We start from the raw sequence: 57,671 nt of genomic DNA on the forward strand, positions 1-57,671 counted from the left end.
CCCCCCCCCCCCCCCCGCCCCCCCCCCCCCCCCCCCCCCCCCCCCCCCCCCCCCCCCCCCCCCCCCCCCCCCCCCCCCCCCCCCCCCCCCCCAAAACTCCGTTCTGTGGGACGGGCGGTTTAGAGGCCGGCCTCCTTGGCCCGCTGGGCCACCCCTTCGGGGATGGGGGGCAGCACGTCGTCGGGGGCGGGGCAGTTGTAGACGCCGCCGGTCTCGGCCACCAGCTCTTCTCTGGCCTTGGCCGCCATCTCGGGGCAGTCGATGACCTTGGCCGCCGCCAGGGCCAGCACCTCGCCGGCCTTTAGGTACCCCTTCTCGCCGATGGAGGAATCGGTCTGCCCGGTGACCTGCCAGGTGTGGGGGGTGGTGCCGATGCAGAAGCCCGCGATCATGGCCTGGGCGGTGGGGGTCACGTAGCTCACGTCCCCCACGTCGGTGGAACCGGCGACAGGGACGATGTTAAAGTCCAAGGGGTCGATGGCTTTGTTGAGGGGGGCGGCCACGATCTCCTTGGCCCGCTCCTCGCCGTAGCGCTTGACCAGGCCGTTGACCACCTGCTGGCGAAGCTCGTCGTCAAGGGAATGGAAGAACTTGGCCGCCAGCTCCCCGTCCGCCTCGTCAAATTCAGGGGCGCCCATCTCCACCAGGGATTCGTAGAGGAGCTTGGTCATGGTGGGGTTGGGAATGTAGTCGCTCATCCCCGACTGGATCTCGCAGACGCACTCGGTGCCGCAGATGAGGGCGGCGCCCTTGGCGATATCCTTCACCCGCGCCAGGATCTCCTGGACCTGGGCGCTCTTGGGGGCGCGCAGGAAGTAGTGGACGCAGGCGTGGTCCTGCACCACGTTGGGGGAGGTGCCGCCCACGTCCAGGTAGGCGTAGTGCATCCGCGCCTCGGGGATGACGTGCTCGCGCAGGTAGTTGACCCCCACGTTCATGATCTCGCAGCTGTCCAGGGCGCTTCTCCCCGCCTGGGGGGCGGCCGCCGCGTGGGCGGTGCGACCGAAGAACTTGAACTTTACGCTGACGTTGGCCAGGGAGCTGAAGGTCCAGGCGGCGTTGTTGTCAAAGGGGTGCCAGGTAAAAGCGCAGTCCAGGTCATCGTACAGGCCGGCGCGGGCCATAAAGGTCTTGCCCCAGCCGTTCTCCTCGGCCGGGCAGCCGTAGAGGCGGACGGTGCCGCTCTTCCCGGTCGCGTCCAGGTAGTCCTTGATCGCCACGGCCGCCGCCGCGGAACCGGTGCCCAGGGCGCTGTGGCCGCAGCCGTGGCCGCCCTCCTGTCCGGGGATGGGGTCTTTGGTGGGGCAGGCGGGCTGCTGGCTGAGCTGGGAGAGGGCGTCGTACTCGGCCAGGATGCCGATGATCGGCTTCCCGCTGCCGTAGCTGGCCACAAAGGCGGTGGGGATGCCGGCGACCCCGGTCTCCACCGCAAAGCCCTCGGCCGCCATAAAGTCCCGCAGGGCCAGGGCGGACTGGACCTCTTCGTAGCCCAGCTCGGCGCTCTCCCAAATCTTGTGGTGCAGTTCCCGCAGGGCAGGCGCCCGCTTGGCCACTGCCTCTTTAACGATATTCTTCGCTTCCATCTTCGCAACCTCCTCACGCATTCGGCCCCGGTCGGCGGGACGGGTGGATCTCTTGCCTTCATTGTAGCACCCGTGGAGCGCGGGAAGAAGGGGCGGCGGCCCTTTCCCCCCAACTTTAGACGGATGACCAGGAACTGCGCCGTTTTTTAGCGCTTTTCACAAGGCCCTACGCCCCAAACGCACAGCGGGGCCGGCGCTCCCGCCCCGCTGGCGGGAAACGCCGGCCCCTTTGGAAGGTGTGCCTGGCTTTTCTAAAAACTAGCGGCGCTTTTTGCGCAGCAGGAAGGCGGTGAGGGCCGCCCCGGAGAGGGCGACAACCACAGCCGCCGGGCGGAAGGCGTCGCCGGTGTTGGCGCTGGACCCGTCGGCGGGCTCCTCTTCCTCGCCCTGGCTGTTCTGTTGGCCCTGATTGTTCTCTTCGCCCTGGTTGCCCTCCTCGCCGGAGGGTTCGCTCTTGTCGGCGGGGATGGCGCTCTCGCTCTCCACCACGGCCGAGAGGATGCCCGCGTAGTTGTTCAGGTAGAAGAGGGTCTCCTCCACCGCGCCTTCCTTAAAGACGGTCACCTCGTGGGGCCCGTTGGAGAGGGTGAGGGCGAACTGGCCCTTGTCGTCGGTCTTGTAGGCCTTGGCCTCGCCGCCGTCGACGCGCACCTGGAAGGTGGCGTCGGCCGCCCGTTCCCCCGCGCCGAGGGCGGTGATGGACGCCTGGTAGCTCTCGGCGGTGTAGCCGCCGCCGATGGCCCGGATCCGGCCGCCGTTGACCGGCACCCGGATGCCGTCCTTATTTTCCGGCTGGGCGCTCAGGTGCTCCAGGTAGCGCACGAAGATCCCCTTCTCCCCGTCGCCGCTGCCGATCTTGGTGTAGGCGTCGTCCTCGGTGAAGCCCCAGAAGCCGTCGCCGCCGCCCAGGTTGTAGGTGCCGCTGGTGACCACGATCGACTTCACGTCGTCGTTTCGGTCGAGGACGGTGCCGTCCTCCAACTTGATTTCGGTGACCCGCTGGCCCTCCTGGGTCTTGCGGCCGGCCTTGGTGCCGTCGGGCTTGGTGTACTCCTGGTAGGCGATGGCGGGCTTGGAGAGGTCATAGGTGTAGGTGAAGCCCGAGGGGATCAAAAAGTGGCCGTGGCCGCCGCTGATCTGCCCAGTGGCGGCGTCCTGCGAGGTGACGCTGCTGACCCCGACCTCCACCATGTCGTAGAGGGTCTTGGGGCTGATGGCCACATAGATGACCGGCGAGTCGCTCCAGGGGAGGATCTGGTAGACGTTCTCCATGGTGATCTCCCCGGCGGGGATGGTGGCCCGCACGTTGCCGCTGCAAATGTAGCCGATGTAGTCGTAGTTTTTGTAGGTGGCGTTGGCCGAAAGGGCCTCTTTCGCCTCCCACCGGCGGCTGTCGGCCACCAGGTCGTAGAGGTTTGCCTCGGTGGTGCCGGAGACGCTGTACTCGGTGTCCACCACATTGCCCTGCTCGTCCAGGGCGCGGGCCTGGATCTTGCTGGCGTAGAGGGTGGACTGGGTGTTGCCCACCTTCTGGGTCTTGCTGGCCTCCTGCATGGCCTTGACCTTGTCGATGGCCGCCTGGCAGGTGGGGTCGGGCTGAATGTTCTCGGCCTCGACGGTGGCCTTGTTGATCCGCCCGGTGCTCACGCCGGTGAGGTCGTGACCGCTAAAGGTCAGGGTCAGCTTGCCCAGGTTGGCCAGGGTGCTGCCGGAGGAGACGATGAGGGTGTCGCCGACCTTCTCCGATTTCCCCTCCAACATGTCCTGGTGGGTGTGGCCGTCGATGATGACGTCGATCTTGCCGGCCCCCGCCTCGGCGATGGCCTTGGAGGAGTACTTCTCCTCGGTGGACCAGCCGCAGTGGGCCAGGCAGACGATGGCGTCGATGTCCGTCTCATTTTGGTCGATGAGGTTTAGAATGCGGGTGGTCTCGGCCTTGACGTCCAGGAAGTCCAACCCCTTGAGCTTGTCGGGAGAGGCCAGGCTGGAGGTCTCGGGGGAGATCATCCCGAAGATGGCGATCTTGTGGCCCCCCACCGTCTCGACGATGTAGTCGCGCACCAGCTCATTTTTGAGCTCCTGGTTGGAGCCGTTGCCAAACTGCAGGTTGCCCGCCAGAACGGGGAAGTTGGCGGTCTTGACATTTTCCAACAGGGTCTCCTGGGGGTAGTCAAACTCGTGGTTGCCCAGCACCATGGCGTCGTACCCGGCGGCGTTCATCAGCTCAAAGACGCTCTTGCCCTTGGTGAGCATGGAGAAGGGCTGCCCCTGGGTGGCGTCGCCCGCGTCCAGCAGCAGGCTGTTGGGGGTGCTCTTTTTGATGGTCGTGACGTGGGCCAGGTTGAAGGCGTCGCTGATCATCGAGGCGTGCATGTCGTTGGTGTGGTAGATGGTGACGGTGTCCGGCTCCGCCGCGAGGGCAGGCGCCCCCACCGCCATGGTCAGCACCAGCGCCCCCGACAGGAGCGAGGCCAGTGCCCGTTTGAGCGTTCGGTTCATTTCTTCCTCCCCTTTTCGCTGCAAGCAGCGATGATAAATTATAATTTTTCTTTCAGCAACGAAATATCCTATTTTTTTGAAAAAACTGGGCTGGTTTGCCAATGGCAGACCAGCTTTTTTGTGCGCAAATTACAAAATCATCTGCCGAAAGAAAATCTATACGTATTTTATCACAAAAGGGATGGAAGAAGTGTTCTTTTGTTGCAGTCGAAATGACAATCTTTCCCTCGCAAAATTATTCACCCTGTATAATTTTCGCCTGTTTGTAGACGTATTTTCTCGCATATTTGGCAAAATGGACAGAACATTTCCCTTTTGATCATCCAAAACCATCTCCCTCTTCCGCCAAAAAGAGGCGGCCCCTCTCCCAAAAGGGAGGGGCCGCCTCTGTCCCTTCGCCCGGGGGGCGACGGCGATCTAGAATTGGATCTTTTCCTCGATGTAGCGCTCCAGCTGGTCGATGGCGATCCGCTCCTGGGCCATGGTGTCCCGGTCGCGGACGGTGACGCAGCCGTCCTGCTCGCTCTCAAAGTCGTAGGTGATGCAGAAGGGGGTGCCGATCTCGTCCTGGCGGCGGTAGCGCTTGCCGATGGAGCCGGCGTCGTCGTAGTCCACCATGAACTTTCCGGCCAACTGCTCGCGCACCTTGCCGGCCTGTTCGCCCAGCTTTTTGGACAGGGGCAGAACGGCCGCCTTGAAGGGGGCCAGGGCGGGGTGGAAGTGCATGACCACCCGGCTGTCCTTCTCCCCCACCTGCTCCTCGTCATAGGCCTCGCAGAGGAAGGCCAGGGCCACCCGGTCGGCACCGAGGGAGGGCTCCACCACGTAGGGGATGTAGCGCTCATTCGCCTCCTGGTCGAAGTAGCTCAGGTCTTTGCCGCTGTGGTTTTGGTGCTGGGTCAGGTCGTAGTCGGTGCGGTCGGCGATCCCCCACAGCTCGCCCCAGCCAAAGGGGAAGAGGTACTCGATGTCGGTGGTGGCCTTGGAGTAGAAGGACAGCTCCTCCTGCTCGTGGTCGCGCAGCCGCATGTTCTCCTCTTTCATCCCCAGGTTCAGCAGCCAGTTTTTGCAGTAGTCCTTCCAGTAGTAAAACCAGTCCAGATCGGTGCCGGGCTTGCAGAAGAACTCGCACTCCATCTGCTCGAATTCCCGGATGCGGAAGATGAAGTTGCCGGGGGTGATCTCGTTGCGGAAGCTCTTGCCCACCTGGCAGACCCCGAAGGGCAGCTTTTTGCGGGTGGTCCTGGCGATGTTGGCAAAGTTGACAAAGATGCCCTGGGCGGTCTCGGGGCGCAGGTAGATCTCGTTTTTCGAGTCCTCGGTGACCCCCTGGTAGGTCTTGTACATCAAGTTGAACTTGCGGATGTCGGTGAAGTTCTCCCCCCCGCAGTTGGGGCACTTGATGTGGTTGTCGGCGATGAACTGCAGCATCTTCTCCTCCGACCAGCCGTCGGCCGACTCGCCGGTGAAGTCCTCGATGAGCTTGTCCGCCCGGTGGCGGCTCTTGCAGTCCTTGCAGTCCATCAGGGGGTCAGAAAAGCCCCCCACATGGCCGGAGGCGACCCAGGTCTCGGGGTTCATGAGGATGGCCGAGTCCAGCCCCACGTTGTAGGGGCTCTCCTGCACGAACTTCTTCCACCAGGCCCGCTTCAGGTTGTTTTTGAACTCCACCCCCAGGGGGCCGTAGTCCCAGGCGTTGGCCAGGCCGCCGTAGATCTCCGACCCGGGGTAGACAAAGCCCCTGCTCTTGCAGAGAGAGACCACCTTGTCCATGCTCTTTTCACTGTTTTGCAGCATTGCAAATCCTCCCATTTTCCAGCCCCTGGGGCCAGACTTCTTGTTTCGCCGGCCCTGCGGCCGCGGTCGGTCTCGCAGGCGGCGGTGCGCCCATCCGACAAAGCCCCCGGCGAAGCGGGGGCAGTACGCTTCCTATTGTAAAGTCTGGCCGCGCAGAAGTCAAGGCGGAAAGCCCGCCGCCGAGGCCCTTTCCCCAAAGTTTGAAGGCCCCGATTGCGCCGCCGCCGTTTCCGTGGTAGAGTAGAGAAAAATCCCAGTGGAAAGGGCAGGCGATCCTCTTGAAAAACAGCGGCATTTACGGCGTTCGGCGGCGGGTGGGCGACCCCTCCCCCGCCCTGGAGCGCGTCTGCGACAGCGCCGGGCTCACAGCCCGGGTGGGCGTCGGCGGACAGCGGGTGCAAAACGACTTTGACCAGATCCTCCCCTGGGGCGGTTTTCGCCGCTGCAACCTGGGGCCCGACGGCCGGGTGCGCGCCTATTTCGGCGAGCCCGGCTACCGAAGCGACGGCGAGGGGGGCCAGGTGATGGTGGAGATCCCCCGCTTTTACCAGCTCCACCTGGAGCGGGAGAGCTGGGAGTACTGGCTGGTCAGCCCCTGCCGGCAGGAGGGGTTTCGCCTCTCGCCGGCCTTTCTCGACGCGCGGGGACAGCCGCTGGAGCACATCTACATCGGCGCCTATCTCTGCGCCCCCGACGGGCGGGGCGGGGTGGTCAGCGCCGCGGGCCGGTACGGCCGCATCCGCACCGACCGCCCCACCTGGCGGGGCCTCTGCCGCAACCTGGGCCCCCGCTGGGGGATGATGGACGCGGTCTTCCTCTGCGACGTGCTGCAACTGCTCTTCACCGTGGAGTTTGCCACCCTCAACTCCCAGTCGGTGATGACCGGGCTGACCGACCTGCCCTACAGCGCCGAATCCCCCCTGCTCCTGTCCGAGCAGGCGACCAACCGCGCTGTGGTGGCGGAGGAGTATGCCCGGCAGTTTCGCCCCGGCCAGGGGATCGCCCTGGGCTGGGAGCTGGGGGACAACCGGGTGGTCCCCCACGCCGCGGTCACCGGCGTCACCCCCCTGGGCGGGGGGCGGGCCGCCGTCTCCTTTGACGGCCCGCCCGCCGACTTGGAGGCGGGGATGCTCCTCTACTCCTCTCTCTGGGTAAATGGGGGCGCCGACGGGGTGGCCGCCTCCTCCGGTGCGGCCTTTGCCGACCCGCAGGGGCAAGCCCCCATCCTCTGGCGGGGGATCGAAAACCCCTACGGCAACACCTGGGAGTGGATCGACGGGATCAATATCCTCGACCTGCGCCCCTATGTCTGCACCGACCCGGGCGCCTACAGCGACTGCTCCATCACCAGCGCCTACCGGATGGTGAGCTACTGCAACAGCCCCACCGACGAGTCCCCCATCGTCGCCTGGGGGGAGGACCCCCGCCTCCCCTTTGCCCGCTTCCCCACCCGCTCGGGGGAAGACGGCGGCCCGGAGCGCTACTGCGGCGACTTCTACTGGCAGCGGCCGGGGCTGCGGGCGGTCATCTTCGGCGGCAGCTGGTACAACGGCCGCCGGGCGGGGATCTACTGCTTCAGCGGCTGGAGCGCGCCGGAGATGATCCACGTCAACACCGGCGCCCGCCTCCTCTACCGGTGAGGGGCGGCCCGCAAAGCCGGCGGGCAGAGAGCTGGTCTTCCCCGCCTCCCCCTTCGCCACCAAAAGGCAAAAAAGGCCCGCGGGCGCAGCTGCGCGCGCGGGCCTTTTCATCTCCTCACACCGTCCCGTCGCTGGGCGGCACTGCAAAGGGGCCCCGGCGGCGACCCCTCTGCGCGAGAAAGCGGATATAGCTGCTCTTGACCGCGCTGAAATTCTTTCTGGGGATGGGGATGAGCGAGCCGTCCCCCATCACAAAGGCGTTGGAGGTGAGCTGGCGCACCCAGCTCATATTCACCACATAGGACTTGTGGGGGTGGAGGAAGTCCTCGTTTTCCAAGAGGCCGGCCACCGCCTGCTCAAAGGGGACGCGGATGTGCAGAGAGGGCAGCGTCTCGCCGCTTTCCAGGTGAAAATAGAGGATGTGGTTGCGGTACTCCACATAGAGGATCTCGCTCTGGTAGACCACTGTGAGCCCCGCCTTGCTCTTAAAGGCAAACTGGGGGGCGCTGCCGGTCTGCCGCCAGGTGCGAAGGGCGTCCAGCAGGGCAAAGAGGGTCTGCCTCTCCACCGGCTTGAGCAGGTACTGAAAGGCGCTCACCCCGTAGGCCTCCAGCGCAAAGTCGCGGGAGGAGGTCAGGTAGACCAGCGCCGCCTCCCAGTCGGTCCGGCGGATCTCCTCCCCCAGGCGGATGCCGTTCACCTCCGGCATCAACACGTCCAGGAGGTAGAGGTCGTAGCGCGCACCGCCCTGAATTTCACCCAGCAGCTGGGCGGAGGAGCTGTACTGGCACAGCTTCATCTCGCAGCCGCGCTCCCATCGGTACTGGGAGAGGCTCTCTTCCAGCGCGCACAACTGCTCGTTATCGTCGTCGCAGATGGCGATCTTCACCCCGTCACCCCCCTCTTTTTCTCCCGCGCCAGCGCGCGGGTGGCTGCAGCCATTGTACCACAACCGGGGCACCGGCACAAATGTCCCCCTTTAGCGCCCCTCCATCTGAAAGAGCAGCCGCAGCACAAACCAGCCCCCCTCGGCGCTGCAGTCGAGCAGGACGCCGTACTTGTGGGCAAAGGCGATTATGCTCTTGGTGCCGACGCCGTGCTCCTCCCCCTCGGGGAGGGGGAGGTCCGTCTTGGGGTCGATGGCGATCTTTCCCCGGTAGGTGTTGGCGATCTCCAGCAAAAAGCTGGAGCCCACCACCTGGCCGCTGAGCACGATGCTGCGCGGGGCGCCCTCGGGCATCTTCTGGCAGGCGTGCAGGGCGTTTTCCGCCGCGTTGGCCAGCACCACCGCCAACTCCAACTCCTCCGCGGGCAGGGGGGCGGGGAATTCCAGCGCCGAGCGGACGGCGATCCCCTCCTCCTCGGCCCGCCGCAGGTACCCCGAGAGGGCGGCGTTGACGGTGAGGTTTTTGCAGTAGCAGCGCACGGCCGTGCTCTTTGACACCTGCTCGTCCAGGTCTTTTACAACCTTCTGCGCCTCCTGGTAGCGCCCGCCGCGCAGGTGCTCGTCGGCGATCTGCAGGTAGTGGCGCAGGTCGTGCCGGTAGATGCGGATGCGGTCTTCACTGCGCAAGATGGCCTGTTCCTGGGCCTTCATCATCTCGACTTGAGCCATCAAGATCTGGTTGGCCCGCTCCTGTTCCAGCTGCATTCGCAGCTGGCGGAAAAAGAGGAGCAGCAGCACATAGGTGGCCATCATGGCGCAGACCGCCATCAGCACGACGGCCGTGCCCTCTCCGCGGTAGGGGGAGAGGCGCGCCGACTCCGCCAACAGGTCAAAGATCTCGCAGTAGAGAAGGGGGATGGCGGTGAGGAGGAGCCAGAGGCGGCGAAACCGCTCCTGGATCAAGAAAAACTGCTCCTGAAACACCCGGGCGATGGCTGTCAGCAGCGCCAGGTGCAGGGCCATCTCCAGCGGGATCTCCGCCCAGGGACTCAAAAAGTGCTTCCATATCTCCCCGACGATGCCCACCCCCATCATGATCGAGCAGATGGTCACCACCGTAAAAATCGTTCGCGCGTCCCGGTACTTGGCGTAAAACAGGGACAGCAGAAGCACCGGCAACACGATGATCAGCGCGCTGAAAGTCATGACAAAGGCGCGCCCCTTGTAGAGAAACCAAAAGAGGCTGAACAAAAAGGTCGCCAAACTTCCCGCCGTCAGCACCGCCGCCGCCCGCTTTCCCGAAAAGCGGCTGGGCACGAGCAGATGGATGTAAAAGGCGATGATGAGGTAGTTCAGCCAGTTGGAGAGCTGTTCTGTCTGGTTCACAAAAGACCTCCTTTTCCCCCGCTCACGGCGCTGCGGGGCACTGATTCTTGGTCGAAGGAAGGGACTGCGCGTCCGTCCACCGCGGCCCTCCCCCGCCCGGCGAAAAAAACGACCTGCGCCGCGTGCAGGCCGTTTGTTCCGTTGTGCGCAGGGGCGTCACTTCCCGCCCCGGCGAAAGCAGACCTGGTCTCGGCCGCCTTTCTTGGCCGTGTAGAGGGCCTCGTCCGCCCGCTGCCAGAGGGTCTCGTAATCCGCGCCGTCCCGCGGGCACTGGGAGACGCCGATGCTGACGGTGATGGGGCGGCCCGCCCGCAGCGCCTGCTGGCCCTCTGCCCAATCCCCTTTGAAGCGGGCCAACAGCCGCTCGAGCGCCGCCTGCGACATCTCGCCCGGCAGGTAGACGACAAATTCATCTCCCCCCACCCGGCCCGCCACCGCCTGTGAAAAGGCGCTCTTGATGCTCTGCGCCAGCGAAACCAGCACCTTGTCCCCAAAGGGGTGACCAAAGTCGTCGTTGATGTCTTTGAAGCGGTCGATGTCCAGCACCAGCAGCCAGCCCTGGGGGCCGTTGCCGATCAGCCGGCTGGCCGTCTCGGTCAAATACAGGCGGTTGAGCAGCCCTGTCAGCGAGTCGTGGCGCAGGTTGTAGATGATCTGCTGGCCGGTCTGCTCCAACATCCGGTGGGGAAAAAATTCATCCTGGGTCTGATTGGGGTCGGGGACCGACTGGTGGACGTGGACGAGCTTCCAGCCCCCGTCCCCCTTGCGCAGCACCACGGTAAAGCGAAAGTGCAGGTCGTAGGGAAGGCCGTCGGCGGCGCTCTCCCGCACCACCAGTTCCCCCATCACCAGGCAGCACCCGTCCGAGAGGGCGGTCGTCTGATACCACTGGTCTTTGATGAGGAAGCTGCCGTTCCACTCCCCGCTCTCCCGCGCCATGGCCGCCTCAAATGCCTCGACATTGCGGCTGACCTCGTGCGCGCCGGTGCCGATGACGCTGAGCGCGGGGTCGACGACCTCCGCCAAGAAATCGTAGCGGCGCTCCACCAGGTACTGGTGCCAGAGGAACCGGCAAAACTCCTCCGGCGTTTGGGGACCGTTCATCTTCCGCCCTCCTTTCCACTGCCACTGCGGACGCATCCGCCATTTGCTCCATTTTATCAGGAAATCGCTCTGTTTAAAAGGGGGCGTGCAAATTTGCCGCCCGCTTTTCAGGGGAAAAACCACCCAGCTGCAGACCTTTTGGGCGGCCGCCACCCCCTCTTCCGCCCTCCCCTCTCTGCCGCCAAAGGGCGCCTGTCCAGACAAAAAGAGCGCCCCGCGGTCTGCCCGCAGGGCGCTCCTTTCAAAAGGCGCTATTTGTTGTACTTTCTCTTCTTGCTGCAAAGGGCAGCGCCGGTCAGCCCCGCGGTGGAAACCAGCAGAAGGGCGACCCACAGCCCCATGCCGCCGAAGTCGCCGGTCTGCGCCGTGTCGGACTTTTCGCCGTCGGCGTCCGCTTCGCCGGTGGCCGGGATCTCCACAGCCGCCTTCTTGAAGCTGCAGACGGCGCACGCCTCGTACTTGCTCCCCTTCTCGGTGGCGGTGGCCTCCTTTTCAATCACCCACTTGAAGGTGTGCTCGGCCGCCTCGACCTTTTCGCCGCAGACGGTGCACGCATGCCAGTGCTGGCTGCCGTCGGAGACCCACTCGGCGCCGGCGGAGTGGCCGGTGGCCTTCAGCACAGTGTCCGCCTGGGCGATCTCTTTGGTCAGCTCTTTGTCGCCAAAGTACTTCCCGCAGTCAGCGCAGTACCAATAGGCGATGTTGCCGTCCTCGGTGCAGGTGGGCGCTTTTTCCGCAACGGCGGTGACGGCCCCGTGGGTGGTGACAGGGGTGTCGGCGACCGGCACATCGTTGACGGTGACATTGCCGCTGCCGGTGTTGGTGACGGCGACCTGGTCCAGACCGGTCAGGTCCACATCGCCGCACAGGACGGTCACCTTGTCGCCCTTGGCGGCCTTTTCGTTGAGGGTCTCGTTGATTTCGGCGGCGGTGCCGATATAGGTCTTGCCGGTGGAGTTCAGAGAGGCGGCAACGGCGCTCTGCACGGCGTAGTCCGCCGCGTCGGGAGAGGTGAAGGTACCGGCGGAGATGCTGGTGTCGTAGTAGGCGTCCATGAGGGCGCTGTCAAACTCGCCGGTGTAGTCGCCGCCCTTGATGGCGACCGAGCCCCCCGTTCCAGAGCCCTGGCCGTTGGAGAACAGCTTGGCGTTGGCGGCCTGGTCGTCCACCACAAAGGTGCCGCCCTCAATGGCTAGCTGCCCTTTGGCGTGGTCGCCCCAGCTGCCGTTGGAGACGACGCAGGCCACGTCGCCGCTGGCGGTGAAGGTGCCGCCGTAGATGTTGGCGATGTTCCAGTTTTGCACCACAGCGCCCTCGTAGGTCGGGCAGCTGAAGGTGCCGTCGTAGATGTTCAGAACGCCGCCCTCGTCGTTTTTGACGGGGTTGTAGCCGGCGCTGGTGAAGGAGCCGCCGTTGATGGTCAGCGTCGGGCTGGCGCTGTTGGCGCCCTCCACGTAGTTGTTGCGCTCGTTGGGCCTGGCCGCAGCATAAGAGGAGTAGCCGTTCTCAATCAAGCTGGAGACGGTGTCGACGGTGGTCTTTACGGTGACGCCCTTGTTGATGGTCATCTCGCCGTGGTTGCAGATGGTGTACCACTGGTTGGCGCTGCGGGTGTAGTACCCGCCGGACAGGGTGGTCTTGCCGCTGTTGAACACCGCGGCATAGCCCTTCACCGCCGCCTGCACCTTGCCGCCGCCCACCGAGTCGATCACCTCGAGGGTGGCGCCGGCACTCACGCAGATGGCGTCCTTGTCCTTGGCGGTCAGGGTCTTGCCGTTGAGGTCCAGGGTGACGGCGACCCCCGCCGGAACGACGACGCTCTGCTCGATATCCGCCCCGAGTTTGACTGTGCCGCCGCTCTGGACAGCGCTGGTCAGCTCGTCCGCCGTGGAAACCGTCGCCTCTGCCGCAAAGGCGGTGACACTGCCCATGGATATGGCCATTGCCGCGCACAGCGCCAGGGACAAGAGTTTCTTCGACATCTTTACTTTGCCCATATGTATGCCTCCTTTTTATTCTTCAAGAGAACCCGTTGGCGGTTCCCCTTGAATTCCCCCAAATTGCCACATAATCTGCATTATGTAGCGGGTGTCAGCTGAAACAATCTTAACTTTTTATCTATATTACCATTCTCTTCCTGTAACCGTCAAGGGCCCCAATGGATGTTTTACAAATACAGGCACTAGAAAGAGACCTCCCGACTCTCTTTTTTCAGGAGGCCTGACTTGCTGTGCGCATTTGTCTGCCCGTCGGCTGCAAATGTCCATTTTGCGGGGCAGGGCGGCTGCTCCTTTTGCCCCTGTTTTGCCCAGGTGTGCACATAATGCAGATTATGTAGTTTTTTTATTTTTAGAGCACCAGTTTCAAGGCGTCCATCCGCTGGCGGTGTTCCCTGCCGGAAGAGACGATGTAGATGCGGGTGGTGTTGATGTTGGAGTGGCCCAAAATGTCGGCCAGCTTCGCCAGGTCCCGGTCGGCAGAGTAGAAGCAGCGCGCAAACAGGTGCCGCAGGTTGTGCGGAAAGACCTTGCTGCGCTCCACCCCGGCCTCTGTACAGAGCGACTTCATCATCCGCCAGATGCTCGAGCGGCCCAGCGGCCGCCCGGTGCGGGTGATGAACACCGGGCCGCTGCTGATCCCCTGCCGGCGCAGATAGCGCTGCAGCTTTTTCCGCAGCTTTCCCGTCAGCAAGATCACCCGGGTCTTCCCCTTGAGCTGGAGAACCGCCTCCCCCCTCTCCACCGCCTCGGCGGTGATGCTGTGCAGTTCCGACACGCGAATGCCCGTGGCGCAGATCGTCTGCATCAGCAGCGAGAGCCTGTCGCCGCGCCGGGTCTCTGCCGTGCGGACCAGGCGCAGGTATTCGGCTTTGGACAGCTCCCGCTCCCTGGGACAGAACGCCTGCCTCTGGATCTTCAACTGTTTCACCCGCAGGTCGTGCCGGCCCAAAAACGAAAAAAAGCCGTTGAGCGCCGCCAGCTTTGCGTTGACGCTGACCGGCCGATACACCTCCTGCAGGTGCCCCTTGTAGCCGATCACCCGCTCCTTGGTGAGCTCCCGCCCCGACATCCAGCGGAGAAACGCCTCGATGTCCCGGCGGTACTGACCGAGGGTGGCGGGACTTCTCTCCTCCCTCTCCAGATGCGCTATATACTCCTTGACCGTTCTTCCCATATCGACCTTCCCCTACCTCTCTGCAAATTCCTTCCCTCTCACTGTCTGTCCACCTGTTTGATTGTAGAGGATTTTGTCGAATTTTGCGCACAGGTAAATGATGGAAAGTTCTTTTGCTAGAAATCGCCTTTGCCCCGCCCTGAAAAAACGCGCTCGATCCGGCGGGTGAAAACCGGCTGTTTTCCCCGCCCGCACTGTCAGAGCCGTGGGGTGCGACGGGGAAGGGGAGAAGGGCCCCCTCTGCCATCGACAAAACGAGAGAAAGAGGCGGCCGACTCTTTGAAATTGGCCGCCTTTCCCCAAAAGGGAGCGCCGCCCCTTTTCGAGAAGCGCTCTCAAAGGGCCCCCTCTTCGCCGGCAAGTGCCGTTGAAAACCACTGCGCGCCATTCCGATGGCAGAAAGCCCACTGTCCCCCTGTGGCCGGCAGGTGCTTTTTCAAGGAAAACCGCACTTTTGCCTTGCGTGAAAAGCGGCTCTAAAACAGCGAGGCCGACTGCCCCGTCTCCGGGCGCGGCGCCGCAACAAAAAATGCAGAGCAAATTGCTCTGCATTTTTTAGATGGGGGAAGCGCTCTGCATGCCGCAAGGCGCGGGTCAACATTTCCCAATAAAAAGCCGGTGGAGGGCGAATGGCACCACAGGCGCGAAAGGGGTGGGCACTTGAGATGCCCTTGGAGGCGGGCGCCCCACTCTGACAAAAAAGAGCCTGGAGCGCAGATCGCGTCCAGACTCAATTTGGAAGAGGCGAACGGTTTAGATGCCTTTCCAGTTACTTAATCTGACATTTCCTCTGGCTCCACTTTTTCAAATCGTTTAAATGCTTTATCTGCAATCTCCAGTTTATGGTACATACCTGTATCCAACTCATCAATAATATGAATGAGTTCGTGACTATTAAGTGTGATGGCCATAATTATCTGGCTTTGGGGGCTAACTTCGGATACCGACTGAATAAAACTGTTCATATCTTCTGAAACTATACTTTGTTGAGCGGGCTCATCAAAAATAATAACTCCAGGATGATTCCCATCTTTTTCAATCGAAACTTGTAAAAGAGCCAGTGTAAAAGCCCAAATAGTTCTGATTCCGTCACTTGCTGATGAATCAAATTTCATATCAAATCCATCAATAGTTGGTAGTAAAGATTCTTCCGAAATTTCTATGCCATCAAAACTTGATAAGCTGCTATAGTGATACCTTCGCAGGTTATCGATAAAGTGAGATTTTAATAGAGCAATTTTGCTCATGTCTGTTTCAGAAATTCCTTTCTTCGGCAAATGACTTTTCTGCTCTAAATAATCATTCCACTTTTCTGATAAATCACTTAAATTATCAAGAAAAGAATGGAAAGTGTCTTGCAAATTAGATAGCTGCTCAATTTGTTTTGATATTTCTATCTTTTTTAAAATTATTGCTTCAGACGCTTCAGTATCTGTTGTTGTAAAAAGGTCTGAGCGGATTGTTTGAGCTAACCGGCGTAGAGTTAATAATCTGCTTTCATAATCCTCCCTTTCTTTTTGTAATGCATCACGAGTATTCTTACGGCTATTGAGAGAAAATTCCAACATACTTTTCTGTGCCTTAAGATGCCGTATATTTTCTTCAATACTCATAAAACCACTACAAGGATTGGCTTCTAAGAGGTTATCTTGAATCTGCTGTTTGCAAGTTGGACAAATATTTGCATTTATTTGCCCATTACTAACTTCCGAACCAAACTTTTGTAATCTAGCTGCATCCTCGTTATTTCTAATATCAGTACAAATGAGTTGAAGATCGGAAGTCAGCCGATGAATTGCTTCATTAATTCCAGATAATTTCTGCATTAGTTGACGTACAATCTCTTCAAATTTGAGAATGGTTGCTTCTGTTTCTGAAAGTTCTGTATTTAAAGCCTCAAAATTGTCAGTCACTCGTGGCTTTAATTGGCGTAATGAGTCATATTCCATTTTTAATTGATTGGTTTTTTCTTCTATAGTAGCTTTCTCAACTGTTAGAATAGCAATACGCGAAAAATCTTTGTTTGAAAGCACACGGGGATACACAGGGATATTAACGATGTCGCAAGATTCGGAATAAGCACATCGCTGTATTTCCTTTATAAGCTGTTCCCATTCATTTTCGAGTTCTGTTTTTATACCAGTTAAGCGATCTCGCTCTTTTTCATTTTTAAAAGTATCGAGTCCAAGTATATATTCAACCACTCGTTTTTTCGATTCTCGAATCCCAAATACAGGCATTCCCGACAGGATATCAGACCAGCCATGTTTTTGCTCAATAAACATGGCAGAAAATATGATTTGTAAATACAGTTTGCGTTCACTGCCATCGGATGTGCGAACTAAAGGAAGATTCAAATGTAAAAAATCTTCTAAAAATGCATGAAACCCCCTCTGACTCGTAGCAGCATGCTGAATATTTACATAAAAATCTTCCGACTGGATCTTTGGATTACTAATCAAATCATATTCACTAAAATATACAGTGATTAGTCTATTATCTTTATTTTCTGCTTTGATGTTTCTATAAATTGTTATTTCTTCGGAGCCGTTACTAATTTCAAGGTATGCTCCTGATTCCGTAACGTTCCAAGACTTTCCGTTGTCATCAATGGCGTTTTTAAAAGCAGATGTTAATACCTTACCACCAATGCCTGCGACACCACCCAGTATCTGCTCAAGGCCAAGACAGTAATATATAGCTGCGAGTATAGAGCTTTTTCCGCAAGTGTTTTCCTTACTGGCCACAAAATTAAGTCCATTTTTAAAAGACTCATCTATTCCATACATGCCGTTTGCAGTATTAATTTCAACACGTAATCTATTAATCCTCAGCATGTCTATCCCTCCAAATTTCAGTGAGTTCCTTAATCCTTGATTCAGTGAGTCTTTTTGATAAATCTGTAAGTTCACTAATTTCAGTAGCCATTAGATCTCCGGCTAATTTGATTCGTTCTGCAAAATTTTTCCCTTGGTCTGTTAATTTATAATTTCCATTTGGTTGTTGTAAGACAAATCCATAAGCGACTGCATATGTAAGTGCTCTATTTACTGCTGGATCAAACCTAACAACCACTGATTCATTTGTTTTATCAGAAAACTCTATTAGATTGTCCATATTCTTTCGTGACAACAACGCAAAGGATATCATATGGAGTTTAATGAGCGAGCAAGATGTTCCCCATCCACATATGTACATAATAAGACACAACTGAGAAACCTTATAACTTATCCGATAGTTATAAGGTACCGCATCTGGTTTTGCATCAAAAATTATATCACCTTGTAGAGGGAATTGATTTACCATTAGTTATACACTCCTGAATTCCATAGAGCAATCAGCCAACCAACTTGCGACTAAATCTTGTTTTAGTTCTACAATTGAAGCTTGTGTCAGTATTTTAGAAAAGTCCTTTTCGAGTTTTTCTTGAAACTCGTTGAGGATGTTATTAAATAGGCTTTGATTTAATTGTCGATCAGTATTCATCCGAGTTTTTAATGAAACTTCCCTTTTATAGCTCTGCTCTAATCTATAGAGATCTTCATAGATTTCCGGAAAATGAAGTTGTAAATTGTTCATGATTTCCAGTCCAGCTATATAGTAATCAATATAAATATTAATCACATAATTTAAATCAGGATCGTCTTCATCAACGTGCATCACTGCTCCCACTTTACGCCGTATATTAGCTACTTTTTGGGAATCACATTTAGACCAATCCGGCATCTCTTGATGTTGAACCGCTAAATTAAGCTTCATATCAGTGAGATTTGTGCGAATAATTCTGCTAATTTCCGGAGCGAAATCTTCTGCAACTTTAACAAGTATTTTAAAATCATCAGAAATGTAAGCAAACAAATCAGGATTTTTCTTTTTTGCAGTTGACACTTCCTGCTGCTTCGATTGCGCATGGCTAAGAATTCTTGGATCTTTATATTCAGGAATATTAAAATGCCATTCAGCAATTGGCGGAACTCCTAAGTCTTTTAAGCGTTCCCCATTATTCATTAATTTTTCAATATCCGCAGTTAGCTTGTTTCTTTGATGAGCATAAAGCTCATTATCTGAATATACACGTTCTGGACAATAGCACTGATGTACTATTCCGCTGTGAGTAAATCCCTCAATGCCAGCATCTCCGCCTTGCACAGCAGGGATAGCCGTGTAATGCTCTCTTTGATATCTTAGACGATAACATTTTACGCAGAGTTCTTCCCATGCATTTCCGGTCATATATCCCTCAATAAATGTCATAATGCTGCTCATTATAACCCACCCCTTAGCTTGTTTATTCCAATTGAATTTGTATAGTCAGGCCGGGAAGATAAGGCATGATAGTCTATACAAAATTCGGTAATTTCATTTATATATCGAATCTTGACAAGGTGAAAAGTTAAATAAGTCTTTGTAATGATTACTTCTCGATGGAATAAAAATAATTTATCTCCTATTTGTGGGGGATTCTGAACTTTCATGCTTAAATCCCCTTTCTGCACAAATCTTCTAATTCATCTCTATCTAAGAATCCTCTCTAACGTACACTTATTCATTTTTATTATAGCAGAAATCCTACGATTTTGAAAGTTGCTTTTTATATATATTTAAGGTATCCACAAAAAATAGCACCGTTGCCCTCGGCCTGAGGACATCGGCGCTATTTTTTGTGGGCACTCTATTTTTTCAGTGGTAGGTATGCATCCTGCTCGTATCCACCGACAAACCGTATTCTGATCTGGGTGGCGGATAAGACTGTCACTTGTTCAATGATTCTTCAGATGAAGTCATCATTAAATTCAGTAAGGTTCAGGTTTTCCTCGTTATTGATATAAAGCAGTGCCTGCTGGTATTGATACTCCTGCGCCTGATTTGCTATTTTTTCTGGATTTCCTGCACTTGACTGGTGAGAGTCATTTTCTGTTCGGAAAGCTGCCGCAGCTTGGTGGTGTAAAAGTCTCCATCTCTCTACGAACTTCTTGATTCACTAATTTTTTCTTAAGTATCTTGCAAAGTGCAAAAACAAATCTGCTATAATAAAAAGTCCATCTTCTAAGTATAAGGAGGAATTAATAAGATGGGCAAAAGACACACAGAGGAAGATAAAAAACACTTAGTTTCACTTTACGAGAGTGGAAAATCAGTCCAAGAGATTTGTGAAGAATATCAGATTTCAAGAAGTGCCTTATATAATTGGATAAAACTTTATACGGAACGGAAAGCGCCTAAAACCGGTACAATCATTTCCGGCCACCGAATCGTTTGTCTTGAGGAGGAAAATCAAAAACTTCGGGAAGAAAACGAAATATTAAAGAAAGCAAACTGTGGATGCAACGCATCTCGTGAAGAAAAGATTCAGGCAGTAAAGAAACTATATGGACAGTATTCGCTTCGAGCTTTATGCGATGCGCTGGGGCTAGCTCGAGGAACTTTTTACAACCACATGAAAAGCCAAAAAACTAAAAAATTGGTTGATCAACAGAACGAAGCATTCTGTCCCATCATTCAGAAAATTTTTGAAGATAGCAAAGGACGGCTAGGAGCTCGGCCAATCCGCGCCAAAATGCATGAAATGGGATATGAAATTAGTGTCCGAAGGATTAACTATCTTATGAAAGAAATGAAGCTTTCTGCAGTTGTTCCCAAGCCTGATGCGGCTTATATGCATCCACGCTCAAAATTCTATCGCAATAAACTATCCAGAAATTTTGATCAGACGGAAGCAAACAAAGTATGGGCCAGCGATATTACATATGTACCTGTCGGAGACCAATTTTATTATGTTTGTGTGATCCTGGATTTATTCTCCCGGAAAGTGTTATCTTACAGTGTATCGGAACGAATTGATACTGATTTAACCATTAAAGCGTTTATGTATGCTTACAAATCGAGAAACCAACCACAAGGTTTGCTTTTTCACAGCGATCAAGACTGTCAGTATACATCCTATGTTTTCCGGCAAATCCTGAAAGGCTATCATGTAGAACAGTCATTTTCTACACCGGGACAACCCCATGATAACGCTGTATTGGAAGCTTTCTTTTCCGGTTTCAAAAAAGAACAGGTATTCCGGAATGTGTATCGTACAAAAGAAGAACTTGAAGCATCCGTTGCCGAATACATCGAGTTCTATAACGAGGGAAGACCTCATCGAAAATTAAATATGAAAACTCCGGCTTAATTCGAAGCTGCATACTTTTTTGCTCTAAACACGAAATAAAAAGCGGATGACAGTATTTTAGACAGTCCACAAAAAACTGTTCAAAATACTGTCATCCGATCAGATGAAAGGGACGAACGGTTTAGATGCCGCCGTCAGCGCGAGTGCTTTGCCTAAGCAAAACAAAAAGTCTGAACGCGAAATGCGTCCAGACTTAGTCTGGTGGTGGAGGATGGATTCGAACCATCGAAGCGAAACGCAACAGATTTACAGTCTGCCCCCTTTGGCCACTCGGGAACTCCACCATATTTTATTTTAGTAGCCACATTGGCCGGCCCTTTTCAATGGAGCTGGTGGACGGACTTGAACCCCCGACCTGCTGATTACAAATCAGCTGCTCTACCAACTGAGCTACACCAGCAAATGTGACAACGGTATGGATTATACCATCTTCTTTTCGCGTTGTCAACAAAAAAATTGGTCGAGGCGACAGGACTTGAACCTGCGGCATCCTGGTCCCAAACCAGGCACTCTACCAAACTGAGCTACGCCTCGTCAGCCTTTGTGTTACAGCGCAGCACACCAAAAATTGCTGGATATTCGTAACACAGCTTTTATATTTTAGCCCATCCGCGCCCGTTTGTCAACCAGATCCGCCCCCCTCTTTTCCGCGCTCTCGCCGCGCTGTAACCCAACTGTAACACTTTGTAACCTCCGTCAGGTTGTATGAAAAAATTTGCTCATGTATACTGTTGTTATAGCAAACGGCCGCCCTGTCGCCCCGCCCCGCGGGGAGGCGGCCGCGCGGACAGAGCAAAAAGGGAGTGAAAGCATGGAGCACACGTATAACCCCAAGGCGCAACGCATCCTTTCTGAAATCAAAAAAGCAGTGGTCGGCAAGGACGACATCGCCGCCAAGATCCTCATGGCCCTGCTGGCACAGGGTCACGTCCTCCTCGACGACATCCCCGGCGTGGGCAAGACCACCCTGGCCATGGCCTTCTCCAAGGCCCTCTCGCTGGACTACCACCGCATGCAGTTTACCCCCGACGTCATGCCTTCGGACATCACCGGCTTCACCATCTACAACAAGCAGCTGGGCGATTTTGAGTACAAGCCCGGCGCGGCGGTCTGCAACCTCTTTTTGGCCGACGAGATCAACCGCACCTCCTCCAAGACCCAGTCGGCCCTGCTGGAGGTGATGGAGGAAGGCCGCATCACCGTCGACGGGGTCACCCGCGAGACCCCCAAGCCCTTCATCGTCATCGCCACCGAGAACCCGGTGGGCTCGGCCGGCACCCAGATCCTGCCCGAGTCGCAGCTGGACCGGTTCCTCATCTGCCTCTCCATGGGCTACCCCGACGTGGAGAGCACCATCACCATCATGGAGCGCCGCCACGACAGCAACCCGCTGGACGAGGTCATCCCCCAGGCCAGCCGGGAGGAAATTTTGCAGATGCAGCGGGAGACCCAGCTGGTCACCGTGCACAAGGCCATCTACGAGTACGTGGCCCAGCTGACCGAGGCCACCCGCAACCACGCCATGATCACCCTGGGGATGAGCCCCCGCGGCGCCCTGGCCCACATCCGAATGGCCAAGGCCATGGCCTACCTCTACGGCCGCGACTTCGTGGTGCCCGACGACGTGCAGGAGACCTTCTTCGACGTGGGCGCCCACCGGCTGGTGCTGGGCTCCAAGGCGCGGGTCGGCGGGGTCACCGCCAAGACCCTGCTGCAGGAGATCCTCAACGACACTCCGGCCCCGCAGATCACCGAGAGCCTGCTCGACCAACAGTAGAAGACGCCGAAAGGGGATGTTCCCGTGAAAAAAGCGCGCATCATCTACGGGGCGTTCTGCGTCGCCATGGCGGTGTTCGCCTTCTCCTATCGGGAGTACCTGTCCATGCTGGCCTTCGCCATGGCGCTGCTGCTCCCCCTGGGGCTCTATCTGCTGCTGCGCCACTGCGCCAAAAGAGTCGAGGTGGAGCTGCTGCCCGGCCCCCACTCCCTGGGGCGGGGCGAGTCGTTCTCCCTGCAGCTGCAGATCAAAAACCGGGGGCGGCTGCCCATCGCCCGCTGCCAGGTGGAGCTGTTGGCCCGACACCAGTTCTACAGCGACCCCAACCGGACGGTGGTGGAGACCCCTGTCTTCTCCAAAAACACCCAGACCATCTCCTACTCGGTGGCTCCCCGCCACACCGGGAAGATCACCTTCTCCCTGGGCGAGGTGCGGCTGTACGACTTTTTGGGGATCACCTGCATCCGGCTGGAGCCGAACAGCCGCTTTGTGCTGCCGGTGCTGCCCGCCTTTGTGGACTCGGCCGCCCGCATCGGGGTGGACTTTTTCCGCCACGTGCCCGACAGCAACACCTTCTCCCGCCACCGGCGGGGGGACGACTCCTCCGAGACCTTCAAGCTGCGGGAATACCAGCCCGGCGACCGGATCAACCACATCCACTGGAAACTCACCGCCAAGGTGGGCGAGATGATCGTCAAGGAGTCCAGTTTCCCCCTGCAGGACACCACCTGCATCTTCTTGGAGCTTTACCGGGTCTCCGGCTCGCGGGAGGACAAGAACTACCTCGACGCCATCTTGGAGACCCTCTGTGTCCTCTCCCCCCTCTTTTTGCAGGAGGGGATCGAGCACACCGTCTACTGGTACGACCTGCAAAACGGGGGGCTCGCCTCCCACCGGATCACCGACGAGGCCGACCTGTTTGGCTGCCTGGACGACCTCTTTGACGCCGCCAGCTACACCGAACAGATCTACGCCCTGCAGGCCTACTGCCAGAACTTCACCGTGGCCAAGAGCGCCCAGGTGCTCTACCTGGCCCCCATCATCGAGACCGGCCCCATCGAGCAGATGGGGATGGAGCACCGGGAGCCCTTTACCTTTTTCTACATCCACGACTTCGACCACTGCGACATGCCGGTGCTGGACCGGTATGGCATCCGCTGTATCTGTGTGGACTCCGACCACCCGGAAGGGGCCCTGCAGGCCCTGATCCTGTGAAGGGGGGGACTGGACTTTGAAAGCGAAGAAAAAGCGCGGCAAGAAACCCTCCCTCCTCTACAAACTGCGCCACCCGGCGCCCCTCCCCCCGCTGGAGGGGGACGACATCGCCCTTCTGCGGGACACCTCCCTCGCCCTGGAGCGGCGCGCCCCCCGGGCCAGGTGGTATGTGCGGCTGTTTTTGCTGGGGCTCTGCGCCCTCTCCTTTTTGGCCAGCTTCCTCACCCTCTACCAGCTGCCGGTGAGCCTTGTCTCCCCGGTGGCGCTGGGGGTCTGTCTGGTGGGGGTCTGCCTGCTCTACACCCTCTTTAAATACCCCCTGGCGGGGACGGGGGTGGTCCTCTTTGCAGCCGTCTCCTTCGGCCTCTTCAAAAGCGACGCCCTCTTTTTCGGCTTTGAGATGTTTTTCAACCGGGTCATCGAACTGCTCAACTGGCACACCTTTGAATTTTTGATCCCCTACCGGATCCCGCCCCTCTACGACCAGCCGGCCAGCGAGCGCTTCTTTGTGAACTTTGCCCTCTGCTGCATCCTCTTTGTCATTGGGGTGGCCATCCTCTATCGGTCCAACATCTTCCTCTACCTGGCGGCCACCTTCCTACCGCTGCTCCCGGGGCTCTTCTACGGCCTCACCCCCTCCTACCTCCCCTTCTTGCTGCTGGCCGCCTCCTACGCGCTGGTGCTCTCCCTGCACCTGGCCACCCGGCACCCCCGCGCCAAGAGGGACTTCTCCGAAAAAATCGAGAAAAAGGCCCGCACCTTTCGGGTGGACTACCGAAATTACAACTACCGCTACGCCACCGCCCTCAAGAGCGGCTGTGTCCTCGTCGGCCTCTGCCTCTGCTGCCTGGCGGCGGGCGGGCTCATCATCTCGCCGCCGCTGTACAACAGCCGGGCCTTTACCTCCTTTCGCAACGGCGCTGGGCACAAGCTCTCCGAGGTGTCGATGGAGAAACAGCCCAGCCGTATCCTCAACCTCTACCGCGGGCAGTTGAGCCGCCTGGGCATCTGGCGCAACTACGACGCCGCCAACGACCTGATGATCCGCACCCCCACCCTGGGCCAGTCCATCTACCTCAAGGGGTATGTGGGCGGGATCTACCGGGGGGACCGGTGGGACACCCTGGACGAGGAGGCCGAGCAGACGGGCCGGCAGGCCTTCGGCTCCCTCTTCTCCGAGGCGGAGACCTCGCCCCAAAACCTCCCCAGCGACTACATCGCCCTCTGTGACACCATCGACAACCCGGTGCTCAAAGGGGTCTACCTCTCCCATGCCACCATCTCGGTGGAAGGGCTCAAGAACACCGCCCTCAAGCAGTTCACCTATGTGCCCTACGGCGCGGTCTACCCCTGGTACATTGGGGAGGAGATCGACCCCTCCCTCCTCCTCGAAGGGGAGGAGCTGCCCGAGCGGGAGACCGCCCAGACCGACCTGGACAGCACCATCTGGACCGACAACAACCGCTGGGCCGGCTCCTACGACTTTGACTTTTACACCGCCCCCAACCTGCTGGGGGTGGACATGGACACCCCCCTGCAGGAGGCGGCGCAGCGCGACCGCGACGCGGCGGCTTACGCCCGGCGGGAGGCGGCCTATCGCCGCTTTGTCTACCAGACCTACACCCAGGTGCCCGAGAACATTCAAAAGGTGCTCACCGACGAGCTCTTCACCCCCCAGGCCCTGGCGGAGGCGGGCGACCTGGCCACCTACACCGACTGGGTCCGCAGCTATTTGAGCGAACACTACCACTACAACCCCGCCCCCGGCTCCACCCCCGACGGGCAGGACTTTGTCGAGTACTTCCTCACCCAGCGGGACAGCGGCTTTGCCACCCACTTCGCCTCGGCGGGCGCCATGATGCTGCGCTCGGCCGGCGTGCCCGCCCGCTATGTGGAGGGCTACGCCCTCACCCCCCAGGCCTTGAGCGGCCGCGGGCTGGAGGACGAGAAGGTCCCCATCGAGCAGCCCCTGTTGGGGGTCACCGCCCTGGTGGAGCGGCGGGGCACCATGGTCAGCGGCAGCGCCATGCACGCCTGGGTGGAGATCTACCTGGACGGCTTTGGCTGGGTGCCGGTGGAGATGACCCCCGACCGCTCTATCGAGTACGACACCCTGCCCGTGGTGGACGGCGAGGTGGCGCCCCCCATCATCTCCGGCGGGGGCGGAACCGGCAGCGGCGACCCCAGCGACAGCATCGGCGGGGGCAGCGTCACCTTTGACGGGGTGGACGACCCCCTCTCCATCTTCGACACCTGGCGGCGGCCCCTTAAAAACGCCCCCTGGACCACCATCGTCTGGACCGGCATCGCCTGGCTGGGCGGCCTGATCGCCGTCGCCGCCGTCTTTCTGGCCCTGCGCCGGTTTGTGCGCATCCACCGCTTCAAGCGCTCCCTGGAGACCGACGAGCCCCGCCGCAACATCATCCGCCTCTACCGCTACCTGCTGCAGGCGCTGGACTTCTTCTCCTTCGGCTACACCCACGCCCACTCCTACTACGGGATGGCCAGTAGCATCGAGGTGGCCTTTGGCGACCACCTGGAGCACGGCGAGGCCCTGCCCATCATCGAGCTGGTGCTGGAAGCCGGCTTCAGCCAACACCAGATGACGCCGGAGCAGTTCCGCGAATTCCTGGTCTTTGTCGACCGGTTCATCCGCTCAGTGTCCAAGGACCAAAACATCTTTAAGAAACTCTCCTTCCGCTTCCTCCACGCGCTCTGGTGAGATGTCCCCTACCGTTGCCTTTCCTCCTCCTTTTTTACACAGCGGGCCCGGCACCTGCCACACGGCAGGCCGTCGGGCCCGCTGCTGCGTTTTTCCCTTCGCCCCCGCCGGCGATCGGGCCGTTTCAGCCATAGGGGAGAGAGGGCATCCCCATCTCCCCCTCGCAGAAGCCTACCCTGCTCAGAATGGCGGCGGCCGGAAAACGGCTTCCCCCTTTCCTCTCGACAGGTGCGCCGGCCGGCCCAGCACCCAAAGGAGAAGGCTCCCATATTTAATGGGGTATACCCGACTGCACAGCACACAACCGGGACCGCTCCATATTTTCTGCCCCCAATGTCAAGAGGAGCAGCTTTCCCCACCCCACAGGCCCAAAAATGAAGGGGCTTTTTTCCGCCACCGCAGGGGCCACTCCCTTCCATCGGGCGGGCCGCCTCCTCCCAGCGGCCTGTCCCCCTCCACAGAGGCGACCCGCCAGTGAAGCGGGGTCACCCTAGATTGGGCGAATGCCGGCCCCACTTCAACTGCTGCTGGGGATCTTCTCCCCTCCCGACCAGCCTTTTGCCCCTTCGCCAGGAGCAGGGTGCCGCCTGTTCTTCCCCCGACGCCCTCAATTGGCCCCCATTGGCCCCATCGGCAGGGCGACCGCCGCTGGGAAGCGAGTGGTCCCCCAAGGCCGAGAGAAACCTCCCCTCTCCCACAGACACTGCCGCCACAGCGTCCTCCCCGCCAACCTCTCCTCCCACTGTCGGGAGCATCAATCCCCCGCTTTTCTCAGCGCCTTTGGCCGGACGAGCCCTTTATATATCCCAGACCAAGAGGGAAACTGATCCGCTGATTGAAAAAGGGGCAATTCCGCCAGAGTTTGGGGAGACCCCCCGCCGTCTTCTCGCCCCCAAAAACGCAAAACCAGCCGCCGATTGGGGATCCTCCTCTTTTCTCCCCCATCGAGCGGCTCCCCCCATCTGAGCAGCCCCTTCTCCCCGCAGCCCCATCATCTCCAGGTGCAAAAGGCAGCGGCCCGTCGCCCGGGGTGTGGGGCGACAGGCCGCTGTCTTTATGGGAACTTATTTTTCCGGGGGGAGGACGATGCCGGGCCACCCCCACTTGATCCGCGCCTCATAGGGCATGAATTCCAGGGCGATCCCCTCCGGTTGGGAGGCGAGAACTTCCAACTGCTGGCTGGAGGTGCCCTTGGCCGCCTCCCCCCGCAGCTCGTAGGTGATGGCGGGCTGCTGGTACTCCGCCCACTTGCCGGCGGGGCCCACATTGGCCTTGAGGGTGACGATGGACGAAGTCTCGCCGTAGGTCTCCACCGTGGTGAAGACCGTCCCGTTAGAGCGCTTGACGGCGCTCAGGCGGTACCGCTGCCCACCCACGGTGAAAGGGGTGTTCAGCTCGATGGTCTCCCCCTCCGCCGGGTTGGGGATGGACACCGCCTCGCCGGCGGTGGCGTAGACGGTCTCCGCCAGGTTGTCAAAGGTCATGTACCAGACCTTGGGGGTGCGGTAGAAGAGCTCGTAGAGGGAGGGGACCCGCTTGAGGGTGTAGAGGGACAGGCTCCTCTCCTCGCTCTGCTCCAGCACGCTCTCCACCGTCTCCTGGGCACGCCAGTTGGTGCCGGCCATCCCCAGGTCGGCCAGGGCGGGGTAGACCATCTGGGTCTCGCCGTCGGACAGGCACTCCACCAGCAGGTTGCGACCGTCTGCGCTGGCCGACTGCACCCGGATCTCCACCGAGCGCCCCCCCTCCAACTGCACCGTCTGCACCGCCTCCGGCTGGTCGGAGAGGTCGATGACCGGCCGCTCCTTCTGCCCGCTGTCGTTCAGGGTGAGGTAGGCGCTCTCGGCCTCCCCGATCTGCCCCACCGGCACCGTGTAGTAGGCGAAGAACTGATCGGCCACCCAGTTGTAGTGGACGTCCACCTGTTCCGGGTCGCTCTCGACGCGCTGACCGCCCACCTCCAGCGCCACCTGGGGGATGTTTCTCTGCAGGTCGATGAGCAGGTAGCTGATCTCCTCGTCGCTCAAGTTGTAGGCCTGCCCCGGGCCCTTGGGGTTGGGGCAGCGAAACACCCGGGTCAACAGGACATACCCTTCGCCGTTTTGCCGGCGAAAGACCGACTCGATGTGGGTCAGGCCGTTTCGCTCCGCCACCTCGGGGATGTCCTGGATCTTTTTGGCGGCCACCTTGCCGGTCAGCGCCAGCGCTGCGGCCGCACAGGCCACCGTGGCCGCGCAGACCGCCAGCACCTGTTTTTTGCTTTTTCCCTTCTTGAGCAGGTTCATACAAACACCCCGTCTTTATCTTCTCTTCTGTCTGCCGTTCACCGTCACAGCGCCGCTGCACTGCCCAAAAGGTTGCGGCACTGGTGGAGCAGCACCACCGGCGCCGGGGCGGTTTTTCCCTGCCAGTCCCACATGGTGCAGGCCACAGCCACCCGGTGGGGACTCCCCCCCTCGGCCGCGGATGTGACCGTCACCCGCCCCCGCCCGTCTAGGGGCTCCCCGTCGAGCCCTGTCACCGGCCCCTCGCAATAGCCCAGGTCGGCCGGTTTGAGGACCAGGGTCGTCTCATCGATCAGCAGGGAGACCGCCGCAATGCCGTCCAGCGGGAGGGTGCCGGCGGCAAAGTTGCGCTTTCCCTTTTCATCCCAATAGCTCCAGAGGGCGTCAAACAGCCTGGGCTGGCTGGCAAAGAGGGTCCACAGGTCCTTCTGGGTGCCGTGATCGCCTAAAGAGATCGACGCGTCTATCATCACCAGGGGGATGCCGCTGGCCAGCACCTTCTGCAGGGCCGCCGGGTCGGCCGGGCCGTTGGCGTCGCTCCCCACCCCGGCCACCGCCCCATTTTCGGTCAGGGAGACGCTCCCCGCCGAAAAGACGACCCGCTGGATGTACTGCGGCAGGTCGGGGTGTTCCTCCAGTGCCCGGGCCAGGTTGGTCAGGGGGCCCAGGCAGAGGATCTGCAATGCTCCCCCCTCCTGGACGGCGGTCTCGTACATCACCTCCCAGGCGGGGCGGGGGTCAAAGTCTTCCTCTCCCCCAAAGGGGAGGACCAGGTTTCCGGCGCCGGTGGGGCCGGTGTCCTCCCCCCAGACGACGGCCTCTCCCGCCGAATTGCGGGTGGAACCCAGAGCCACCGGGCAGTGAAGGTCAAAGTAGGTCGCTGCCGTCAGCCCGCTGCGGCCGGTCTGGGCAAGGGTCCCCGCGCCGCTGCAGAGGGTGATCCCCCGCACGTCCAGCAGCGCTGTCCCGGCGGCCAGGCCGATGGCCAGAACGTCGTCTCCCCCCGGGTCGCAGTCGATGAGGATCGGGGTGCGCCCGGTCAGGGTGGTGGGGATGTTTCTCTGGGGCGAAAAGGCCATCACTCCCACCCAGAGGGCGAGGGCCCCGCAGAAAAACCGCCCCGCCCGCGCCCGCACCGCCTGCGCCAGGCGGCGTCCTCTCTCCCAAAACAACTGCATCTCTCTCTTCCTCTCTGGCAGGTCAGCTCTTTTTTCCAAGTTGGTTCCGGCAGTCAAAAATGGGACCCAATACCGCACATTCTCCAGCGCCCGATGTCCCCACCCGCTGCTCCACCGCCAGGTGACAGTTGGCCTCTTCCTCCCCCGTGAGCCGCACCAGGGTCCGCCCCTCCAGGTCGGCGGGGGTCAGGTAGTCCGCCTCCTCCCAGAAAAACATCCCGCTGGGGAGGTTTGGCTCGACCGGCTCCCTGGTCTCCCGCTCCTTGGTGGGGTCCATCATCCGCATCTGCCCCGCGGGGTCGTAGACGACCACGCTCCTCTCCGGCACCGCCCGCTCCAGCAGCCCTTCCGCCGGGCACAGCTGGGCCGGTGCAAAGCGGTAAGCGCCCTCGTCGAGAACCGCGTAGAGGGCGGCGAGGCCGTACAGGGGCACCCCGCTGTCCTCCCCCCCGCTCTTGTAGATGTTCATGGGGTAGGTCCAGATGGCCCCGTAGAGCTGCGGTTCGCTGGCAAAGGTGGTCCAGTCGTCTTTACAGACCACACTGCTCCCCGCCGCATACCGGTCGTTGCCCACAATGTAGAGGGGGAGACCGCTCGCCAGCACCGCCTCCAGGGCGCCGGGATCTGCCTGGCCGTTGGGGTCGGGGGCGGTCAAGGTCAGGCTGCTCCCCGCACCGCCCGCCGTGTACTCCCCGGCGGCGGTCGCCGCCCGCAGATCGACGCTGCCGGCCGAGACCACCACCCGCTTCAAATAGCCGGGCAGGTCGGGGTGTTCCTCCAGCGCCCGGGCCAGGTTGGTCAGGGGCCCGGTGCAGACCAGCTGCAACTGCCCCCCCTCCTCCACCGCCAGGTCGTAGAGCAGGTCCCAGGCGGGGCGGGGATCAAAGGAGCGCCCGCCCTCCCAGGGGAGGGCCAGGTTGTTGGCGCCGTTGGCCCCTGCGTCCTGCGGCCAGGTGAAGGGGATGCCCCGCACCGTCTGCGCGGCCCCCAGGGCCACCGGGCAGTGAAGGCCAAAGTGGGCCGCCGCCGTGAGGGCATTGCGCCCGGTCTGGGCCAGGGTGCCCGTTCCCCCCACCACCGTGATCCCCCGCACGTCCAGAAGGTCCGCCCCGGCGGCATAGCCCAACATCAACACGTCGTCGCTGCCCGGGTCGCAGTCGATGACCACCGGGGTGCGCTCGGACAGCCCGGTGGGGATGCCCCACTGGGGAGAGAAGAGGAGGAGTGCCGCATAGAGCACCGCCAGCCCCTCGATCAGATGCCGGCGCAGGGCCCTTCGCGGCCCCCGCCGTACGGTTTGCCCGCCTGCCATCTCGCTTCCCCCTTTGCGCCCGGTCTACCAGTATCGAAAGGTCTGCTCCAAAGTCCCGTACAGCTGGGGAACGGGGACCAACTCACCGGCGCCGGATGCCGAGACCCGCCGGTACTTCTCGTCGGTCACCGCCGTCAGGGCCGCCGCCACCCGGCAGTCCCCCTCTCCCTCGACGGGGGAGTATGCCAGCGCCCCCTGCCGCCACTGCAGATCGGCCGGGAGAAAGGAAAAGGCGCTCTCGTCGGTGAGGGCGGCCAGCACCGCCACCCCGCCCAGCTCCAGCGAGACCCGGTCGCTGGTGCCCCCCTGCTCTTTGAGGAAGGAGAGCATCTGCCCGTAGACGGGCTTTGTCTCCCGCAGGTCTTGAAAGAGGGGGCTGATGGTGTCCCTATCTCTCTGCCGAACCGCCGCCATCTCCGCCTGCACCGGGGTCGGCACCACCGTCAGGGGGATGCCGCTCTCCACCACCTCCCGCAGGGCGGTGGGGTCGGCCTGCAGGGCGTAATCGCTCCCGGCCACGGCCGCCCAGTAGGCGCTCTCCCCCTCCTCGTCCAGCCCCCCCTCGGGGAGGGGGAGGCCCGCCCCCAGGGTCACCCCGGCGATCCTCCCCGCCAGGTCGGGGTGTTCGCGCAGGGCGGCGGCCAGGTTGGTGAGGGGCCCCAGGCAGACCACCTGCAGCCGCCCGCCCTCCTCCACCGCCAGGTCGTAGAGGAAGTCGCTGGCGGTGCGGGCGTCAAAGCTGCGGCCGCTGGGGGGCAGGGCGGCCCCGCAGAAGCCGATCTTCCCCCATCGGCTCTCCTGCGTCAACAGGCGGCCGTCCATCGAGGCCCCGGCCCCCAGGGCCACCGGCCAGTCCCGCTCCATCCAGTCCGCCGCCGACAGCAGGTTGCGGGCCGCCTGGGGCAGGGGGACCACCCCGAAACTGGCGGTGATCCCCCGCACGTCCAGGCAGCCGATCTGCCGGGCTATCAGCAGGGCCGTCAGGTCGTCGAGCCCCCCGTCGCTGTCGATGAGCACCGGGGTGCGCTCGGTCAATGTGGCGCCGACGGCCTTCCCCGGCAGCAGCCGCCCGCCGCCGACCACCATCAGCGCAGCCAGGGCGATCGCCGCTGCCGCCGTTCCGATCTTCCGCCCGCGCCGGCGGCCCGCTGTGCCGATCAGTGCCATCTCAAAACCCTCCCGTCGGGGAGATCACCAGTGCCGAAAGGCCTTCTCCATCACCAAAAAGAGCTTGGGGATGGGGATGCGCTGGGTCTCCATCGCCTTGGTCCCCTCGGTCCCCTCTGTGACCTTGGCCCACTTGTAGTCCTCGTCCGTCACCATCTCCAGCTCGCTCGCCACCCGGCAGCAAATTCCCTCGCCGCCCGGGTTTACCACCGGCCCGTACCGCGCCCAGGCGATGCCCCCCTCTTCCACCGTGAAGGCGCTCTCGTCCACCAGGGCGGCCAGCACCGCCACCGCCGAAAAGTCCATTGCAATGCTCGGGCTGCCCTTGCGGTACTCCTCATTCAAGTATTCCTTGGCGCCCGCGTAGAGGGGGGTGGCTTTGCCGGTGTCCTCCAGCAGGGGGGTCAGGGTGTCCCAGCGGTCTTTTTTGCCCGCCTCCATCCCCTCCAGGGCCGAGACCGGCACCACCGTCAGGGGGATACCGCTCTCTACCACCGCCTCCAGGGCGGCTCTGTCGGCCTCCCACAGCAAGTCGGGGTGGGCCCCCACCTCCTCCTGCTCGTGTTTTAACTGGGCCTCTTCCCAGCGCTTGCGCCAGGCCTCCTCGCTCTCGCCCTTGAGCCGCTCCACCTCCACCTCGGGGATGGGGGTGCGGGTGCTCCCCAGGGTGACCCCCGCCAGCAGGCCGGGCAGGTCGGGGTGCTCTTCGATCGCCCGGGCCAGGTTGGTCGCCGGCCCCAGGCAGATCACCTGCAACTGCCCCCCTTCCTCCACCGCCAGGTCGTAGAGGAAGTCGCTGGCGGCGCGGGGGTCGGTCTGTCGGGCGGTCGGCGGCAGAACCGTGCCGTAGAGCCCGTTTTCCCCCAGGGTGCGGATCCCGGCGGGCAGGGAACCGTCGAGGGCGCTCTTGGCCCCCAGGGCCACCGGCCAGTCCTCCCCCATCCACTCGGCCGCCGCCAACAGGTTGCGCCCGGCCTGGGGCAGGGAGACCGCGCCGTAGGAGGCGGTGAGACCCTGCACCTCGAGACGGTCCACCTGTCGGGCCAGCAGCAGGGCCGTCAGGTCGTCGAGTCCCCCGTCGCTGTCGATGACCACCGGCACCCGCCCGGTGAGAGTGGTGTCGATGGGCGCGCCGGGGATGGCGCGGACCACCCCCCACAAAAGCCCCAGGCACACCAGGGCGACCACCGCCGCCAACAGGCCCCGCCGCACTGCCTTTTTGCGCCAGAGCGCCCTGATTCTCTCCCGCACAGCCGCCGCCCCCCTCTGCCGCCTGACGGCGGCCATCTCGCATTTTTCCTAAAATCATTTTAACATGATTGCTTTTCAGTGGCAATTTTCTAGCAAACTTGTAACCAATTGTAATCCTTTTTTAAACTTTGCTGTCTTTTGAAAAACCTCCGCTTTTCTTTTTGTTGAATAGTTATAAACTTTCTTATTTTTGAATATTTTTAGGGTTTTATACTGTATATACAGAGTAAAAACGATATTTTATACGAAATTTCCCCTTGCGTCCTCCCGCAGAAAGAGGTATAATCATGCACATCAAATGAATAATTTGCAAATATCTACAGCAGAAAGGCAGGCGGGCCAGACAGATGGCAGCTAACGGCATTCACAAGCTCTGGGGGGGCCGGTTCCGCGCGGGCGAAGAGGACCTGATGGAGCAGTTCAACAACAATTTCAAAGACACCCACTGGCTCTGCGACCCCGACATCGAGGGCAGCCTGGCCCACGTGGCCATGCAGGTCAAATGCGGCCTCCTCACCGAGGGGGAGGGCGCCCAGCTCACCGAGGGGCTGCTGGGGATACAGGCCGACGTTCACAGCGGCGCCCTGCCCCTGGACGACCGCTACGAGGACGTGCACACCTTTGTCGAGGCCAACCTGATTGACCGGCTGGGAGAGGTGGGGAAAAAGCTCCACACCGCCCGCAGCCGCAACGACCAGGTCAACACCGACATGAAGCTCTATGTCAAGAGGGAGACCGCCCACGTCGTCGAGCTGGTGGAGGCGTTTTTGCAGACGCTGCGGAAAAAGGCGGACGAAAACCCCTACATCATGCCCGGCTACACCCACCTGCAGCGGGCCCAGGTGGTGACCTTTAAATACCACCTCATGGCCTATCACGGCATGTTGCAGCGGGACCGGCACCGGCTGCAAAGCGCCCTGGAAAACATGGACCTCTCCCCCCTGGGATGCGGCGCCCTGGCCGGGACCACCCACCCCATCGACCGGGCCTTCACCGCCGAGAAGCTGGGCTTTGCCGGGGTCTACGACAACTTTATGGACGGGGTCAGCGACCGCGACTACCAGCTGGAGGTCCTGGCCGCCTTCTCGATCTTGATGATGCACCTCTCCCGGCTGGCCGAGGAGATGATCCTCTGGGGCACCCAGGAATTTGGCTTTGTCACCCTGGACGACCGCTACACCACCGGCTCCAGCATCATGCCGCAGAAGAAAAACTCCGACGGGGCCGAGCTCATCCGGGGCAAGACCGGGCGGGTCTACGGCGACCTGCTGGCCCTCCTCACGGTGATGAAGGGGTTGCCCCTGGCCTACAACAAGGACATGCAGGAGGACAAGGACCTCTTTCACGACGGGCTGGAGACCGTCCTCCTCTCCCTGACCATGATGGAGCGGATGGTGGCCACCCTCACCGTCCACCCCGAAAAGATGCGGCAGGCGGTCTCCAAGGGCTTTCTCAACGCCACCGAGGTGGCGGACTACCTGGTGGCCAAGGGGGTCCCCTTCCGGGATGCCCACGGCATCGTCGGGCAGATCGTTATCTACTGCGAGGACCGGCAGACGAGCATCGAGGAGCTGACCCTTTCGGAGCTCAAGCAGTTCTGCCCCGCCATCGGGGAGGACATCTACCCCTATATCGACTACGAGAACATCCTGCACAAGGGCATCAAAAAGGAGATGCTCTGAACCGCCGCCCTGGCAGAAAGGAGGAAGCGCGGGTGAAACTGAAATTCATCAACCCCGATTCGGGGATGAGCCGGGCCGAACTCGCCGCCCGCGAGGCCCTTCTCTCCCGGGCGGCGGGCCCGGACACCGCCATCTCGATGGACTGCCCCCAGCGCACCCAGGTCTGCATCGACTCCGACCTGGACGTGGCGGTGGCCGCGCCCGAGATCGTGCAGATGGCCCTGCAGGCGCAGGCCGACGGGTTCGACGCCGTCTGCCTCTACTGCTTCTCCGACCCCGGCTTGTCGGCCTGCCGGGAGCTGCTGCAGATCCCGGTGGTGGGCGGGGCCCAGGCCTCCCTGGCCCTGGCGGCGCAGCTGGGGCACCGCTTCTCGGTCCTCACCACCGCCGCCGGCCGCATCCCCCAGAAAGCCGCCTTCGTCCGCGCCCTGGGCTTTGGAAATGCGCTGGCCTCGGTGCGCAGCGCCGAGCACGGCCCCAACGAGGGGCGCAGCCCGGCCACCGACGGCGCCCTGGTCAAGAAGCTGGCCCAGACCTGCCGAAGATGCGCCGAGGAGGACGGGGCCGACACGGTGATCCTCGGCTGCTTAAGCTTTGCCGGGCTGGGGGCGCAGGTCTCCGCCCTGGCGGGGCTGCCGGTCATCGACCCGGCCTTCACCCTGGTGGGCACCGCGGAGCTGCTGGTGCGCCAGGGCCTCTGCCACAGCAAGCTGGCCTATCCCCTCCCACCCCGGGCAATTCGCGCCTGGTCGGGCGGGACAATTGATTAAATAAAGAGAGAAAGAGAGAGGAATCGACTATGAAACTGAAAAAAGTATTGGCTGTCGCCCTGGCGGGCGTTTTGACCCTGGGGGCCCTCAGTGGCTGCGGCACCGACAAGAGCGCCGGCGGCGACGCCGGAAGCGACACCAGCGGCAAACCCCTGGCGGGCAAGCACTTCACCATCGCCATGAGCGCCTCCTTTAAAAACTTTGAGACCGTCACCGTGGACGACAGCGGCAAGGAGGTCTACGAGGGGCTAGACATCGACTTTCTCAACCAGATGGCCGAGGACATGGGCTTCACCTACGAAATTACCAACATGCAGTTTTCCGGCCTCATCGGCGCCCTTCAGTCCGGCCGGGCCGACTTCGTCCTCTCGGGGCTGACCGCCACCGACGAGCGCCGCAAGAGCGTTGACTTCTCCATCGGCTACATCGAGAGCCGCGACGCCTTCCTGGTGAGCAAGGACTCGGGCATCAAGACGGTGGAAGACTTGAACGGCAAAAAAATCGCCTGCTCCACCGGCACCTCTTACGAGACCACTGCCCGCAAAGTCCCCGGCGCCATCGTCACCACCTTTGACGGCCAGCCCGCCGTGCTGGCCGAACTCAAGAGCGGCCGGGTGGACGCCATGTGCACCGACGGCTCCCTGCTGCAGGGCTTCATCAACGACAACCCCGACCTGGACGGCTTCATGATCCCCAAGGACAGCGAGATCAACAAGGACGTGGACAAGGAGTTCGCCATCGCCTTCCCCAAGGGCTCTGACCTGATCGAGGCCTTCAACACCGAGATCAAGGCCCTGCAGGACAGCGGCAAGATGGACGAGATCGTCACTAAGTGGCTGGGCGAGGCCTATATCGGCGAGTAACCCCTTCCCTTCCCCCCTACACCAAAAAGGCAGACTACGGCGCCGGCCGCCGTGGTCTGCCTGCGCGAAAGGAGAATCCCCATGAATCTGGACTTCGGGATCATCCCCAAGTACCTGCCCATGTTTTTCCGCTCCATCGGCGTCACCATGCAGGTGACCCTGCTCTCGCTGCTGGTGGGCTTTGTGCTGGCCATCCCCCTCACCCTCTGCAAAATCTCCCGCAGCCGCATCCTCCGGGGCTTTGCCCAGTTTTACACCTCCATCTTCCGCGGGGTGCCCCAGCTGGTACAGCTGTTTCTGGTCTACTTCGCCGTCCCCCAGCTCTTTGCCTACAAAATCACCGCCCTGCAGGCGGCGGTGCTGGCCTTCGGGCTCAACTCGGCGGCCTTCCTCTCGGAGAACCTGCGGGGCGGGGTGCTGGGGGTCGATGCCGGGCAGAAGGAGGCCGCCCAGGCGCTGGGGGTCTCCTACCCACAGATGATGTGGGATATCGTCTTTCCCCAGGCCATCAAGAGCGTGCTGCCCAGCATCATCAACGAGATCATCAACCTCCTCAAGGGCACCTCACTGGTAGCCACCATCGGGATGGTGGAGATCATGCGCACCGCCCAACTGGTGATGAACGCCACCTACCGCTCCTTTGAGCCCTTCTTGGTGGCCGCCCTCATCTACTACATCATCGTGACCATCCTCAACTTCATCGCCAAACGCATTGAAAGGAAGGTGCGCAAAAGTGATCAGCGTTAAGCATGTGAGCAAGGACTTCGGCGAGCTGGGGGTCCTCAAGGACGTCTCCCTGGACATTCAAAAGGGGGAGATCGTGGCCATCATCGGCCCCTCTGGCTCGGGCAAATCCACCCTGCTGCGGTGCATGAACCTGCTGGAAACCCCCACCTCCGGCCAGGTGTTCATCGACGGGGTGGACATCACCCAGAAAAAAGTCGACATCCTCTCGGTGCGGGAGAAGGTGGGGATGGTCTTTCAGCACTTCAACCTTTTCCCCCACATGACGGTGCTGGAGAACATGACCTATGCCCCCCGCAAGGTGAAAAAGGCGGACAAGAAGGCCGCCGAGAAAAAGGCGTTGGAACTGCTGGAGCGCGTCGGCCTGGCCGACAAGGCGATGGTCTACCCCGCCACCCTCTCGGGCGGGCAGAAGCAGCGGGTGGCCATCGCCCGCGCCCTGGCCATGGACCCGGAGGCCATCCTCTTCGACGAGCCCACCTCCGCCCTGGACCCGGAGATGGTCAAAGAGGTGCTGGGGGTCATCAAGGGGCTGGCCGACACCGGCATCACCATGGTGCTGGTCACCCACGAGATGGGCTTTGCCCGGGAGCTGGCCGACCGCATCTGCTTTCTCGACGAGGGCCGCCTGATCGAGGACGCCCCGCCCGAGCGCTTCTTCTCCAGCCCCAAATCCCCCCGCGCCAAGGAATTTTTGGAGAAGGTGCTGTAAAAATCGCCGCACGAAAGGACGGTCCATCTATGCAAATCAAATGGCCAAACGGCTGCAAAAGCGCCGCCATGTTCACCTTTGACCTGGACGGCGACATCATCTGGCAGAACATGTCCGCCGACGAGCCCCACGCCGACCAGCTCATCCGCGCCCGCTCCATCGGCCAGTACGGCCCCAACCGCTGCGTCGACATGATTTTGGACCTGCTGGACAAATACGGGGTCAAGGCCACCTTCTTTGTGCCCGGCTATGTGGCCGAACACAACCCGGCGGTCATCCAAAAAATCGCCGCGGCCGGACACGAGATCGGCAACCACGGCTACACCCACGAGCGGTTTGTGGAGAAGAGTCGGGAGGAGCAGATCGAGATCATCGAAAAGACCCAGAAAATCATCAAAGAGATCACCGGCAAGGCCCCGGTGGGCTTTCGCACCCCCTCGGGCGACTGGGCGGTGGAGACCCCCTACCTGCTGGAGGAGCGGGGTTTCTCCTACTCCAGCTCGATGCGGGGGGACGACCGCCCCTACCACACCGTGCTCGACGGGCGGGTGACCGACTTCATCGAGATCCCCTCCAAGTGGGAGCTGGACGACTACGTGGCCCAGGCTTACAGCATCTACCCGGCCGAGCCCGCCGGCCTCGACCGCATCTCCTGCTACCGCAACGTGCAGGACACCTATCTGCGGGAGTTTCGCGGCTACCACCGCTACGGCCTCTGCATCTCCTTTTTGATGCACCCGCAGATTTCCGGCGCCCCCGGCCGCAACCTGATCCTGGAGGAGATTTTGAAGGAAGTCACCTCCCAGCCCGACGTCTGGATCGCCACCGGCGCAGAGATCGCCGACTGGTGGCGCGCCACCTACCCCACCGACCCACAATAGGAGGAATGGCAGATGTACACCGAGACAATGACCTGGCCCCAGGGCAAGCGCTGCGCCGCCCTCATCACCGTCAACCTGGACGCCGAGTACTTCTGGCTGCAGCTCGACCCGGCGGCCAAAGAGATGCCCAAGACCCTCTCCATGGGCCAGTACGGCATGCTGCGGGGGGTGGACCGGCTGCTGGACGTGCTGGCGCGCTACCAAATCAAAGCCACCTTCTTCTGCCCCGGCAAGGTGGCGGAGGAGTACCCCGACAAGCTGCGGCAGATCGCCGCGGCCGGCCACGAGATCGGCTGCCACGGGTACGAGCACGAAAACCTCTCCCTCTTCTCCGCCCAGGAGCAGCGCCGGCGGCTTGCGCGGGCGGTGGCCGCCATCGAAGCCGTCAGCGGCCGGCCCTGCCGGGGCTTTCGCGCCCCCGAGGGGGACCTGACCCTGGAGACCCTCGCCATCGCCAAGGAGTTGGGGATGGTCTATTCCAGCGACCTCTTTGACGACGACCGGCCCTACTACCTCCCCCTGGCCCAGCCGGGGGAGGAGATCCTCGAGATCCCCATGCAGTGGGCCAATTTCGACTTCCCCTATCTGGCCTTCAACTACCGGCCGGCCTTTCCCTTTGGGCAGGGGCGGGTGTCAAACTACACCAACATGCTCTCCAACTGGAAAGACGAGTTCCTCGGCCACTACAACCACGGTCTCTGCTACGTGATGCAGCTGGACCCGCAGACCATCGGCAACCCCGGCCGCACCGCCGTGCTGGAGGAGTTTTTCGACTACGCCACCGCCATGGAGGGGGTCTGGTTTGCCACCGGCAGCGAGCTGCACGCCTACTGCGAAGAGGCCCTCAAACAATAGAGCTCCCCCCAAAGAGAAGAGGGGCCGGGGAAGACATCTCTTCCCCGGTCCCTCTCTCATTTTGCCCCTTTACAGCTGTCCCTGAAAATAGGCGGCGATCTCCTCCATCCGGCTCTCCTGCTTGACGTGGAAGGGACAGCGGGCCTCGCAGTGGCCGCAGCGCAGGCAGGCGTCGGCCTTCAGCGAGAGCTTTTGGTAGTGCCCCGCCGCCAGCACGTCCCCCGCCCGGGCCAGGTCGTAGTACTTGTTGATCAGCCCCACGTCGAGCCCCGCCGGACAGGGCTGGCAGTGGTTGCAGTAGACGCAGACCCCCTCGGCGTTCGGCGGGGCAAAGGCGCTGATGGCCGAGTAGTCCCGCTCCTGTGCGCCGGCGTCCAGGTAGGCCAGCACTGCCTGCAGGTCCTCCTCCCCCCGCACCCCGGGGAGGACGGTGAGCACCCCCGGCCGGTCCAGGGCGTACTGGATGCACTGGGTCTTGCTCAGGGCCCGGCGGAAGGGGGAGGTCCTCTCCCCCAGCAGCTGCCCGCCGCCAAAGGGCTTCATCACCGAGATGCCGACCCCCTCCCGCTCGCACTCCCGGTAGAGGCGGCTCCGGTTCTCGGCGCTGCCGATGCCGTAGGTGCCGGTGGAGTAGTCGTAGGCCGGGTTAATGCTGAACATCACCATGTCCACCAGCCCCGTCTCCAAAAAGCGGCGGACGATCTCGGGATTGTGGGAGGAGAGGCCCAGGTGGCGGATCACGCCGGCTGCCTTGAGGGCTTTCATATAATCCCAGAGGCCGCCGCTCAGCACCTGATTGCAGTCGTCCTCCTCGTCGATGCAGTGGACAAACCCCATGTCGGTGTAGTCGGTGCCCAACAGCCGCAGCTGTTCCCGAAAGCTCTCCTCGATCTTTGACTGCTCCCGGGTCCAGCCGTACCTGCCGCCCTCGTACACCGCGCCGAAATGCATCTGCAAGAGGAGCTTCTCCCTTCGCCCGGCAAAGGCGCGGGCATAGCAGGGGTAGGGCTTCCCCTCCGAGGCGGCCATGTCAAAGTAGTTGATGCCCGCCTCAATGGCCCGGTCGACGGTGCGCTCGATCTCCTCCTCGCTGCCGGCGTGGATCGAGCCCATCCCCAGGCCGATGACGCTGATTTTTTCGCCGCCGTGGGGCAGCGCTCGGTACTGCATTGTTGCCATCTTCTGTTCCTCCCTGTGCAAAGGGCCTGTCAGGCCCGCACCTTTGCGGCGAAATCGGCCATCGCCTCAGAAATTTTGATTTGCTGGGGGCAGACCACCTCGCAGCTCCTGCAGCCGATGCAGGCGCCCGGCTGCTTTTCCGCCGGCAGGGCCGACAGGGCCATGGGGGCCAAAAAGCCGCCCTCGGTAAAGCTGTGCTCGTTGTAGAGGGACAGCAGCGAGGGGATGTCCAGCCCCTGGGGGCAGTGGCTGGTGCAGTAGCGGCAGGCCGTGCAGGGCAGGACCTTGCGCTCGAGCAGGCCGTCGGCCACCTCCAGCAGGGCCTTCATCTCCCCCTCGTCCAGGGGCCGCTCCTGAGAAAAGGTGCGGATGTTCTCCTCCAGCTGGGCGGGACTCGACATCCCCGACAGGGTCACCACCACCTCGGGCAGGGTCTGCAAAAAGCGAAAGGCCCAGGCCGGGACCCCCTCGTCGGGGCGCAGGGCCCTCAGCCGCGCGGCGCTCTCCTCCGGCAGGGCGGCCAGCCGACCGCCCCGCAGCGGCTCCATCACCCACACGGGGATCTGGTACTCCGCCAGCAGCGCCACCTTGCCCTTTGCATCCTGGAAGGTCCAGTCCAGGTAGTTGAGCTGAAGCTGGCAAAACTCCACCCCCTCGCCGCAGGCCTCCAAAAAGCGGCGCATCACCGCGCTGCTGCCGTGGGCCGAAAAGCCAAGGTGCCGGATCCGCCCGGCGCGCTTCTGCGCCATCAGGTAGTCGTAGATGCCGTACTGCCGGTCCAGATAGGCGTCGATGTTTATCTCGCAGACGTTGTGGAAAAGGTAGAAATCAAAGTACTCCACCCCGCACTTCTCCAGCTGCCGCTCGAAGATCTCCTCTACCCTGCCCATGTTGGCCAGGTCGTACCCGGGGAACTTGTCGGCCAGGTAGAAGCGCTCCCGGGGGTACTTCTGCAGCGCCCGGCCCAGCACGATCTCTGACTGGCCGTCGTGGTAACCCCAGGCGGTGTCGTAGTAGTTGACCCCCTGTTCCATGGCAAAGTCCACCATCTGGCCGGTCTGGGCCTCGTCGATTTTTCCGTCCTCCCCGCCGATGGTCGGCAGGCGCATGGCGCCCATCCCCAGCGCCGACAGTTGCAGGTCCCCAAATGCCTTGTAGATCACGGTCTCTCTCTCCTCTCAACAGGGCGGCCCGCCGCTGCCGGGCCGCTTTTTTTCACCTTACACCCTGGAGTCCACTCTAAGTCAAGGGGGGATCCCCCCTTTTTTTCCGCCGCGCCTTGACAGGCTGTCCCGGTGTGGGGTATGGTGAGAAAAAGCGCCCCTCTGGGCGCGAGAGGAGCAAACGAGATGCGCAAGACCGCCGTTTTGTTGATTGCCCTGCTCTGCCTGGCGCTGCCGGGCTGCACCAAGACTGCCAGCACCCAGGAGGAGATGGTGGCGCTGGCCCGCCCCCACCTCCCCATTGCCGAGAGCGAGGCCGCCACTCTGCGGGCGGTGGGGCAGGCCAACCGGGAGGGGATGTCCCTCCTGATCCTCGCTGTGGGGGAGGGGGAGGACACCGCCTACTTCCCCGTCAGTTTCAGCCGGAGCGGCAGCGGCTACGCCTTTTCCGCCCTGGAGGAGGGGGAGCTGACCCGGCGCGCCCCGGGCTGTTACAGCTACCGGTGGCAAAACGGGCTGGTGCTGCTGGTGGACAACCCCTCCTGCGTCCGCGTCGAGCGGAGCGAGGGGACAAAGGGGACAACTCGCACCTCTAACAGCTTTGACACCACCCCCAAGATCATCTTCGATGCAGAGGCCTTCTCCGCCACCGACGGGGGCGGGAGCGAGCCCCCCTACCGCTGCCGCTTCTTTGACGCGCAGGGGCAGGAACTGCAGTGATTTTGTGTCGCAGAGAAGGGGCCCACCGCGGTGGGCCCCTTTTCTCTTTTCTATTTTGCGGCGCCCTCGGCCGACAGGAAGCCGCCCTTTTCCAGTCGCTGGCGGATGGGGTAGGCCACCAGGCAGGCGACGGCGATCTTTCCCGCGTCCCCCGGCAGGAAGGGGACCACCCCCGCCAGCAGTGCCTGGCCAAAGGTCAGGTGCATCTGCATCCCCAGCCAGAGACTGCCGAAGACATAGCAGAGCAGGTTCCCCGCCACCATGGCCACCGGGTAGAGCCAGACTTTTCCCGGCGCCCGGTCCACCAGCCAGCCGGTGGCGGCGGCGCAGAAGATAAAGCCGATGATGTAGCCCCCCGTGGGGCCGAAGAGCTTGTCCGCCCCGCCGGTGAACCCGGCAAAGACCGGCAGTCCCACCAGCCCCACGGCAATGTAGACCAGGGTGCCGACGGTCCCCCGCCAAAAGCCCAGGCAGGCCGAGCAGAGGACGACCGCAAAGCTCGCCAGAGAGATGGGCACCGGGGTGAAGGGCAGGGGGACGGACAGGGGGGCCAACAGGGAGATGATGGCCGCGGCCAGGGCGGTGAGCACCAGCTCCCTGGTCTTGGACGATTGACGCATGGGAATTCCTCCTCAATGTAAACTGTATTTTGCATTTTAAGTATACATCGATTTTTTCCTCCATTCCATCCGCAGATGAAACAGCCTTTCCCGCCCGCCCCTATTGTAAACTATTTATAGTATACAAAGTTTACAGCAGAGGAAAAAGGAGCGCCCCGCCGGGTTCGGCGGGGCGCTCTTCAGGTCAGGCGCCGTCAGGGGAAGAGTTTGTCCAGGTCAAAGGTCTGGCCAAAGGTGGGCAACAGCTTGGGGATCTCCCCGGTGTCCAGCAGTTCGGGGTGGTTGCCGTGCAGGGGGGCCACCAGCTTGGGGGCGGCCAGCTTCACCATCCGGGTGATCTCCCGGGGGATGGCGTGGCCAAAGGTGCCGTGGAAGTGGTAGCGCACTCCAAAGTCGTCCAGCCAGGCGTGCAGGATCTTGTCCCCCGCAAAGAGGGGGTTGCCGTCGGCGTGGAAGTAGTGGGAGGGGACGCCCTGCTCCCCGGTGCGCTCCAGCTCGGCCATGATGGGGGTCTTGGGGTAGATCAGGTAGAAGACGTAGTCCTTTTTGTGGTGGACGATCTCCCGCAGGCTGACCGTCCCGTAAGGCAGGCCACTGGTGTCCTCCCCCTCAAAGAGGCGGATGGCGTCGGTCTCCCCCAGCACCGGGTCCCCCTCCAGGTGGCTCAGCCCCTCGGTGGCGGCGGTGTGCCAGAGCAGGGCGGTGGCCCGGTCGAGCACCAGGGTGCGGCCGCACTCCTTGGTGACCTTGATAAAGTCCGCCACCCGCTCCACATTGCGGCAGAGGATGTTCAGATAGCACAGCCCCTGGGCCCCCTGCAACATCTCCCGGTAGAGGCCGGGCAGCTCCAGCTCCTTCTGGGGCAGCTGCTTTTGCCAGAGGGTCTCCTCCTTGAGCTGGGTGGTCTCGGTGATGATCATGTCCAGGTGCTGGGCGGCCATGTCGGCAAAGAGCCGCTCCACATAGTCCCGGTGGCGGCCGTGGGTCCGCCAGTCGCCGGTGTAGAGGATCTTGTGCCCCCCGGCGGTGACCAGGAGGGCCGACGCGCCGGCGATGTCGTGGTCGGTCTCCCGCAGCTGGATGTGAAGGTGCTCGCCGATTTGGCGCTCCTCCCCGTCGGCCAGGCCGATGACGTTCGCCCTGGTGCCGTACCACTCGCCGCTGGCCACCACCCCGTCATAGACCGAGACCGAGTCCCTGTGCATGTACAGGTCCACCTGTTCCCCCAAAAAGGGGAGCAGCTCCATGTGGTCTTGGTGGATGTGGCTGACAAAGGCCGACACCCGCTTGTAGCGGGGGAACTGCATCCCGTCCCAGGCGTTTTGGATCACGTCCTCATAGGACAGATCCCCCAGGCAGTCCGGGTCGTAGAGCTCAAAGACCGGCGGGGCCTTGCGGGTCAGCAGGTGTTGGCGCAGCCCTCGGGGCAGCTCCATGTGCACCGCCGGGTTGAGCCAGTCGTAGTGGGCCGAGGGGCGGGCGCCGTAGTCAAAGAGGATGGCGTCCTCCCCACAGCCGATGAGGACGTGGGTGCCGCCGATGGTGTTGAGACCCGAGAAAAAGGTGATGGTGGGGCGCATGGCGTCTCTCCTTTCTGCCGCTTAGCGGGCCAGCCGGCGCAGGGTGTCGCAGAGCTGGTCGAGGGTGGTCAGCCGGGCGTCCCACTGCACGTTGTCGTGGATCTCATAGGGGGACATGCAGATGGTCTTCCCCCCGAACTTCTTGATGGGCGAGAGGTCGTTGAAGGTGTGGTCGCCGATGGAGAGCATCTCCTCCGGCCGCACGCCGGTCTCTTTTAAGATCTGGGGCAGCAGGGTGTCCAGCCCGTAGGGCTTGTTGGTGCCGTACTTCACCTGGTAGACTCTGTCCAAAAGCCCCAGTTTGCGAATAAAGCCCTCGGCCCCCACCTGCTGGGTGTTGGTGAAGATGTAGGTCTTTTTGCCGCTGGCGGTCACCTGGCCCACCGCCTCTTTGATGTCCTCGTGCAGATGCATGGCAAAGGGGCCCTCCAGCATCTCCTCGCGCACCTTCAAAAAGCACTCGGTCCCCCGGGCGCGGGGGATCCCCATCCGCTCGCCGATGAAGAAGGTCACGCTCCAGGCGTCGCCCATGTAGGTAAAGTGCTTGTTGTGGTCGAAAAACCGCTCCTCAAAGCCGTCGCTGCGCCGGTTTTCCACCGGAGTCACAGCAAACAGCTCCTCCACCGTCTCGCAGTGCAGGTTGGCGTCGGTCTCGTAAAAGTGTCCCAGTTTCAGGGGCAGCTGCCCCCGGATCAGTTCAAAGCACTTGGCGGTGATGTCGTCCTCCCGCCCCTGCCAGCGGGTCCCCTCGGCCAAATAGGCCACGTTGCGGGCGATAAAGCCCTCGTCCTGGTACAGGGTGCCGTCCATGTCCAGGATGACGACCTTGCAGTCCCCCAAAAAATCCATCTTCAAAGCGTACTCCTCCTCGCCGCCCCCGGCAAAATCAAACGAGCAGCCGCATCTGTCCCTCTAAAAGCCCCGCCTCCTGGGGCACAGGTCTCGCACATCTGCCGCTGCTTCGGTGAAATCACCCGGTGGTTTTGTATTGATTTGCCTCTATGATAAAACGTTTTTACAAGAAAAGCAAGGTCTCATTTGCACAAAGGCGCTCCCCCTCTTTTGTCGATTTGGGGCAGCTGCGCCGCCCGCATATCTCCTCTGTGGGCGGGCCATACTCTCCCTGTAAATGAGCAAAAGGGGGAAATGGCCCGTGAAACGCAGCACCCGTCTTTTCTGGCAGAGTTTCAGCCTCACCTTCCTCGCCCTCATCGCGGTCTTTGCCCTGGCCTTTGGGCAGCTGGTGCAAAAGCCCGCCCTGGAGGAGCGGGAGCGGCAGGCCCAGGTGGTGGAGGCAAACTACGCCTCGGGCACCAATCTGCTGCTCTGCCTGCGGCCCGAGGAGCGCAGCCTGCCCGACGCGTTTTTGCTGGTGGGGATCAATGGGACCAAGCGGCAGCTGGCCTTGACCGTCCTCCCCCCCTGCTGGAAGGTGTCCTTTGCCAACCGGGAGGACAGCCTGCAGCAGTGTTACGGCTACGGCGGCGCCATGGAGTGCATCTCCTCCCTGCAGGCCCTCACCGGGCTGCGCATCGACTACTACGCCGACTTGACCGACCAGACCCTGGCCGCCATCCTCGACGAGGTCGGAGAGCTGCCCTACAGCGTGGCCGAAGACATCTACCGCTACGACGAGACAAGCGGCCTGCTCACCTTCAAGCTGCCCTACGGCCCCCAAGATCTCAGCGGCGACAAGCTCACCGGCTACCTGCGCTACACCAAGCTGGAGGGGGACGAGAAGGAGACCCTGCGCCTGAACCTCTTCAAGGCCTACCTGGACCGCTATCTCACCGCCCAGTCGGTGGCGGGGATGTCCCAGTGGTTTGCCCGCTGGTCGGGCCAGTGCAAGACCAACATCACCTCGGTGGCCTGCCTGCAACTGCAAAAGGAGCTGACCGAGGCCCTCTCGGGCCAGCCCAAGACCATCACCGCCCCCCAGATCTTTTACAGCGGCGGGCGGGACTACGACCCCACCCAGGACAGGATGCTGCTGAAAAACTACTTCCGCTAGGCGGCAAAGAGAAGGGCCCGGACAGATGTCTGTCCGGGTCCTTTTTCCCTGTTGTCCCCTCACAGCAGGTCGAGGCTGCCCACCACCGTTCCCAGGCAGCAAAACTGGCTGCCCTCCTCCACGGCGACGTTGGGGAAAGCCCGGTTGAGCGCCGCCAGCCGCACCTTTCCGCGCACCCGCTGGTAGAGCCGGATATACCCCTCCCCATTTAGGTTGAAAAGGCCGATCTCGTCCTGTCCGGCCGGGCGGCGGGAGAGCGCCAGCACCTCCCCGGCGTGGTAGGCGGGCTCCATGGCGCTGCCGTAGAGCACCACCGCAAAGTCGGCGGCCTGAGCCGTTTCGCTGTCTTTTACCGAGATGTGGCGGATGGCGATGGAGTCCACCGCTGTCTGCCCGCCCTCCGCCCGGGTGGGGAGATAGCAGGGCAGCACCAGTTTTGCCGGGTCGCCGGGGCGGTGGAGGGCGTCAAAGGTCTTTACCATGGTCAGGAGGATTCGCCGCTCCCTGCCGGTAAACCGACGCAGGCTCCAAATCAGCCGGTACTCCTCCTGGGTGAGGAGGAGGGGCTGTTCCACCTCCTGCTCCAACAGGGCGGCACAGCTCTGCCCGCTGGGGTAGACGTCGCAGAAGTAGCGCATCGGCAGCCCGAAGAGCTGGGCCAGCCGCTCCACCGTCTTGAGGGAGGGGTCTTTGGTCGCCCCGCTGAGGATCTTGTTGAGGGTCCCCAGGGGAATGCCCGAGTAGTCCGCCAGCATCTGGGTGGTAAAGCCCTCCCGCTCCTTCAGCAGCCGCAGCTTTTCCGAAAGGTCCTTGCCGCCGCCCTCTTCCCAAATATCCGCGTTCGGTAAATTTTCACCCATTTTCTGTAAAAATCCCCTCCCTTTATTGACTTTGTCTCCCATCCTGGTAGCATGGAATGCGCGGCGTGTGGGCGCTGCTACAAGAAGGAACAAAAGGAGACATTGCGATGAGTAAGAACCACTGCTTTGCGGTCATTTCCAACCCGGAGAAAAGTCGTTTTGGCATACAGGCGGAGGGCGGGATCGAGACGCCCCTCTTCTCCCCCGACCCCTTACAGGTGGCCCGGCTGGCCTCCCTCTTTGAGCGGGAGGATTTGGACCCCGCCCATCTCTGCGATGTGGTGCGGGATATGTTCTGCGCCGCCGCCTTTCCCGACAGGGATTCCTACTTTCCCTCCCTCGAGTGGTAGCTGCCCTTTTCTATCCTTATTTTACCATTTCAAAAAATTGTTGAAAAGCATATATTTTCGACAAAAACAGACACCCTTTTCACATCTGAAAAGGGTGTCTGTTTTTTTATTTGAGGGAGGGGCGCTGCCCCCGCGTCACAGCTCTCCCCGGTCGCGGCGGCGGGTGCGGCGGATCAGGTAGCCGCTGCCCAGCAGCACCGCCCCGACGAGGATCAACAGCGCCGGAAGGTCTAACCGGCAGCCGGCAAAGACAAAGAGGGCCGCGCCCCCGCCCGCCACCAGGGTGAAAAAGAGAAAATCACAGAGTTTCACGGTCTTCTCCCTCCTCCCGGTCCAACTGTCCCTTGCGAAAAAGGGTGTAGCCGGCAACCAGCACCGCCAGCGCCAACAGCCCCCAGTGGACGCCGCAGGAACCGCCCTCCCGGCCCAGCCCGCCGCCCAGCAGTCCGACGTCCGCATCCCCGGTATTGGGCTGCCCGCCGGCAGGCGCAGCAGTCTCCCCGTCCAACGACCCGCCGGCAGTCTTCTCCGCCAGCTCGTACTGCAAAAAGAGGGAGGTGCGATTGCCGGAGGAGTCCTCCAGGGTGTAGGCAATGATGTATTTCCCGGGCCGGGTGGTGTCGATCCCCTCCACCGCCTTTCCATCCCGGGTCACGGCGAAGCGGATCTCCTTGAGGGCCCCGTCCGGCTGGGCCGAGGTGAACTTATATCGGCCGGCAATCAAGTCGCGAATTTCTGCCTCGTCCAGCCAGCCGCCCGACAGGGGCGGGTCGGAAATCGCCTGCACCAGCCTGTCCTTCACGGTGGCGTACTTGGTGCCGCTCTGCCAGTCCTCCACCACCTCCGGGTCATCGGGTCGGCTCCCCGGCTCCACCGTGGGGTCGCTGGGGTCGTACTCCACCACCGGCGGGACTCCCTGGCCCACAAAGGTATAGGTCAGGTGAACGGTGGTCCGGTTGCCCTGGCTGTCGGTCACCGTCTGGGTGATGGCGCAGCTGCCGGGCTTGGCGGTGTCGAGGGCCGCCTCCCTCCCGTCCACCGTCACGGTGACCGGGCCGTGGGTGAGGACACCGTCCCCCTGGGCACTGCCGAACTGGTAGCGGCCCTTCAGTATCTCCGCCACCACCTGGGCCGTCAGCCTGCCGCTGTAGGCGGGGGGCGTGCCCACCACCTCGGTGATGCTGTCGTAGAGGTGGGCGTGCTTTCTCCCCGTTTCCGGGTCGTCTTTGATCACCGGCTTGGGGAGGGGCTTCAGGGGGTCGAAGGAGGGGCCCACCGGCGGGTCGGGGTCCTCCCCCCAGTCCACCACCGGCGGGGCCGAGCGGTCGATGAGGGTGTCGGTGAGGAGCACCGTGGTGGTGTTGCCGTCCGCGTCGGTGACCACGCAGGTGACGGTGAAGCTGCCGGGCTGGGTGGCGTCCACCCCTTCCCCGGTGACGTCCTTGCCCCCCTGGGCGATGGTGTAAACATAGGTCAGGTCGCTGTTGCCCGGCACGTTGGAGGCAAAGCCGTAGCGGCTGTCAAAGAGGTCCTTCGCGTCCTCTGCCGTGAACCGCCCGCCGTAGAGGGGGGCCTCCCGGTCGATGACCTCCTGCATGCTGTCGTGGATAACGGTGTGGGCCAGTCCGTTTTCGTCCACCTCCTTCTCCGGGTCGGAGGGGGTGACGCTGGGGTCGCTGGGGTCGGCCGAGGGCGGGTCGTTGACGGTGACGGGCAGGGGGTCGGAGATATTCCCCGCCGCGTCCACCGCCCGATACTTGCTGTTTTGGGCGACAACAAAAGTCTGGCTGGCGGCGCCGTTGCCGCCGGTGAGGGGGAACGTCTTGGCGCCGACCCAGCGGCCGATCTTGGCGTCGTAGCGCTCGACCTTCCAGACGCCCGAGAGGCTGTCCGACAGGGTGACAGTCTTCCCCGAGGCGGAGAGGGTGGGCTTGGTGGCGTCGATCTTCACCGCGTCCTCCACCGTGGTGGACAGTTCCCCCGTCTGGGTGTTCTTGGCCTGGTAGGCGGTTTTCCGCCCCCCGGTCTCCTGGCTGTAGCTGGTCTTGCGGTTGCCCTGGTCGAGGGTGGCGGTGACCACCTCCCCCTCTTTGATGAGGAACTGGTTGAACTGGTCGGGGTAGAAGGCGATCTCCACCGGGCCGGCGTTCCAGCCATTTTCGTTGGCTGGGGTGCGGGTAAAGTGGTAGTCCTTCCCCGCCGTCCCCTGCTCCTCCGCCGGTTTCTCCGGGTCGTAGGGCACCAGGGGCTTGGCGGGGATCAGTTCGTCCCCCGAATACTGCTTGGACTGAAAGAAGTCGTCCACCATCATCTGGCCAATGGTGACCGCCTTGCCCTCGGGATTTGCCACCTTGGCCCGGTAGGTGATGACCGTCTCGGCAGGGGAGCAGTCAAAGGGGATGCCCCCTGTCGCCACATTGCCCCCCTGGGCAGTCACGTCCACCCCGTTCACGGTGATCTTTTGGCTCTTGCCTTTGCTCTCCCCCCAGGTGGCGGGGTCAAAATGCAGCCCGGCGGTGGGGTACTCCTCGCTGTCCGAGAGCTTCAGGTGGCTGGGAACGGTGCCCCCATTTTCCCAGTTGTTTTTGATTTTTGCCTGCACGGTGACGATGCTGCCGTCGGCGATCGGCGTCCCCGCAGGGATGGTCTGCCCGCTCTCGTCGAGCAGTTTGGTCTCAAGAAAGGCGGGGCTGTAATCGGTGTAGGCCATTTTTAGAAATGTTCCTTCCACCCGCCCCACAGCGGGGACGTCGCCCTTGTAGTCCATCAGCCCCCCGATGCGCACGGTGACCACATCTTCGGTAAAGGGGTTGGGGTAGGTGATGCTCTTGCCGTTGTAGGACAGGGTAAAGGCATTGGCCACCGTATCAAAGGAGAGGCAGTAGGGCTTATTCTCCCCAAAGTCCGCCTCCGTCAGCGGCTGCTGCGGCTGCTTGTAGTCGTTCCCCTGGACGACGGTGATCCGCTCGATGCCGCCCACCCGACCGACGGAAAACCGATAGTTGGTGGTGCTGTCGTAAAGGGCCACCTCCCCGTAATGGCAGTGTCCACTCCCGACAATGGTGAAATTTGCCTCGAGCTTCCAGTTGGCTTTCAGCGAGATCTTCCCCTTGGAAAAAAGCGACGTGTTGCTCACGCTGTCCACCCAGTGGTCCTCATCCGCAAAGTGGACCCAGTTGCCGTCGACGACGCCGACACCTGCGGTGGTGGAGCGCATGGCAAAAATTGCGTTCAGGTTTTTTTCCTCTACAAAGCTCCCTGCCGACTGCCCGGCGTGGACCGGCCGGCGAAGGGCGCTCGCACCCCCCACCACCAGGGCGGCCGCCAGTCCCAGGGCTGTCAACCGCGCCCCCAGTTCCCGCCGCTTACCGTGTTTCATGGCGTTTTCCTCCCCTTCGTCAAGGGCGCATCTGCCCCTGCGCCTCAATCTGTTTCTAAATAGGTGTACGCCATTTTCAAAACGGCCAATTCAAAATTGCCAAAAATCGAAAAAAATTCCCAACTCCCCAAATGCGTTGTTTTTCAGGCAAAGATAGTGTACACTTTTCGACAGGATGCGGCAAGATTTGGAGGGGTGGAAAATGGAGGAAAAACGGACGCACCGGCAGCTGGAAGCCCTTCTCCGGGCGGCCCGGCAGGGGGATGAGGAGGCCTTCGCCCAGCTCTACCGCGCCACTGCCCCGGCCCAGCTGGCCCAGGCAAAGCTGCTCTTAAAAAGCGCCGCCCTCGCCGAGGAGGCGGTGCAGGAGAGCTACCTCACCCTCTACCGAAAGATGGGCGACATCCGCGACCCCCGCTCCCTGGTGGCCTTTCTCAACAGATCCACCTTTCTCGCCTGTCAAAATCTCCGCCGGGTGGAGGGCCGCCGCGCAGGGAGCGGGGACGAGCTGCTGCCCGGGCTTCCCGACCGGGACCAGACGGGCCAGCCCGAGCGCCGCGCCCTGCGCGAGGAGCGGGAGGCCGCCCTTCACCGCGCCGTCGCCGCCCTGCCGGAGCGCCGCCGGCAGGCGGTCGTCCTGCACTATTTTCAGGGCCGCAAGGTGGGGGAGATCGCCGCCCTCCTCCACTGCTCCCCCGGCACCGTCAAGCGGGATTTGCAGTTGGCCCGGGCCCAGCTGCGGCGGGAGATGGACGGGTTCCTCCCCGCCTTCCTCCCCGCCGGGCTGGCCCTCTCTGCGGCGGGGCGGCGAGCCGGGTTTCGCCCGCCGCCCCCGCACACCGTTCCCCTTCCCGCGGCGGCCCTGGCGGGCATTGCCGCGGTGGGGGGGAGCGCGGCCCTGGCGCTGCTGCCCACCCCGCAAATAGGCAGCGTGCAGAGCATCCCCGCAGGGGGCGGCGCCCAGGTGTCGGTCCAGGCGGAGGGGGCCAGCCAGGTCTGGCTGGAACAGGGCGGCCGCTCCCTCCCCTGTCAGCCCGGGGAGGAGGGCGTCTTCACCCTCTCCCCCGTGGCCCCCGGCCCCTGCACGGCGGTGGCGGCCGGGGCCAACGGCCACACCGTCCGGGTGGACTTTTTGGTGGGGGACGGCGACCTCTCCTCCCCTGTGCTGGTCGAGAGCTGGGGCGAAAACGGGCTGGTGGCCCTGCGGCTGCAGGACCCCAGCGGGGTCGACTGGCCGACCCTCTCCCTCACCGGGGAGGACGGGACCTCCCTCTCCCCCCGCCGAGTGGACGGGGCGGCCGGAGTGGCCTGGTTCGACGCCCCGGCCGGGCGCTACACCCTCTCGGTCTGCGACCGGCTGGGCAACCGGGGCAGCGGCCCCTTCTGGGTCGAGCTGCCCCAGTGACAGACAATAAGAGAGGGGGCCCTGCCCCGCGGTGAAGGGCCCCTCTCTTATTGCCAGCAAAAACCACCGGCCCTGCCGGTAATTCCGTCCCACAAAAAGCGCTCGCTGCAGGCACCGGGCAAAGGCGGGCCGTCAACGGCAGGGGGACAGTCTAAGGGGGTGTCTTAAACAGACAAATTTGCCCGCTTTCAGGCCGGGCCGTAACAAGGCAGACCGAATTTCGCCGCGCTTTTGGCCGCCCGCGGGCACCAAGCCTTTATGGCCGCGTCGTCCTCCGGCTCTGCCGGGGAGCACGCCTCTATTTCAGCATCACCAGGGTGACCCCCAGGTTGTTTCGCCCCATGTCGCTGTCCCGGGTGACGAAGAAGTGGCGGCGCATCATCCGCTGGGTGTCCGGATCAAAGAGGGAGAAGCGCTCCCCCGGCACCACCAGGGCCAGCTCCCCCCGCTCCCACTTTCGCTCCAGCTCCAACCGCACCGCCCGGCGGATCTTTCCCCCCTTGCCGGAGGAGCCGTAGCCGTGGATGAACTTCACCACCTTGCAGCCGCCATTCTTGGCCCGCCGCAGCGACTTTTCCAGGTGCTCCAGGGCCTCGTCCACATAGGGCATCCCCTCTTCTAGGTTGACGGTATAGACCTCCACGCCGGGCCCCTCCTTCCCAGCCGCCCGTCAGGAGGCGACCTTCTCAAAGTAGATTTGCAGGGTGAACTGGTCGGGGTTTTGGTAGTAGGAGTAGCGGTAGGCCACCGCCTCCCTCCCCAGGGCCTCGTTGACCCCGGAGATCAGCCGCCGCATCCCCCCGGTGCTCTCGGCCGCCGACTGGATGGCCTGGGCGTCCCCCAGCTGCATCTCCACCGAGTAGTCGCCCCGGCCGATGTTTTCCGCCGCCGCGGCGATCACCCGCTCGGCGATCCCCCCGAAGTCGGCCCCCTGCAGCCCCTTCACCCGGTAGTAGTCCATCTCGGTGGAGTCGGCCGGGGGCAGGGGGTAGTTTTCATCCCCGCTGATCTGGTGGTCGCGGGAGATGGCGGCGGTGGTGATGTTTTGGTAGCTGTGGTTGAGGATCACCTCATCCTCTCCCATCCCCTCCATATAGAGGTCGTTCCAGGTGGGGTCCACGTGGTAGTAGCTCTCCCCCAGCTTCACCATCACCCAGCCGTGGCGCTCGCCCCGGCTCTCCCCCCGCACGTAGAGGCAGGGGTAACCCAGCCTCTGGTAGAGCAGTTGGGCGGCCTTGGCATACCCCTGGCAGACCGCCCGCCCGTCCACCAGGGCGCCGTAGGCGGTGTATGGGCTCTTCCCGCTCAAGTCGGTGTCGTAGCGCACCCGCCGGGCCAGCTCGTCGCTGACCCAGACGCTCTTTTCAAAGTCGCCGGGCAAGGCAGCGCCCTGGGCGGTCAGCTCCTCCACTTTCTGTTCCAGCTCCCCGTCCATCCGGGCGATCTCCTCCCGGGTGCCGATGTAGCGCAGCAGCACCTTCTGCACCCGGCCGCCGGGTCCGGTGACATAGCTGTACCCGTCCACCCAAAAGTGTTCGGGGCTGTCGGAGAAGTAGTAGCGGTAGACCGTCTCCAGCTCCTCTACCGTGATGCGGCTGTCCACCTGGATGCTGTCCTCGGCCCGGGAGACGGCGCTGTACAGGTCGTCGTAGAGCTCCCGCTGCAGCCCGTCGAGCTGGGAGCGGCCGTATTTTCCCTCCAGCTCCACCTGCTGCCGGGTGACCGGCTCCCCCCGGAACAGGTCGTTGCTGCCGGTGCGCAGCTCGTCCAACAGCGAGCAGCCGCAAAGAAGGGACAGGGTCAACCCGGCCCCCAGGGCCAGGGCGGCCCCGCGGCGAAATAGGCGGTGGATTTGCACAGGCGATCTCCTCTCTCTGGTCTGGGCCCGACGGGGGCCCAAAGGCGCGGGCGGCTGTCTTTTCAAGCCGGCCCAAAAAAGAAAAAACGGGACTTCCGCCCGTTTTTTCAGCGGGTGGGGCAGACCGCGCCCCTCCCCCCATATGTTACGACGCCACGTACTTGATCTTTTTGGGGCTGAACTCCTTGACCGCCGCATCGTTGTAGACGATCTCCAGCCCCTCTTCCGCGGCCTTGCTCTTTTCGGAGAACTCGCCCTCCTTCATCTCCACCAGCAGCGAGGTGCGGGCGGAGGCGAAGTCCGCCTCGTTGGCGAGGGCGCTCTGACGCTGGTAGACAAAGGTGTACTGGGCCGCCTCGTAGCGGTTGTAGTCCCCCACCCCGTCGGCCTTGATCTGGTTGATCATATTCATGGGATAGGTGCTGTAATTCTCGGTGTCCTTATTGATGAAGTCCTGCTGCACGAAGTCGGTCCCCTCGGCAAAGGAGTGACCGCCCACCTCCAGCACCTGGGGTATGAACTCGTCGGCCACCTCTTTCATGGTGGCGCCGCCTTTCAACTTGGCGAGCATCTGCTCGGACAGGTCGTTGATGGTGGCGATCCCGTCGGAGGAGATGGCGTTTGATTCGCTGTTGAGCTTGGGCAGGGCCAGGAAGGAGATGTGCAGGTACTGGCTCTCAAAGTAGGCCTTGAGCTCGTCGTCCCCCACCGGGGTCAGCCCGTCGGCGCCGTAGTAGTGGTCGAAGAGCTTGCTGGACTTGAGGGCCGAGCGCACCAGGGTGCGGTAGGTGTCTTTGCCGATGCCGTTTTTCTCGAGGGCCTTCTTCTGGCTGTCCCAGTTCTGGTTGACGTTGGCCTCGATCTGGGCCTCGTCCTCCTCGGTGACCTCCAGCCCCTCTTTGTCAAAGAGGTTTTCCATGGCCGCGTAGCTGATGCAGCGGGCCTTGGTCTGGTCTTTGATGTAGTCGGTGGCGCTCTGCTCGCCGATCTGCTCTTTCAAGACGGTCTTGACCTCTTTGGGGTTTTTCTGCGACTGTTCGGCCGCGTCCAGGTAGCTGGCGTACTGGTAGTAGAGGTAGAGGCCGCTGGAGATCTCCACCTCGCCCACCTTGGCGGCGTAGTCAAAGCTCTTGCCCAGGGTGCAGCCGGTCAGCGAGGCCAGCAGCCCCAAAGCGGCCAGGCCGGCCGCCAGCTTATGTTTAAAAGACATCGTCTTTCCTCCCATTTTCTTTTCGCGCTACAGCGCATACAACTAGCTACGATTATAGCAATTTTTTGGGGGGCTGTCAAAAGTCAATTCCCCCTGGAAGGGGCGCTGGGCGCGGCGCGTCCCCTAGGCGTGGGACATGGCGTCGAGCACCGCCCGGATCCCGTCGATGGGGCGGTGGGGATTTTCCAGCACCGCCTGCAAAAAGGGCTTCTCCCCGGCGTTGAAGAGGACGTTTTTGACCCCCTTCTTGCAGCCCACCGCCCGGGCGACCCGCTCCATTTCCAGGTGGACAAAGCGGATGGCGACGGTGTCCTCCCGCTGGGTGATCTCCCCCACCCCCAAGTTGGCGGCCTGGTTGCGCAGCAGGGCCACGTCCACCAGCCCCACCACCGGCGCCGGCGGGTCGGAGAAGCGGTCGATGAGCTCGTCGAGGAGGTCGTCGGCCTCCTCCCGGGACTGGATGGCGGCGATCTTTTTGTAGGTGTCGATCCGGCTGGCCATGTCCTCGATATAGGCCTTGGGGATGTAGGCGTCCAGCTGGATGTCCACCAAACACTCCTCGTTCTTGTAGGGCTTCTCCTCGCCCTTCTTCTCGCTCACCGCCTCGGAGAGCAGGCGCAGGTACATGTCGTAGCCCACCGCTTCCATGTGGCCGTGCTGCTGGGCGCCGAGGATGTTCCCCGCCCCCCGGATCTCCAGGTCCCGCATGGCGATCTTGAAGCCCGAGCCAAAGCTGGTGAACTCCCGGATGGCCGTCAGCCGCTTGGAGGCCACCTCCGACAGGGCCTTGCCCCGCTTGAAGGTGAAGTAGGCGAAGGCCCGCTTGGCGCTGCGCCCCACCCGCCCCCGGATCTGGTAGAGCTGGGAAAGGCCCAGCCGGTCGGCGTCCTCGATGATGAGGGTGTTGCAGTTGGCCACGTCCACCCCGGTCTCGATGATGGTGGTGCACACCAGCACGTCGATGCTGCCCTCCAGCAGCTGGGCCCAGACCGAGGAGAGCTCCCGCTCGCTCATCTTGCCGTGGGCCACCGCCACGTTGGCGTCGGGGGCCATCTGCCGCACCCGGGAAGCGCAGGCCTCGATGGACTCCACCCGGTTGTAGAGGTAGTAGACCTGCCCGCCCCGGCGCAGCTCCTTGCGGATGGCGTCCCCCACCACCAGGTCGCTGTGCTCGAGCACATAGGTCTGGATGGGGTGGCGGTCCTGGGGCGGCTCATCGATGATGGAGATGTCGCGGATCCCGCTCATCGCCATGTTCAGGGTGCGGGGGATGGGGGTGGCCGAGAGGGTGAGTACGTCGATGCCCTTGAAGGCCTCTTTGAACTTCTCCTTGTGAGCCACCCCGAAGCGCTGCTCCTCGTCGATGACCACCAGCCCCAGGTCTTTGAACTTCACGTCCTTTTGCAGCAGCCGGTGGGTGCCCACCACGATGTCGGCCTGCCCGCTCCTGAGCCGGCGGATCGACTCGGCCTGCTGGGCCGGGGTGCGAAAGCGGGAGAGCAGCTCCACGTTCACCGGGAAGTTGCCCATCCGCTTGAGGATGGTCTGGTAGTGCTGCCAGGCGAGGATGGTGGTGGGCACCAGGATGGCGCACTGCTTGGAGTCGAGCACGCACTTGAAGGCCGCCCGCAGGGCCACCTCGGTCTTGCCGTAGCCCACGTCCCCGCAGAGCACCCGG

The 57,671-nt window shown here is 61.9% G+C and carries 44 protein-coding genes and 3 tRNA genes (1 of these 47 running past the window's edge); 16 read left to right on the top strand and 31 right to left on the bottom strand.

Annotation, left to right across the window (positions count from 1 at the left end; genetic code table 11):
- Positions 1-119: 119 nt before the first annotated feature.
- The 3 genes from ACTNAU_RS03750 to ACTNAU_RS03760 form a co-directional block, all read right to left on the bottom strand.
- Positions 120-1,583, bottom strand: coding sequence for an amidohydrolase (locus tag ACTNAU_RS03750; RefSeq protein ID WP_441097588.1), 1,464 nt, complete (start codon positions 1,581-1,583; stop codon positions 120-122).
- Between the two features lie 258 nt (positions 1,584-1,841).
- Positions 1,842-4,082: a bifunctional metallophosphatase/5'-nucleotidase gene (locus tag ACTNAU_RS03755; protein WP_216401058.1), complete on the bottom strand. Its 2,241-nt coding sequence runs from the start codon at positions 4,080-4,082 to the stop codon at positions 1,842-1,844.
- Positions 4,083-4,499: 417 nt separating this feature from the next.
- The gene (locus tag ACTNAU_RS03760; protein WP_185915827.1) at positions 4,500-5,879 is read right to left on the bottom strand and encodes a glycine--tRNA ligase; all 1,380 of its coding nucleotides are present in this window, start codon (positions 5,877-5,879) and stop codon (positions 4,500-4,502) included.
- A 278-nt stretch (positions 5,880-6,157) separates the two neighbouring features.
- On the opposite strand from ACTNAU_RS03760, the gene ACTNAU_RS03765 reads away from it, so the two are divergent.
- Positions 6,158-7,519 (top strand): hypothetical protein, encoded by a 1,362-nt coding sequence (locus tag ACTNAU_RS03765; RefSeq protein ID WP_441097590.1) that lies wholly within the window; start codon positions 6,158-6,160, stop codon positions 7,517-7,519.
- Positions 7,520-7,634: 115 nt separating this feature from the next.
- Here ACTNAU_RS03765 and ACTNAU_RS03770 read toward each other — a convergent pair whose 3' ends face one another.
- From ACTNAU_RS03770 to ACTNAU_RS03805, 8 genes are all read right to left on the bottom strand, one after another.
- Complete coding sequence (locus ACTNAU_RS03770) at positions 7,635-8,408, bottom strand: LytR/AlgR family response regulator transcription factor (protein ID WP_185915829.1); 774 nt, start codon at positions 8,406-8,408, stop codon at positions 7,635-7,637.
- A 90-nt stretch (positions 8,409-8,498) separates the two neighbouring features.
- Positions 8,499-9,791 (bottom strand): ATP-binding protein, encoded by a 1,293-nt coding sequence (locus ACTNAU_RS03775; protein ID WP_441097593.1) that lies wholly within the window; start codon positions 9,789-9,791, stop codon positions 8,499-8,501.
- 156 nt (positions 9,792-9,947) lie between these two features.
- Positions 9,948-10,895 (bottom strand): diguanylate cyclase domain-containing protein, encoded by a 948-nt coding sequence (locus ACTNAU_RS03780; protein ID WP_185915831.1) that lies wholly within the window; start codon positions 10,893-10,895, stop codon positions 9,948-9,950.
- A gap of 251 nt (positions 10,896-11,146) precedes the next feature.
- Entirely contained in the window at positions 11,147-12,892 is a 1,746-nt protein-coding gene (locus tag ACTNAU_RS03785) for a hypothetical protein (protein WP_441097594.1), read from the bottom strand.
- A 352-nt stretch (positions 12,893-13,244) separates the two neighbouring features.
- Entirely contained in the window at positions 13,245-14,069 is an 825-nt protein-coding gene (locus ACTNAU_RS03790; RefSeq protein WP_185915833.1) for a tyrosine-type recombinase/integrase, read from the bottom strand.
- A 773-nt stretch (positions 14,070-14,842) separates the two neighbouring features.
- Positions 14,843-16,906, bottom strand: coding sequence for a hypothetical protein (locus tag ACTNAU_RS03795; RefSeq protein WP_441097596.1), 2,064 nt, complete (start codon positions 16,904-16,906; stop codon positions 14,843-14,845).
- A complete protein-coding gene (locus ACTNAU_RS03800; protein ID WP_441097597.1) occupies positions 16,893-17,375 on the bottom strand; it encodes a hypothetical protein in 483 nt (160 codons plus the stop codon). Before ACTNAU_RS03800 ends, ACTNAU_RS03795 begins: the two co-directional genes overlap by 14 nt.
- Before the next feature lie 3 nt (positions 17,376-17,378).
- A complete protein-coding gene (locus ACTNAU_RS03805; protein ID WP_441097599.1) occupies positions 17,379-18,335 on the bottom strand; it encodes a hypothetical protein in 957 nt (318 codons plus the stop codon).
- Positions 18,336-19,140: 805 nt separating this feature from the next.
- Between ACTNAU_RS03805 and ACTNAU_RS03810 the strand changes: the two genes are divergently transcribed.
- Positions 19,141-20,244 (top strand): IS3 family transposase, encoded by a 1,104-nt coding sequence (locus tag ACTNAU_RS03810; protein WP_441097601.1) that lies wholly within the window; start codon positions 19,141-19,143, stop codon positions 20,242-20,244.
- Between the two features lie 199 nt (positions 20,245-20,443).
- Here ACTNAU_RS03810 and ACTNAU_RS03815 read toward each other — a convergent pair.
- The 3 genes from ACTNAU_RS03815 to ACTNAU_RS03825 form a co-directional block, all read right to left on the bottom strand.
- A tRNA-Tyr gene (locus ACTNAU_RS03815) sits at positions 20,444-20,528 on the bottom strand.
- 40 nt (positions 20,529-20,568) lie between these two features.
- Positions 20,569-20,644: transfer RNA gene (locus ACTNAU_RS03820), tRNA-Thr, on the bottom strand.
- Between the two features lie 57 nt (positions 20,645-20,701).
- A tRNA-Pro gene (locus tag ACTNAU_RS03825) sits at positions 20,702-20,778 on the bottom strand.
- A 277-nt stretch (positions 20,779-21,055) separates the two neighbouring features.
- On the opposite strand from ACTNAU_RS03825, the gene ACTNAU_RS03830 reads away from it, so the two are divergent.
- From ACTNAU_RS03830 to ACTNAU_RS03840, 3 genes are read left to right on the top strand one after another with little or no spacing between them, the layout of a single operon-like run.
- Complete coding sequence (locus ACTNAU_RS03830) at positions 21,056-22,021, top strand: AAA family ATPase (protein ID WP_185915834.1); 966 nt, start codon at positions 21,056-21,058, stop codon at positions 22,019-22,021.
- A gap of 24 nt (positions 22,022-22,045) precedes the next feature.
- The gene (locus ACTNAU_RS03835) at positions 22,046-23,236 is read left to right on the top strand and encodes a DUF58 domain-containing protein (protein ID WP_185915835.1); all 1,191 of its coding nucleotides are present in this window, start codon (positions 22,046-22,048) and stop codon (positions 23,234-23,236) included.
- A 16-nt stretch (positions 23,237-23,252) separates the two neighbouring features.
- Positions 23,253-25,958, top strand: a complete 2,706-nt coding sequence (locus ACTNAU_RS03840; RefSeq protein ID WP_441097604.1) for a transglutaminase-like domain-containing protein — start codon at positions 23,253-23,255, stop codon at positions 25,956-25,958.
- Positions 25,959-27,022: 1,064 nt separating this feature from the next.
- Here ACTNAU_RS03840 and ACTNAU_RS03845 read toward each other — a convergent pair.
- Genes ACTNAU_RS03845 through ACTNAU_RS03865 form a run of 5 tightly spaced genes read right to left on the bottom strand, consistent with a single transcriptional unit; the run spans position 27,023 to position 33,151 of the window.
- Positions 27,023-28,243 carry a hypothetical protein gene (locus tag ACTNAU_RS03845; protein WP_441097605.1) on the bottom strand — a complete coding sequence of 407 codons (1,221 nt, stop codon included), beginning with the start codon at positions 28,241-28,243 and terminating at the stop codon, positions 27,023-27,025.
- 44 nt (positions 28,244-28,287) lie between these two features.
- Positions 28,288-29,421, bottom strand: a complete 1,134-nt coding sequence (locus tag ACTNAU_RS03850) for a nucleoside hydrolase (RefSeq protein WP_441097607.1) — start codon at positions 29,419-29,421, stop codon at positions 28,288-28,290.
- Positions 29,422-29,443: 22 nt separating this feature from the next.
- Entirely contained in the window at positions 29,444-30,733 is a 1,290-nt protein-coding gene (locus tag ACTNAU_RS03855; RefSeq protein ID WP_441097608.1) for a nucleoside hydrolase, read from the bottom strand.
- A gap of 24 nt (positions 30,734-30,757) precedes the next feature.
- A complete protein-coding gene (locus tag ACTNAU_RS03860) occupies positions 30,758-31,900 on the bottom strand; it encodes a nucleoside hydrolase (RefSeq protein WP_441097609.1) in 1,143 nt (380 codons plus the stop codon).
- A gap of 24 nt (positions 31,901-31,924) precedes the next feature.
- Entirely contained in the window at positions 31,925-33,151 is a 1,227-nt protein-coding gene (locus ACTNAU_RS03865) for a nucleoside hydrolase (RefSeq protein WP_441097610.1), read from the bottom strand.
- Between the two features lie 347 nt (positions 33,152-33,498).
- On the opposite strand from ACTNAU_RS03865, the gene argH reads away from it, so the two are divergent.
- From argH to ACTNAU_RS03900, 7 genes are all read left to right on the top strand, one after another.
- Positions 33,499-34,833 carry an argininosuccinate lyase gene (gene argH, locus ACTNAU_RS03870; RefSeq protein WP_441097611.1) on the top strand — a complete coding sequence of 445 codons (1,335 nt, stop codon included), beginning with the start codon at positions 33,499-33,501 and terminating at the stop codon, positions 34,831-34,833.
- A gap of 32 nt (positions 34,834-34,865) precedes the next feature.
- The gene (locus ACTNAU_RS03875; RefSeq protein WP_256136068.1) at positions 34,866-35,603 is read left to right on the top strand and encodes an aspartate/glutamate racemase family protein; all 738 of its coding nucleotides are present in this window, start codon (positions 34,866-34,868) and stop codon (positions 35,601-35,603) included.
- Between the two features lie 29 nt (positions 35,604-35,632).
- Entirely contained in the window at positions 35,633-36,466 is an 834-nt protein-coding gene (locus tag ACTNAU_RS03880; protein WP_441097612.1) for a transporter substrate-binding domain-containing protein, read from the top strand.
- Between the two features lie 81 nt (positions 36,467-36,547).
- Positions 36,548-37,213 (top strand): amino acid ABC transporter permease, encoded by a 666-nt coding sequence (locus ACTNAU_RS03885; RefSeq protein WP_441097613.1) that lies wholly within the window; start codon positions 36,548-36,550, stop codon positions 37,211-37,213.
- Complete coding sequence (locus tag ACTNAU_RS03890; RefSeq protein WP_441097614.1) at positions 37,200-37,922, top strand: amino acid ABC transporter ATP-binding protein; 723 nt, start codon at positions 37,200-37,202, stop codon at positions 37,920-37,922. Before ACTNAU_RS03885 ends, ACTNAU_RS03890 begins: the two co-directional genes overlap by 14 nt.
- 29 nt (positions 37,923-37,951) lie before the next feature.
- A complete protein-coding gene (locus ACTNAU_RS03895) occupies positions 37,952-38,803 on the top strand; it encodes a polysaccharide deacetylase family protein (protein WP_441097615.1) in 852 nt (283 codons plus the stop codon).
- A gap of 12 nt (positions 38,804-38,815) precedes the next feature.
- Positions 38,816-39,658 carry a polysaccharide deacetylase family protein gene (locus tag ACTNAU_RS03900; RefSeq protein WP_021658131.1) on the top strand — a complete coding sequence of 281 codons (843 nt, stop codon included), beginning with the start codon at positions 38,816-38,818 and terminating at the stop codon, positions 39,656-39,658.
- Between the two features lie 69 nt (positions 39,659-39,727).
- On the opposite strand, the gene ACTNAU_RS03905 is transcribed toward ACTNAU_RS03900, so the two are convergent.
- Positions 39,728-40,837, bottom strand: a complete 1,110-nt coding sequence (locus tag ACTNAU_RS03905) for an aldo/keto reductase (RefSeq protein WP_441097616.1) — start codon at positions 40,835-40,837, stop codon at positions 39,728-39,730.
- 29 nt (positions 40,838-40,866) lie between these two features.
- Positions 40,867-42,000: an aldo/keto reductase gene (locus tag ACTNAU_RS03910; protein ID WP_441097617.1), complete on the bottom strand. Its 1,134-nt coding sequence runs from the start codon at positions 41,998-42,000 to the stop codon at positions 40,867-40,869.
- Between the two features lie 186 nt (positions 42,001-42,186).
- Here ACTNAU_RS03910 and ACTNAU_RS03915 point away from each other — a divergent pair, with 186 nt between their 5' ends.
- Positions 42,187-42,720 (top strand): hypothetical protein, encoded by a 534-nt coding sequence (locus tag ACTNAU_RS03915; protein ID WP_441097618.1) that lies wholly within the window; start codon positions 42,187-42,189, stop codon positions 42,718-42,720.
- A gap of 50 nt (positions 42,721-42,770) precedes the next feature.
- On the opposite strand, the gene ACTNAU_RS03920 is transcribed toward ACTNAU_RS03915, so the two are convergent.
- The 3 genes from ACTNAU_RS03920 to ACTNAU_RS03930 form a co-directional block, all read right to left on the bottom strand.
- Entirely contained in the window at positions 42,771-43,340 is a 570-nt protein-coding gene (locus ACTNAU_RS03920) for a biotin transporter BioY (RefSeq protein ID WP_441097619.1), read from the bottom strand.
- A 194-nt stretch (positions 43,341-43,534) separates the two neighbouring features.
- Positions 43,535-44,920: a hypothetical protein gene (locus tag ACTNAU_RS03925; RefSeq protein ID WP_441097620.1), complete on the bottom strand. Its 1,386-nt coding sequence runs from the start codon at positions 44,918-44,920 to the stop codon at positions 43,535-43,537.
- Between the two features lie 21 nt (positions 44,921-44,941).
- Positions 44,942-45,769: an HAD family hydrolase gene (locus ACTNAU_RS03930; RefSeq protein ID WP_243164415.1), complete on the bottom strand. Its 828-nt coding sequence runs from the start codon at positions 45,767-45,769 to the stop codon at positions 44,942-44,944.
- A 304-nt stretch (positions 45,770-46,073) separates the two neighbouring features.
- Between ACTNAU_RS03930 and ACTNAU_RS03935 the strand changes: the two genes are divergently transcribed.
- On the top strand, positions 46,074-46,931 hold the full coding sequence (locus tag ACTNAU_RS03935; protein WP_441097621.1) for an LCP family glycopolymer transferase: 858 nt from the start codon (positions 46,074-46,076) through the stop codon (positions 46,929-46,931).
- A 59-nt stretch (positions 46,932-46,990) separates the two neighbouring features.
- Here the strand turns inward: ACTNAU_RS03935 and ACTNAU_RS03940 are convergent, their stop codons facing one another.
- Positions 46,991-47,791 (bottom strand): XRE family transcriptional regulator, encoded by an 801-nt coding sequence (locus ACTNAU_RS03940; RefSeq protein WP_441097622.1) that lies wholly within the window; start codon positions 47,789-47,791, stop codon positions 46,991-46,993.
- Between the two features lie 107 nt (positions 47,792-47,898).
- Between ACTNAU_RS03940 and ACTNAU_RS03945 the strand changes: the two genes are divergently transcribed.
- Entirely contained in the window at positions 47,899-48,141 is a 243-nt protein-coding gene (locus ACTNAU_RS03945; RefSeq protein ID WP_185915856.1) for a hypothetical protein, read from the top strand.
- A 135-nt stretch (positions 48,142-48,276) separates the two neighbouring features.
- Here the strand turns inward: ACTNAU_RS03945 and ACTNAU_RS03950 are convergent, their stop codons facing one another.
- Both ACTNAU_RS03950 and ACTNAU_RS03955 read right to left on the bottom strand, forming a co-directional pair.
- Entirely contained in the window at positions 48,277-48,453 is a 177-nt protein-coding gene (locus ACTNAU_RS03950) for a hypothetical protein (RefSeq protein ID WP_441097623.1), read from the bottom strand.
- Positions 48,440-51,520: a hypothetical protein gene (locus ACTNAU_RS03955; protein WP_441097624.1), complete on the bottom strand. Its 3,081-nt coding sequence runs from the start codon at positions 51,518-51,520 to the stop codon at positions 48,440-48,442. The genes ACTNAU_RS03950 and ACTNAU_RS03955 overlap by 14 nt, the downstream gene beginning before the upstream one ends.
- 202 nt (positions 51,521-51,722) lie before the next feature.
- Here ACTNAU_RS03955 and ACTNAU_RS03960 point away from each other — a divergent pair, with 202 nt between their 5' ends.
- Complete coding sequence (locus tag ACTNAU_RS03960) at positions 51,723-52,925, top strand: RNA polymerase sigma factor (protein WP_441097625.1); 1,203 nt, start codon at positions 51,723-51,725, stop codon at positions 52,923-52,925.
- A 298-nt stretch (positions 52,926-53,223) separates the two neighbouring features.
- Here the strand turns inward: ACTNAU_RS03960 and ACTNAU_RS03965 are convergent, their stop codons facing one another.
- The 4 genes from ACTNAU_RS03965 to mfd form a co-directional block, all read right to left on the bottom strand.
- Positions 53,224-53,568, bottom strand: coding sequence for a Smr/MutS family protein (locus tag ACTNAU_RS03965; protein WP_185915860.1), 345 nt, complete (start codon positions 53,566-53,568; stop codon positions 53,224-53,226).
- 27 nt (positions 53,569-53,595) lie between these two features.
- On the bottom strand, positions 53,596-54,783 hold the full coding sequence (locus tag ACTNAU_RS03970; RefSeq protein WP_441097626.1) for a transglutaminase domain-containing protein: 1,188 nt from the start codon (positions 54,781-54,783) through the stop codon (positions 53,596-53,598).
- A gap of 145 nt (positions 54,784-54,928) precedes the next feature.
- Entirely contained in the window at positions 54,929-55,993 is a 1,065-nt protein-coding gene (locus ACTNAU_RS03975) for a hypothetical protein (protein WP_441097627.1), read from the bottom strand.
- A gap of 123 nt (positions 55,994-56,116) precedes the next feature.
- Positions 56,117-57,671, bottom strand: partial view of a transcription-repair coupling factor gene (mfd, locus tag ACTNAU_RS03980; RefSeq protein ID WP_441097628.1) — the end only. The gene runs 1,895 nt beyond the window's last position; the window shows 1,555 of its 3,450 coding nt (coding positions 1,896-3,450); its start codon lies beyond the right edge, outside the window; its stop codon occupies positions 56,117-56,119.

Origin of the sequence: Bittarella sp. HCP28S3_D9, assembly GCF_052065655.1 — a bacterium.
Lineage (GTDB): Bacteria > Bacillota > Clostridia > Oscillospirales > Ruminococcaceae > Bittarella > Bittarella massiliensis.

Bases quoted from the DNA above. Each gene is read 5' to 3' on its own strand.
- ACTNAU_RS03880 (WP_441097612.1), top strand. From the start codon at position 35,633: ATGAAACTGAAAAAAGTATTGGCTGTCGCCCTGGCGGGCGTTTTGACC.
- ACTNAU_RS03805 (WP_441097599.1), bottom strand. From the start codon at position 18,335: ATGAGCAGCATTATGACATTTATTGAGGGATATATGACCGGAAATGCA.
- argH (WP_441097611.1), top strand. From the start codon at position 33,499: ATGGCAGCTAACGGCATTCACAAGCTCTGGGGGGGCCGGTTCCGCGCG.
- ACTNAU_RS03860 (WP_441097609.1), bottom strand. From the start codon at position 31,900: ATGGCACTGATCGGCACAGCGGGCCGCCGGCGCGGGCGGAAGATCGGA.
- ACTNAU_RS03845 (WP_441097605.1), bottom strand. From the start codon at position 28,243: ATGAACCTGCTCAAGAAGGGAAAAAGCAAAAAACAGGTGCTGGCGGTC.
- ACTNAU_RS03885 (WP_441097613.1), top strand. From the start codon at position 36,548: ATGAATCTGGACTTCGGGATCATCCCCAAGTACCTGCCCATGTTTTTC.
- ACTNAU_RS03895 (WP_441097615.1), top strand. From the start codon at position 37,952: ATGCAAATCAAATGGCCAAACGGCTGCAAAAGCGCCGCCATGTTCACC.
- ACTNAU_RS03960 (WP_441097625.1), top strand. From the start codon at position 51,723: ATGGAGGAAAAACGGACGCACCGGCAGCTGGAAGCCCTTCTCCGGGCG.
- ACTNAU_RS03945 (WP_185915856.1), top strand. From the start codon at position 47,899: ATGAGTAAGAACCACTGCTTTGCGGTCATTTCCAACCCGGAGAAAAGT.
- ACTNAU_RS03850 (WP_441097607.1), bottom strand. From the start codon at position 29,421: ATGCAGTTGTTTTGGGAGAGAGGACGCCGCCTGGCGCAGGCGGTGCGG.
- ACTNAU_RS03905 (WP_441097616.1), bottom strand. From the start codon at position 40,837: ATGGCAACAATGCAGTACCGAGCGCTGCCCCACGGCGGCGAAAAAATC.
- ACTNAU_RS03790 (WP_185915833.1), bottom strand. From the start codon at position 14,069: ATGGGAAGAACGGTCAAGGAGTATATAGCGCATCTGGAGAGGGAGGAG.
- ACTNAU_RS03925 (WP_441097620.1), bottom strand. From the start codon at position 44,920: ATGCGCCCCACCATCACCTTTTTCTCGGGTCTCAACACCATCGGCGGC.
- ACTNAU_RS03780 (WP_185915831.1), bottom strand. From the start codon at position 10,895: ATGAACGGTCCCCAAACGCCGGAGGAGTTTTGCCGGTTCCTCTGGCAC.
- ACTNAU_RS03955 (WP_441097624.1), bottom strand. From the start codon at position 51,520: ATGAAACACGGTAAGCGGCGGGAACTGGGGGCGCGGTTGACAGCCCTG.
- ACTNAU_RS03795 (WP_441097596.1), bottom strand. From the start codon at position 16,906: ATGCTGAGGATTAATAGATTACGTGTTGAAATTAATACTGCAAACGGC.
- ACTNAU_RS03785 (WP_441097594.1), bottom strand. From the start codon at position 12,892: ATGGGCAAAGTAAAGATGTCGAAGAAACTCTTGTCCCTGGCGCTGTGC.
- ACTNAU_RS03975 (WP_441097627.1), bottom strand. From the start codon at position 55,993: ATGTCTTTTAAACATAAGCTGGCGGCCGGCCTGGCCGCTTTGGGGCTG.
- ACTNAU_RS03750 (WP_441097588.1), bottom strand. From the start codon at position 1,583: ATGGAAGCGAAGAATATCGTTAAAGAGGCAGTGGCCAAGCGGGCGCCT.
- ACTNAU_RS03915 (WP_441097618.1), top strand. From the start codon at position 42,187: ATGCGCAAGACCGCCGTTTTGTTGATTGCCCTGCTCTGCCTGGCGCTG.
- ACTNAU_RS03900 (WP_021658131.1), top strand. From the start codon at position 38,816: ATGTACACCGAGACAATGACCTGGCCCCAGGGCAAGCGCTGCGCCGCC.
- ACTNAU_RS03760 (WP_185915827.1), bottom strand. From the start codon at position 5,879: ATGCTGCAAAACAGTGAAAAGAGCATGGACAAGGTGGTCTCTCTCTGC.
- ACTNAU_RS03830 (WP_185915834.1), top strand. From the start codon at position 21,056: ATGGAGCACACGTATAACCCCAAGGCGCAACGCATCCTTTCTGAAATC.
- ACTNAU_RS03940 (WP_441097622.1), bottom strand. From the start codon at position 47,791: ATGGGTGAAAATTTACCGAACGCGGATATTTGGGAAGAGGGCGGCGGC.
- ACTNAU_RS03855 (WP_441097608.1), bottom strand. From the start codon at position 30,733: ATGGCAGGCGGGCAAACCGTACGGCGGGGGCCGCGAAGGGCCCTGCGC.
- ACTNAU_RS03810 (WP_441097601.1), top strand. From the start codon at position 19,141: ATGGGCAAAAGACACACAGAGGAAGATAAAAAACACTTAGTTTCACTT.
- ACTNAU_RS03755 (WP_216401058.1), bottom strand. From the start codon at position 4,082: ATGAACCGAACGCTCAAACGGGCACTGGCCTCGCTCCTGTCGGGGGCG.
- ACTNAU_RS03930 (WP_243164415.1), bottom strand. From the start codon at position 45,769: ATGGATTTTTTGGGGGACTGCAAGGTCGTCATCCTGGACATGGACGGC.
- ACTNAU_RS03920 (WP_441097619.1), bottom strand. From the start codon at position 43,340: ATGCGTCAATCGTCCAAGACCAGGGAGCTGGTGCTCACCGCCCTGGCC.
- ACTNAU_RS03800 (WP_441097597.1), bottom strand. From the start codon at position 17,375: ATGGTAAATCAATTCCCTCTACAAGGTGATATAATTTTTGATGCAAAA.